Below are 57,671 nucleotides of genomic sequence, written 5' to 3'. Positions count from 1 at the left end.
TTGGGTATTGCGCTAACATTTGCGCCATCACGCCTGCCACCGCTTGTTTCATGCCTAGTAATGTCGCTTGTAAGATGTTGAGCTGGTCTATTAAGCTGGCAGAAATTTTGACAACCTGATGCGCGCTCGCCGTTTGTTCAATCAAGGAAAATAACGCTTCTCGTTTTTTCTCTGACAGTTTTTTGGAGTCAGTTAGCGCACTTAGCAGATGAGTGTGGCTAATACCCACACTATCAGCGGTGTGTAAATCAGGGCTTAGGCTATCTTCTTTGACAGATAAAATCGCCTTATCGAAGATGAGTGCACAAACTACCACATCGCCCAATAACGGCCCTCGCCCGACTTCATCTACGCCAATAATAAAATGCTTTGTCATTTAATTTAGATCCCAAAATTTGTTACAATGGCTGCCATACGGCTATTTTACATTTTTAAGGAAACAATATGAATATTTTAGTGATTGGCACAGGTGGACGTGAGCACGCATTGGCATGGCAATGCGCCAAAGATAGCAAAGTTAGCACAGTTTTTATTGCCAACGGCAATGCAGGCACAGCGCTTGAACACAAACTACAAAATATCGATTTAAACGTCAAAGACCATGCGGCGGTGATTCAATTTTGCCAAGACAATGACATTGCCTTTGTGCTGGTTGGTCCTGAAGCACCACTTGTGGCAGGTATGGTCGATGACTTAACAAAAGCAGGTATCAAAGCTTGGGGACCCACGGCGTATTGCGCCCAGCTTGAGGGGTCAAAAGCCTTTGCCAAAGATTTTATGATAAAACACCATATCCCTACCGCCAAATACCAAACTTTTAGCGATGCAGAACAAGCGATTGCTTATGTGAAAGCCGAAGGCGCGCCGATTGTCATCAAAGCCGATGGTTTAGCCGCAGGTAAAGGCGTGATTGTGGCGATGAGCGAACAAGAAGCCATTGACGCTATCAATGATATGTTATCGGGCAACAAATTTGGTGATGCAGGCAGCCGTGTGGTGATTGAGCAGTTCTTGCAAGGCGAAGAAGCCAGCTTTATTTGTATGATAGATGGCAACAATATCTTGCCGATGGCAACCAGCCAAGATCACAAACGTATTGGCGAAGGTGATACCGGTCTTAATACAGGCGGTATGGGTGCTTACTCACCTGCCCCCGTGGTGACGCAGCAAGTACATGATAAGGTGATTAATCGTGTGATTCAGCCAGTGGTCGATGCCATGAATGCCAATGGCACACCTTATACAGGATTTTTGTACGCAGGCTTGATGATTGATGACCACAATGACCCCTATGTGATTGAATTTAACTGCCGTTTTGGCGACCCAGAAACACAGCCCATTATGATGCGGCTAAAGGGCTCAATGGTTGACTTGATAGCATTAGGGTTGGATGGCAATCTTCCCAAACAAACCGAGTGGGATGAGCGTCCTGCCTTGGGTGTGGTACTGGCTAGCAAAGGCTATCCAGAAAGCGCAAGTAGCGGCGATGTCATCCATGGGTTACCAACGCTTGAGTCTCAGTATGGGCAAACGGATATGGATGTCAAAGTTTTCCACGCAGGCACCAAAGCGTTTGACAATGGTGAGATTGTCACCAATGGCGGCCGTGTGGTTTGCGTGACGGCGCTCGGTGACGATATTTTGGATGCCCAAACCAAAGCCTTAGCAGTTTGTGGCGCTATTAGCTTTGATGGTATGCAATATCGCCGTGATATCGGTTGGCGCGCTATTCAATCTAGCGCCGAATAACCACTAACCAATAAGATGGCATTTAGACCTCTAGCCACTGTGTTAAACCAAGTGGTTACGCTAAGTGGTTACGCTAAGTGTTAATCCACTTTATTAAAAATCGGTAACAACAATCAAAGCAAATCATGTGTTAAAATGATTTGCTTTTTATTTGGCTTTTTCTTTCAAAAACATTAGGCACCCTGTATGGCAAATCCGCAAAATTACGATAACCAACCGCTTGAACAGCTCAAAACCTCGGCGCTTGACCGTCGGTTATCGATTGCCAAAGCATCGCTCAATATCGGCAGACGATGGGCGACCAATAGTGCCTTTGGATTATTCAAATCAAAGGAAGAAAAAGCGGTACAAAAACAAGCTTTTATGCGTGAGCAAGCCCAATATTTGGTGGATGAGCTGGGTAAACTCAAAGGCTCGGTGGTCAAAATCGGTCAAATGTTAGCACTGTACGGCGAGCATTTTTTGCCCCCCGAAATCACAGAAGCCTTACAAACATTAAACAGCCAGACGACTGCTTTTTCATGGTCAATTATCAAATCCGCGCTACAAACCGAATTGGGCGATACCATCCATGAGTTTGATATCGACCATACCCCTATTGGCACCGCCTCACTTTCGCAAGTACATAGAGCGGTTCATAAAGCCACGGGCGAGCAAGTGGTATTTAAAGTGCAATATCCCAATATCGCTGATGCCGTGGACAGTGATTTGGATTTGTTCCGCCAACTGCTTAGAGTCACCAATGTTGTCCCGCAAACCCGCCAACTCGATGCGTGGTTTGAAGAAATTCGTGACCTGCTGCATCATGAAGTCAACTACCTCCTCGAAGCAGATACCACTGAGTTATTTTTTCAACGTTTTGTTGGGGATCGTCGTTATGTAGTGCCGCGCATCCTCAAAGCTTATAGCACCGATCGGTTGCTATGTATGACCTATGAAGATGGTGTGTCGATTTTGGATGAGCAAGTATTTGCGCTGCCCCAAGAAAGACGCAATGCGATTGGGCAGGCGTCGATTGAAATTATGCTGCGTGAGATTTTTGAATGGGGGGATATGCAGACCGACCCCAATTTTGGCAACTATCTGATTCGCCTTGCACAAAAGCCTAATACACAGCAGCCTGATACACAGCTTGATCAATTGGTGTTATTGGACTTTGGCGCGATTCGTCAGTTTGATGATAATCTGCTACTCATCGCCCGTAATTTGCTGTTGGCAGGGGTTTTTCACGACCGTAGCAAAATGCGCCAAGCGATTGAACAAGCAGGTGAGCATTTTGAATTCTTTGCTAATCTTAGTGATTCGGTGAAAAATGATATGGTAGAGCTATGTTTGCTTGCCAGTGAACCCTTTAGTTTGCCAAGTCGTAATCCGACAATTCCACCCCATGCACTGGATGTACATGGCAATTATATTTGGGCGCAAAGTGATTTACATAACCGTGTCATTAAGCTTGCCAGCAAATCAGCAACCTCAAAATCCTTTAGCGTGCCGCCTAAAGAGCTGATGTTTATTAGCCGTAAATTCATCGGCGCTTATACCTTTATGACTGTGCTTGATGCAAGAACTAAAGCCCATGATTTGATGGCAACATTCACCTCAGAAGATTGGGCGTAAGTTTACCATCAGTGTCACCGCACACAACTTGATAAAGCATCAAATTTTGTATGAGATTTTTACTGCTTTTTCCACGTCAGCCAATTATCAATCACCGCATTGGCAGGATTGATATTGCTTTGCTCACGCAGCCATTCTGACGTTTGCCGCAAATCTCGCAGCTGCTCGTTATAATTTTTAACTTTTAATGATTGCTGTACCACACGGCAAATATTGTCTGGGTTGGCGTCTTCTTGTAGCAATTCTGGTACGATTTCTCGACCTGCCAAAATATTAGGCAGTGCCACATACGGCACTTTGACCAGGCGTTTTGCCAGCCAAAAGGTCATTTTATTGAGTGAATATACCACCACCATCGGTTTACCCAGTAGCATGGCTTCAAGCGTGGCGGTGCCCGATGCAAGCAGCACCAAGTCTGACGCCGCCATCACCCGTTGGCTAAAATCCGCTTGTGTTTCATCACAGCTCACTGTCACGTGATGGCGCACCTGTGCTGATTGGGCTTCTAGATATTGCTCTACGATAGTCAGTAGGTGTTGGTTGACCGTTGGCACGATAAAGCATAGCTTATCATCCATAATCAACAGTTTGTGAATGGCTTTGAGCATTTTTGGAAAAATCGCATCGATTTCACTGCGTCTTGAGCCTGGCATCACTGCAATGAGATGACTCATCTCAAGCTCGCCCATTTTGACAAAAAACTGATGGTAGGTGGGATTATCCCAAATCAACTCACGGCGCAGCTCGTCCATGGGCGTTGTAAGCAAATTGTCATCAATGGTCTTGAGAAGTGAATGCCCGACACACACAGCGGGATGATCATGTTTTTGATACACAGACAACTCAAACGGAAACAAACACAGCACCAAATTGGTGGCGCGTTTGATTTTCTCAATTCGCCCTTCCCGCCATGCCCATATCGATGGGCTGACATATTGCACACAATAAATACCGGCTGATTTTAACCGTTCCCCCAATCGCAAATTAAAATCAGGCGCATCAATGCCGACAAAAATATCGATGGCGTTTTGTTTAAAGGCTGCCAAAATTTCATCGCGTGCTTTAAACAAATCTGGCAAATGCTTAACCACTTCCACCAAGCCCATCACCGACAGACGAGACATCTCAATCACTGAGTTAAGCCCTTGCGCTTGCATCTGTGCGCCGCCCACGCCCACCCATATAATGTCATCACGCAAATTATTCATCTGGCGCATAAAGTCTGCACCCAGCGCATCGCCTGAGACCTCGCCTGCTACGATACCAATGACAATCGGCTGAAACTTGGTTTTAGCCACGTTTTGCGGCAAGTTCTGTTCACTTAGGTTAGAAAAGCTCGCTTCGCTGACGTTATAAAAGCTGGCTGTGCTTGGGTTAGCAATATTGGTTGCGAGTGTCGCGTTTGCAGCAAGGTCTGAAATGGTTTGTGTAGGGGCGTTAGCGTACATGGGATTAAACAGCCTTGTTTGGTTATAATTTTAAAAAAATATTTTAGGGGTAAACAGATGAAAAGTAAAACCATCAAAAAATTTAAATGACAGTTATTTGTTATTTTGTACTAGTATACTGATACAATAATTGTTATACTGGTGCTATAGGATATTCAGATATCCAAACAGACTTTAAACATTGACAAAAAATTTTATCAACTGCCAAACTAAAAGTAGGCTTTCCTACTGACTCAAGTAATGACATTATAAATTTTTTGGTTTATAGTGATTTTTTAAATTTTTGCCAACAGCCTGTGAGAATTATGACAACTTTTGCCAAAACTGATATCGCTGATGTAGATAATGTGAATATTGAAGCAATTTTACCGCTAGTAACGCCTGCGGAATTAAAAAACGAACTACCATTGAGCCCCAAAGCTATCGAGACGGTGACCAAAGGTCGCGAAACCGTACGTAATATTTTAGACGGTAAAGACAAACGTTTATTGATGGTGATTGGTCCCTGCTCGATTCATGACGTCAACGCTGCGCATGAATATGCCGATAAACTGTTGGCTTTATCCAAAGAAATTGAAGACAGTATTTATGTCGTGATGCGTGTGTACTTTGAAAAACCTCGTACCACGGTGGGCTGGAAAGGCTTAATCAATGACCCAGACATGAATGATAGCTTTGATATCAATAAGGGCTTGCGTGTTGCGCGCAAACTGCTGCTTGATTTGAATGAAAAAGGCTTACCTTGTGCAACCGAAGCGCTGGATCCCAATACACCGCAGTATATCCAAGATTTAATCAGCTGGTCAGCCATTGGCGCACGTACCACTGAGAGTCAGACTCACCGCGAGATGTCTTCAGGTCTGTCTTGTCCAGTCGGCTTTAAGAACGGTACAGACGGCGGTATGACAGTGGCGGTCAATGCCATGCAAGCGGTCAAATCTGGTCATAGCTTTTTAGGTCTATCTGCCGATGGCCTGGTGTCTATCATTCAATCAAAAGGTAATCCATACGGTCATGTGGTGCTTCGTGGCGGTAATGGCAAACCCAACTATGATGCCACTGCCGTTGCCCAAGCGGAAAATGAACTTGCTAAAGGTAAAGTCTCAGGCAAAATCATGATTGACTCAAGCCATGCCAATTCAAATAAAGACCCTTACCTGCAACCGATGGTCATTCAAAATATCGCTGAGCAAATCAAACACGGTAATCGCTCGATTATTGGGATGATGGTTGAAAGTCATCTTAAAGGCGGTCGTCAAGACTTGACCGCGGATTTGAGCCAACTAGAATATGGCAAGTCTATTACCGATGGCTGTATCGATTGGGATACCACGGTCAAAGCGATGCATGATTTACGTGATGCCATTAAAGATGTATTACCCACTCGCGAGTTGAATGATTAAGCTTTTAGCATTTGAATAAATTTAATTAACCGCTATAATGAATTTGTAGCGGTTTTTTTGTTGATGAAATCAGGGTCTAAACATGAGCGAAAAATTGGAAAAATATGGCGTCAAAATCGTAGAACGTCCGGCCATTAAGCCCACTAAAAAACTTGATTTGTCAGGTATTTATGGTATGCAAATTATCAAATCGGAAACCAAACTAGTTCTACGCACTCATAACAAAACCTTTAAACGCCTAGCAGATATGTAATGGAGTTAATATTTTTCCCATTTGAACGGGTTATTGAAATAAATGCCTATATCCTTTCAACAGAAAAAGGTATGAAGGGGAAAGCAGACATTGGCAAATTACAAGGTGCTTTAGCGAGAATTGATAATGCCATTGTATATGGTGAACTTAATGATATTTTTGAGATTGCAGCGAAGTATGCAACAAGTATCGCTGTAGCTCATGCATTATCTGACGCCAATAAACGAACAGGTCTTGCGGTTGCTTTAGAATATTTGTCATTAAATGATTTTGAAATCACGATTGACCACATTTTGTTAGCCGATGCGATGCGAGATTTAGTTATCGGGGAAGTGACTGAATCCGAGTTCGCCGATATCCTTTATTCTCAATATGCATTGACCACTAGACTAGGTTAATAATGCGGCGGTTTATCGCTCAACAAATCAAACGGCTGAATTTGTGAGCCTTGCGTTTGAGTTTCCAATTTTTGATAAAGTAGCTGTAATTGCCGTTGTTGGTCAGCAATCAACTGACTTTGCTCGGTGACGATATTATCAAGTTTATCCAATGTATCTTCCATAAACAGCACTTGCGTTTGTAAATCAATCAACGCTTGGGTTAATTTTTCTACCCTATTAACCCACCCATTTTCATCGCTTGATCGTTTTTGGTGATCTTTTTCGCTCATTTAGAATGCCTCATAAGTTTCCCCACAATTTTTTGCCATAAAGTCTGCTACAATAGCCGCATTTTCCTATTATACAAACATTTTTACTAAACTTTGAGAAAGTTATGGCACTGATTCATTTACGAGATATTCATTTGGCATTTGGTATTGCACCGATTTTGGACGGTATTGATTTTAATATCGAACAAGGCGAACGCGTGTGTTTGATTGGGCGCAATGGTGAAGGCAAATCAACTTTGTTTAAGGTCATTAGCGGTCAAGTCAAGGCTGACAGTGGCGAATTCCAAATCAGTGGCAATCTGAAAATTGCCATGCTTGAGCAAGACATTCCAGAAACGTCGGGCAAAGTCAGTGACATCATTATGGCTGGTGCTGGTGACGTGGCAACATGGCTGACAGCCTATGAGCAAGCCAGTGATAAATGTGCAAGCGGTGACATGAAGGCCTGCGAATTAATGTCAGATTTGCAGCATAAAATTGATGATGCCCATGGGTGGGACTTGACCCGCGAAGTACAGACCATGCTGTCCATGATGAATTTGGACGGCGATGCCGATATTAGTGAATTATCGGGCGGTCGCAAACGCCGTGTACTGCTTGCCCGTGCGCTGATTACCAAACCTGATGTGCTACTACTTGACGAGCCGACCAACCACTTGGATGTCGAAAGTATCGAATGGCTTGAGCAATTTTTGCAAAACGCGCAAGGATTAACCCTGCTGTTCATCTCGCATGACCGCTCGTTTATTGACAAAATCGCCACCCGCATTGTCGAGCTTGACCGCGGTATTCTACGCAGTTATGACGTCACCAAGCAAGCAGGCAATGTCAATAAAGGCTATGCTCGCTACCAAGAACTTAAAGAACAACAACTGAGTGCCGAAGAAAAAGCCAATGCCAATTTTGATAAAAAACTGGCTGAAGAGGAAGTGTGGATTCGTCAAGGCATCAAAGCGCGTCGTACCCGCAATGAAGGTCGCGTGCGTGCGTTAAAGGCGCTGCGTGAAGAACGTAAAGCGCGCCGTGAGCAAGTCGGACAAGTTAATATCAGTATGAACGATGGCGACAATAGCGGCAAATTGGTTGCCAATGTCAAACACCTCAATCTAGGTTATGGTGATAAAACCTTGGTAAAAGATTTTAACACCAGCATCATGCGTGGTGACCGTATTGGCATTATCGGTAAAAACGGTGTTGGCAAATCCACGCTCATTCATGCGATTTTGGATATTCCGCAGCCTGATATCACCAAATCTGGCTCAGTAAAATTAGGCACCAATCTACAAATCGCCTTTCTTGACCAGCTGCGTGACCAACTTGATCTAGAAGCGACCGTGGTACAAAACGTCGCGGAAGGTTCTGATTTTGTAGAAGTGGCGGGTAAAAAGAAACATATCATCGGCTATTTGCAAGATTTCTTATTTGCCCCAGAACGCGCCAGAACGCCAGTCAAAGCCTTGTCAGGCGGTGAGCGTAACCGCGTTTTGCTAGCCAAACAACTACTAAAACCTGCAAATATCTTGGTACTTGACGAGCCGACCAATGACTTGGATATGGCAACCCTAGAGCTGTTAGAAGAAGCCGTCGATAGCTTTAATGGCACCATCTTACTGATTAGCCATGACCGTACCTTTATGGACAATGTCGTGACATCAACTTGGGTTTTTGATGAAGATAGCGATGGCAATGGTATTGTCAAAGAATATGTCGGTGGCTATCAAGACTATTTGACGCAAAAATCGCGTGAACAAGCGATTAAACCCAAAGCAGACAAATCAGAAAAGACAGCAGCAAAGCCCAAAGAAGTGATTAACACTGATGCCCCAAAAACTGATACGGTTAAGAAAAAACTGAGCTACAAAGAACAGCGTGAATTGGACAGTCTCCCTAATGAAATCGCGCTACTCGAGCAAGAGCAAGCTGAACTTCAAGACAAATTAGCCGATGGCAGCTGGTTTGTGAGTGATATGGCAGCCGCCACCCAAGCCAGTGAACGTCTCAACGAGATTGATGATTTGCTACTTGAAAAAATGGCGCGCTGGTCAGAACTTGATGATTAAAATCATTAAATAATTTATGAAGGCAAGGTTAGCAATTAACTTTGCCTTTTTTTATGTTTTATATTAGTTAATGTTTACAATAACCAATATAATGTAATTTATACTTGAAAATAGCCTTTTTGCTCCTATAATTATAGCTATCAATAAGGAGAAAAATCATGGCCATGCAAAATAGCAAGCAAAATAGCAATAAAACTTACCGACAAGTCGACAAAATCCATGCTGCCCCACGCCCCCATTGGGTGGGTGATGGTTTTCATGTCAACCCGATGTTCAATCATATGGTGGGTGATAAACGCACTGATCCTTTTTTAATGCTCGATTATGCAGCAAAACAATATTTTGAACCCAATGCTCAATCCCCTCGCGGTGTCGGACAACATCCGCATAAAGGGTTTGAAACGGTAACTATCGCCTATGCAGGTGAAGTCTCCCACCGTGATTCTAGTGGCGGTGGCGGGACTATTAAGACAGGTGATGTGCAATGGATGACGGCGGGCAATGGCGTGATTCATGAGGAATTCCACTCCCCTGAATTTAGCCAAGCAGGCGGGGATTTTAGTATGGTACAGCTTTGGGTCAATCTACCTGCCAAAGATAAAGCCACACCTGCCAAATACCAACATCTTGCCAATGATGACATGGCGGTGGTCAGTCTGCATGATGATGAAGGACTGCATGCAGGACAAGTTAAGGTAATTGCTGGGGAGTTTACCCCTACTGTCAATACCCAAGTCCCCCAGCAGGGTGACAATAAGGCACGCGGCATTGGCACGACTTTTACCCCTATTAACTTGTGGGATATCAGTATTGAACCCAATCGCTCGATAGAAGTCGCGATTTCTCGCACTCATAATTCGTTGTTATTGTCGATGCAAGGCGATGTTATCATCAACGCTGATCACGACCAGCAAGCCCACGCCAATCAATTAATCACTTTTGAGGTTGAAAGTGGCGATACGGGCGAAGATTTTGTACGCTTAACGGCAGGCAAAGCGGGGGCGAAAATCTTGCTGATGAGTGGTGAGCCGATTAATGAGCCTGTGGTAGGTTACGGACCCTTTGTGATGAATAGCCAAGCCGAAATCCGTCAAGCTATCTTAGATTTTAATGCGGGGAAATTTGGCGATATTCAATAAATTTTTTGGCTAAAAAAAGCGATATCATGGATTTGATATCGCTTTTTTATTACTGATTTATCTTGATTATTTATCTTGGTAAGTACAAAGATAAGCCGTTTCTTCGTCAATTTTGACTTTGAATTTTTGGTTGGCATCGACGGTAAAGGTTTCATGGGCTTTAAAAGTTTGCCAGTCAGTTTGGTTTGGCAACAATGCCGAGATAGCCCCGCTAATGACGGTCATGGTTTCAAACTGACTCGTGCCAAACTCGTATTCGCCTACTTTCATCACGCCCACGGTCGCAGGCAGGGTGGCTGTTTGAAAACCAATTGATGCCACATTCCCATCAAAATATTGATTTACTTTTAGCATAGTTATTCCTCAAAATTAGCTACTATAAATCGATTATCATAAACTTTTTTGCCCAATTATCAATCCTATTTTCCAAAAAACGCTGGCAAGACTGCTAAAATCTGGTAAATACTTTTACCGCAATTTTTGTAGGATTTTTATATCAATTATTCCTTAACAATTAAAATTTCCTATTTTTGTGCTATATTCAATTTTTTTACCACAGTTGTTATATTTGTACGCATTTGGCTTGTATTAATTGAGGTTATTGCTCTATGTATGTTAAATATTCGTCGTCTATCATCTCGTTGTCGCACCGTTTTTCTGGTCAAAAACTGGCATTGCCTGTCAGCTTGGCAGCCTTGTTGGCAGCTTGTTCATCAGCACCTATTCAAACCCAACCCCAAAAATTACCAGGTACGTTACCGACTGCCCCTGTGGTGATTACGGCACCCCCGAAAGTCACGCCCGTGCCACCTGTGACTGTTCCAACCAATCAATACAGCAGCTTTTATCAGTGGAAATCGGATTTTATTGAACGCGCCGTGCAAAAAGGTTACCCCCGTGCTGATGTTGAACGCTTGCTGTCTAGTGCCAACTACAGCGAACAAGTGGTATCACTGGATAAAGGACAGCCTGAATTTGCCAAAATGCCTTGGGAATATATCGATGGTGCCGCATCGAGTGGTCGAGTCAGTGGGGGTCAGCGCAATTTTGCCAGCCAAAGCGCCCTACTTGATCGCATTGAAAATCAGTATGGTGTGCCAGCCTCTATTGTGACTGCCATTTGGGGCATGGAATCTTCTTATGGTCAAGGCACAGGCAACTCATCACTGGTCAATAGTTTGGCGACATTGGCATATGATGGTCGCCGCCGCAGTTTTGCAGAGGATCAGCTGCTAGCGCTGTTGTCGCTGCTTGAGCGTGGTGATATTGAGTGGTCACAACTGCGCGGCTCTTGGGCAGGTGGGATGGGACATACCCAATTTATTCCCAAAACTTGGTTATATGAAGCAGTAGATGGCAATGGTGATGGTCATCGTAACCCTTGGCATACCGCTGATGCGTTAGCCTCTACCGCAAGCTATCTTAAAAATGCCGGCTGGCAACGTGGCATAGGCTCGTACTATGAGGTACGATTACCGAGTGGTTTTGATTATCGCCAAGTCAGTACCAAAAAAAACATGGCGGACTGGCAAAATTTAGGCATTCAATTTATCACCCCAAATGCGCCCATGGATGCGATGGCAGAATTGTGGCTCCCTGCGGGTAAAGAGGGTCCTGCGATTTTATTAACCAAAAATTTTGATGCTATTAAGGTATACAATAATTCCTCGAATTATGCCATGGGGGTGAGCTTACTTGCCAAAGCCATCATCGGGCAGCCAGGCTTACAGCAATCTTGGCCTCGCTATGAGCAGCCACTTGCTACTTATGAAGTACGCCAACTGCAACAGCGTTTGACGGCAATGGGTTATGATACTAAAGGCACAGACGGCGTCGTAGGCACCAATACCAAATTGGCATTTCAGCGTTGGCAAGCCGACCACAACCTAATCCCAGATGGATTCATCTCAAAACGCTCGGCAAGTGGGCTGATTAATTAAGGTATTTCTTCATAAAAAAGCCACCGAATGATTCAGGTGGCTTTTTTATTTAATTATCCATACTAAATTCTTCCGCGTAGCTATTCCAACCGAGCTTAGTACGACAAGCTTCAAAAAAATCTACCCCAGGTGGGTGTAATAACGTGAGTTTGTTCGGATGCTTGTGAATCACTAAACGCTGGTTTTGGTTGAGCGGCACCGACGGTTTCCCATCTGCACTCACCATCGGCTGGGTGCGATTATCTTTATGGATGCGGATTTTGATTTCGCTATTGCCGCTGACCACAATCGGGCGGCTTGATAAGGTATGTGGATGCATGGGCACTAGACAAATGGCATCCATACTAGGATGAATAATCGGTCCGCCACCTGATAGCGCATAAGCGGTCGAACCCGTCGGTGTGGAGGCAATCAGACCATCACTGTGCTGACGATAGACATTAAGCCCATCAATTTTTAAATGAAAATCTAGCATATGCACTGACTTGCCTGCATGCAGCACAATGTCATTTAGCGCCATATCTTCATAAATCACATGTGCACCTTGACGGATTTCCATTTTTAGCAAGAATCGATCTTCAAGCTGATAATGACCTTGTAAAATACTGGTCAATTTCATGTTTAAATCATCAGGATAAATGTCAGTTAAAAACCCTAAACGTCCGCGGTTCACCCCCACTACGGGCACTTTGTGTTTGACCAGTACTTGCGCGGCATGTAGCAGCGAGCCATCACCACCGACCACAATGACCAAATCACAAGCACCGCCTAGCAAACTGCGCTCAATAGTAGCAATCTCGCCTAGACGTGCAAAATCCAATGCCGGCAATCGTGCCGTCTGATGGTCAATTAATAAAGGCAGCCCTTGCTCATGAAAAAAGTCACAAATTTGGTAGATACTTTGAATGACACTTGGCTTGTTGGCACGGCCCATAATGCCGATACGCCCAAAAGCAGGATTGGGAATAAGTGTGGACGTCATAGCAGAAAATTAACTGATAAAGATTGAACTATTTTATCACAGCTTACTGGCGCACGTTATGCCCAATCAGTATTTTATATTACAAAATTGCTAACCTTCGTTGTGCAGTTAATGTATACAAACTCGTTGCTATTTGCTAATTTAAGGTAATTGATATCTAGTTAACTTTTGGAATTTTTTAACGCTTGGGAGCAAATTTTTATGGCAAATCCGATTATATCTCGCGCTGAACTTGCGGTTAGTACGACACCGATGACGGTCAAAGGGGTCATCCGAAAAACCTCTTTTCTGCTAGGTCTGACAACCTTATCGGGTGTTGGGTTCTTTGGCTATTGCCTAGCTAGTGGCGTCACTTCAGGTTTTATTAGTGTAGCGGCTTTAGCCAGTATCTTGGTGGCTTTTGTATTGAGTATGGTAATTATCTCAAAACCCCACATAGCTAAAACATTGGCAATTCCCTATGCCATTTTAGAGGGCATCGTGATTGGCGCGATTTCTCTTTTTGCTAGTATTAAGTTTCCCACAGTTGCTCCGACGGCGTTGGTCGCAACTTTTGTGACCGCTGCCGTGATGCTGGCGCTTTATCGCAGTGGCGTAATTAAAGTCACCCAAAAATTTCGTTCTGTGATGATGTCGGCTGTGATTGCTATCATGCTGGTGTATTTGGTACAAATCGGGTTTAGCCTATTTGGTAGCTCACTGCCGTATTTGTTTAGCGGTGGCGTGGTGGGTATTGGTTTTAGCTTGCTGGTGATTGTAATTGCATCACTTAGCTTGTTATTAGATTTTGATAGTGTTGAGCGAGCCTATGCCGCAGGGGTGGATGAAAGCTATGAATGGCTACTAAGCGTTGGTATCTTGTCAACACTGGTATGGATGTATATTGAATTTGTGCGTTTACTGCGTTCACTGCAAAACTAATTTTTATTAATAGGACTTACGCAAAAAGCATAAAATTTTGCGAAAGCGGATAAAAATATAGTATAGTCAATCCTAAATTATAGTAAGCACCGTTTGCCCTGAGCTTGTCTAAGGGTAACGGTCGTTATGGTTCGACAGGCCTACCACGAACGACCCTGTTCGATATAATTCAGTTTTCACTATAGCATAAAGAGATGAAGAAAAAAGCTATCACCCGCCTAGACTACTGTCAATATTTACTGGTAAGCCAAACCAATTACACCCTTACCAACTACGCAGAACATCATCCTGAATCAATTAGTCATGACCGCATCAATCGATACCTACGTCATGACAAACTAAAACCCAAGCTCGTATGGGAAAAAGTCAAAGACGACATCGTATTAGACGACGATGGCTATCTTATCTTTGATGACAGCATACTCGATAAAAATCATAGTCACAAAATCGAATTGGTTAATCGCCAATACAGTGGCAACGCCCATCGCATTATTAAAGGCATCTGCATCGTTAACTGTATCTATGTCAATCCAAAGACCGAACAATACTGGCTCATTGATTACCGTATTTATGACAAAACCACCGATGGCAAAAGCAAACTTGACCATCTAAAAGACATGCTACAGCACAGTATTGAACACAAACAAATTAAATTCAAATATGTGCTCATGGATACATGGTATGCCACCAAAGACATTATGCTGTATATTGATAACTTACAAAAAATCTATTATTGTCCTTTAAAATCCAATCGCAAAGTCGATGATTCAAAAGGAGTAAACCCTTACAAAGCAGTCAACGAATTAACTTGGACTGACCAAGAGCAACAAAATGGCAAACTGATTAAAATACATGCCTTTCCTAAAGATTACAAAGTGCAACTGTTCCGAGTAGTGGTTAATGAAAACCGCACGGACTGGATTGTCACCAATGACACCAATCAGGATTCATCAGATGGCACACGATTGGTGTGTGCCATCCGCTGGAAGATTGAGCAGTTTCACCGAGAACTTAAACAACTCACTGGTATTGAAGCTAATCAGTGTCGTAAGGCTCGTATTCAGCGGAATCATATTTGTTGTTGTATGCTGGTTTGGCTGCAGTTAGCCAGACAAGCTAAACGGTTAAAACAATCTTTATATCAGGTTAAAAGGGGTTTACTCAGTGATTATTTGCGTGAGCAGTTACGCTCGCCTTCGGTCGTCTTTGCGTAAGCCCTAATTAAATAAAAAAACACGGTTTAAAGTACCGTGTTTTTTTATGGCTTGCAGTTTAAGGTAATAAGCGTTCCATCACCCATTGCTCGTCATCTAGCGAATAGACGATGCGGTCATGCATACGATTGGCTCTACCCTGCCAAAATTCGATTTTTTCTACTGTCAGCAGATAGCCACCCCAAAATTCTGGTAAAGGAATTGGGTCATCGCCATACTGCACAGTTAATTGGGCAAATTTGTCTTCCATTACCTCGCGGCTGGCAACCACGCTGCTTTGTGGCTCGCTGACCCAAGCCGCTAGTTGGCTGTCACGGGGGCGGCTATGAAAATACTGCGCGGATTGTTCACGGCTAACCTTTTGCACAGCGCCGGTAAGACGGATTTGTCTTTCTAGGCTTGGCCAAAAAAATAATGCTTCAGCATTGGGGTTGGTCGCCAAATCACAGCCTTTGGCACTGTCGTAATTGGTATAAAACACGAGGCCAATGCCCGTGTTATCCAATTTGATAATTTCACGCATCAGTAAAGTGCGCACACTTGGCTGCCTATCACGTCCACAAGTCGCCAGTGAAAACGCATACGCTTCCCCTTGCTTGCTATCAATCGCTTGCTGCACCCAAGTTTGTAGTAAGCCAAACGGCTGCTCTGGCAAGTGTGATTCGATAAGCTCGCCTTGCTCATACGATAATCGTTGACTGGTAAAATCAATACTCATGTTTTATCCTTATGAAATGTCAACTTTACGCCATCACTTGGCGTACTTTTTCAGCAAGTTCATTGGCTAGCATATCGCACTCAATCTCATCATCGCTTTCGACCATCACCCGAATTAATGGCTCTGTACCTGATTGACGAATTAGTAAACGACCCCGTCCTATCAATTTTTCTTCGGCAGCTTTAAACGCATTTGCCAATTCTGGGAAGGTATAGGGATCTTGTTTTTGCACCAATCTGACATTGACCAATTTTTGTGGTAGCTGGGTATAACCCTTCATCAGCTCTGATAATGATTGTTTGCTCTGCGCCATCACCGCAAGCACTTGCAGACCTGCCACAATCGCATCGCCCGTACTGGCTTTATCTAGGGTTAAAATATGACCCGATGACTCACCGCCCAGTACCCAGCCATTTTTCTCAAGTCCTTGCATGACATAGCGGTCGCCAACTTTGGCGCGCTCAAAGGCAATACCGGCTTTGTCAAACGCCAATTGCAGACCCATGTTGGTCATCAATGTGCCTACCACGCCATCGACTTGTTGCTCTGCTTGGGTGGCTAAAATATATAAAATGCCGTCACCATCAACCAATTCGCCTTTTTCATTGACCATGATGATACGGTCGCCATCGCCATCTAAAGCAATACCCACTTGGGCATCATGGTCAAGCACCGCTTGTTGCAAGTTTGCCGGATGCGTAGAGCCGACATTGTCGTTGATATTAATGCCATCGGGTTTATCGCCAATGGCAATGACGGTTGCTCCTAACTCACGTAATACACGGGGTGCGACGCTGTACCCTGCCCCATTGGCACAGTCAACGACGATTTTGAGGGCATTTAAATTTAGATTATAGGGGAAAGTGCCCTTACAAAACTCGATATAGCGACCCTTGGCATCCTCCACACGATAACTTTTGCCTAGCGCTTCTGGGGCGTCAATGACGACATTGATATCTTTGATTTCATCAATTTTTTCATTGATGGCTTGCTGAATTTCATCTGACAGCTTTTTGCCCTCATTGGAGAAAAATTTGATACCGTTGTCATAAAAAGGATTATGGGATGCCGATATCACCACGCCTGCATCAGCGTGAAAACTTCGGGTCAAATGCGCGATGGCAGGAGTTGGAATAGTGCCTAGCATATGCACATCTACCCCTGCGGCGTTAAATCCTGCTTGCAGACAGGCTTCAATAACATAGCCAGAAAGCCGTGTATCTTTACCAATGACGACATTGGGACGATGATTTTCGTTTGGAGCTGCTTGGTTGGCTAGCAGCACTTTACCCGTGGCATAGCCTAATTTGATTAAAAACTGCGGATGTATCGGAAATTCCCCAAACTTACCACGAATACCATCAGTACCAAAATAACTCATTTAATTCTCCTTTGTCGCCCGTTGTTGTTATTACAATATAAAATTTTAGCATAGCAAAATTTCACGCATGTTGCGACATCTGTTTGTTTTCATGGGTCACTTGGCAAGGGGTCAATCTAGGCTATAAAAACTTTAGGCGATAAATCGGGCTATAAAAAAAACTGGGTATTTAACCCAGTTTTAGCCCAATCAACCTATCACTTAGTTTACACGGTAATTAGGGGCTTCTTTGGTGATTTGTACGTCATGTACGTGAGATTCTTTCATACCTGCCGAAGTCACACGCACAAACTGTGGTTTGCTACGCATTTCTTCAATATTGGCACAGCCTGTATAACCCATTGACGAACGTAAGCCACCGGCTAATTGGTTGATGATACCGTTCATTGGACCTTTGTAAGGGACGCGACCTTCGATACCTTCGGGTACCAATTTTTCTACCCCTTCTTTGGCGTCTTGGAAATAACGATCGGATGAACCGTTTTGTCCTGACATCGCCCCTAGCGAACCCATACCACGGTAGGCTTTGTAGTAGCGACCTTGGAATAGCTCAACCTCCCCTGGCGCTTCTTCGGTACCGGCAAGTAGCGAACCCACCATGATAGAGGAGGCACCCGCTGCTAACGCTTTTGCCATATCGCCTGAAAAACGGATACCACCATCGGCAATCAGTGGAATATCATTTTTTAACGCATCAGCCACGTTACTAATCGCTGAAATTTGCGGCACGCCAATACCTGCGATAATACGTGTGGTACAAATAGAGCCCGGACCGATACCCACTTTGACCGCATCAGCACCCGCATCACGCAACGCGAGTGCCGCATCAGCAGTGGCGATATTACCGCCAATCACTTGGATGTTTGGATAGTTCTTTTTCACCCAAGCCACACGATCAATGACGCCTTTTGAATGACCATGTGCGGTATCTACGACAATCACGTCCACATCGGCAGCGATGAGCGCTTCAACGCGGGCTTCTGTATCTGCCCCCGTACCCACTGCCGCGCCAACACGTAGGCGACCTTTGCTATCGCGGCAAGCATTTGGGTTGTTTTCGGCTTTGGTGAAGTCATTGACAGTAATCAAGCCTTTTAATTGAAAATTGTCGTCCACAACAATCACTTTTTCGATACGGTGTTCGTGTAGCAAACGTTTGATATTCTCTGTGGGCTCGCCTTCTTTGACTGTCACCAATTTTTCTTTTGGGGTCATGATATTGCGAACAGGCTGGCTTAGGTTATTTTCAAAACGGATATCACGGTGGGTGACAATACCCACGACTTGGTTACCTTCTACCACAGGCACACCGCTGATTTTGTTTTCTTTGGTGATGCGAAGCAATTCACCCACACTGGTATCGGGTGATACACTGATAGGATCAACAACCGTACCGGCTTCAAATTTTTTCACCCGGCGTACTTGCATGGCTTGTAAATCAATGTCCATGTTTTTGTGCAAAATACCCATACCGCCAAGCTGGGCAATGGTAATCGCCATTTGCGATTCAGTCACGGTATCCATCGCAGCAGATACGATGGGTAAATTTAGCTCAATACCGCGCGTCAAACGGGTTTTTAAATCTACCATCTTAGGCAAGACTTCAGAATAAGCAGGTAGTAGCAGCACATCATCAAAGGTAAGTGCTTCATCAACGATTCGTAACATAAAGACCTCGGAGCAGTTAAGAGTAGTTAAATAGTAATTAAAATTTTGTCGTGGTGAAAAATTTGACAGCCAAAAAACCGCAAAAGGCTGAACAGTTCCCTGCCCAGCCTTGTGGTTTAGTCTGTTGTCAGCTTAAATCGCAATTGACACCATCTTTTATTTAAGTTTTAAATTAACCGCCTATTTTAGATAAAAAACATGTCTATTGCAATCATTTTTCTAAATTACACCGAGATAAAGCGCATATAAGCTTACATAGCGGGCGGTCTTGGCAATCGTCACCAACAGCAAAAAGCGCCAAAACCGTTCACCGAACACACCGGCAAACAACGTAATCGGATCACCGATCATGGGTGCCCAGCTAGCAAGCAATGACCAAAACCCATATTTTTGATAGACACGCTTGGCTTTGGCAAGCTTGACAGCCGATACCGGAAACCAAGGCTTGTCATAAAAGCGGTCGATCTGACGCCCAAGCCAAAAATTGACACACGAACCCAATACATTACCAACGCTTGCCACCACCAATAGCAGCCAAGCCTTATAGTGTCCCTTGGCCAATAAGGTGACAAGCACCGCCTCAGATTGCATGGGCAATAGGGTTGCCGAGCCAAAGGCGGCTAACCATAGGAACCAATAAGCCAATTACACGCGGCGCCAAGTCGTGCCATGTTTACCATCTTCTAGTTCAATGCCTTGTGCTTTTAGGTCACTGCGGATTTGGTCAGCTTTGGCAAAGTCTTTGTCCGCTTTGGCTTGCTTGCGGGCTTCGATGAATGCTTCAATCTCGCTATCACTTAACCCGGTCGTTTCGCCCACTTTCGCTTGTAAAAAATCGGTTGGATTAAGCTGTAAAATATTGAGCGGTTGTGCCAAATCTTTTAGCAATGTTGCCAATGCCAGCGCTTGGGCATTGCCCTCAGCGGTTTCAAGATTGACCGCTTTGTTGATTTCACGTGCCAGACTAAATAATACACTCACCGCCCCTGCACTGTTAAAATCATCACACATCGCTTGATTAAAGGGGGTTTCAAATGGGGTTTTGTCAATCTCGCCCGCTGGGTCGGTGAGGCTTTCTACAGATTTTAATGCTTGATACAGACGCGTGAGGCTGGTTCGGGCTTCTTTAAGCGCACTATCCGAGAAATTTACCGGACTGCGATAATGACTCGATAAAATAAAGAAACGAATGGTCTCTGGGTGAAACTGCCCCATCACATCGCGAATGGTAAAGAAATTACCCAGTGATTTTGACATTTTCTCGCCGTCAACATTGATAAAACCCACGTGCATCCAGTTGTTGGCATAGGTTTTACCGGTTGCGCCTTCAGATTGGGCAATTTCGTTCTCGTGGTGCGGAAACTGCAAATCATGCCCGCCGCCGTGGATATCGAAGGTGTCGCCCAAGCAGCAAGTACTCATCGCCGAACATTCGATATGCCAACCTGGGCGACCCACACCCCAAGGCGACTGCCATTTGGTCTCAGATGGCTCTGTTTGTTTGGCAGATTTCCACAATACAAAGTCAAACGGATTTTTTTTGTCTGTCTCAACATTTACGCGCTCACTGGCACCTGCTTGCATATCGGCTAAGCGACGCTTTGAGAGTTTGCCATACTCAGCAAAATTTTCGACCGCATAATAGACGTCACCCGTTGCGCCTTGATAGGCTAACTTTTTGCTTTCCAGGGTTTGGATTAGATGCTGCATCTGTGGGATAAAATCCGTGGCTTTTGGTTCACTGTTAGGACGCTCACAGCCCAAATTATCAGCATCTTCGTGCATGGCTTTGATAAAGCGGTCTGTCAACTGATAGATACTTTCGCCATTGTCCTTAGCGCGGTTAATAATTTTGTCATCAATATCGGTAATATTACGCACATAGTTGACATCATAGCCAATATGACGCAGCCAGCGCACGACCACGTCAAAGCCGACCATGACCCGCGCATGACCGATGTGGCAATAATCATACACCGTCATCCCACAGACATACATGCCAACTTTGCCTGCTTCTAAGGGCGTGAATGGGCGCTTTTGTCCACTCATCGAGTCATATATGGTAATCGGCATGGGCTGTGTCAGCTGTGTCATGGGATAGTCACCTTTGCAAATTGGGTAAAAAAGACAATCGGTTATCATACCGAAATTTTGTTAAAAGTGCTATGATTTGGCATATTTCACACTTTAAGGTCTCTATAATGGGCAATCGATTATCAAAGATTTACACCCGAACGGGCGATGACGGCACCACTGGCATGGCGGATGGTTCACGCATTTCCAAGGCAGACTTACGCTTTGACGCCATGGGCAAAATTGACTTATTAAACTCACAAATCGGTTTATTACGGGGCTATCTTAGTCAAGATAACCATACTCAAAATCGCCAAGCCCAACCTAACCATGCCCAACCTAACCACACCCAATTTGATGCCAAACTAAGCCGCTTGCAGCACCAGCTTTTCAATCTCGGGGGTGAACTTGCCATGCCCGAATACCGCGGGATTTTGGCAGAGTATGTGACAGAACTTGAAAATCAAATTGATGAGTGGAACACCCATTTACCACCTCTCAAAGATTTTATCTTGCCTGCAGGCACCATTGTGACCAGCCAAGTGCATATCGCTCGTTGCTATTGCCGAGACGCTGAGCGCCTACTCGTGGCATTAAACTCGCGGGATGATAATGTCTCACCACTCAGTCTACAGTTTATCAATCGTCTATCCGATTGGCTGTTTGTATTGGCGCGTATCGTTGCTAGGTTAGATGCCGGTCAAGAAGTGCTTTGGGATAAAAACACCCTGTCATAACCCTATCACGATACTTTAAAAACGCTATGCGTTAAAAACACTATACTTTAATTTAAAAAGCTATGCTGCAATTTAGCCAACTATCCTACCAAATCGACAATCGAACACTAGTCAATCATGTTTCAGGTGAAATTCATGAGCATGATTTTATTGTCATCACCGGGCAGTCTGGCAGCGGCAAATCGTTACTACTAAAGCTGCTATCGAGCCTACTACCTATGTCAGCAGGTCACGTCACCTTAAACGGCAAAAATTTGACCGATTTGACGCCGGCTATTTGGCGCTCACAGGTTGCCTATATTGCGCAACTAAGTGAGATGATTGAGGGCAGCGTCTTAGACAACTTGAGCCTGCCCTTTAGCTTTGCACTTTATAAAGACAAAGAAATCGATGTATCTTGGCATGAGCAGCAGCTAGTTAACCTTGGCAAATCACCGCAGTTTTTACAGCAAGATAGCCGCAGCTTATCGGGTGGCGAAAAACAGCTTGTCAATTTATTACGCACGCTACAGTTGCACCCGACCATTTTATTACTCGATGAGCCTACCGCCTCCCTTGATACCACCACCACCCACCAAGTCGAAACATTGATTAACCACTGGTATCAATCCACCCCCAATGCTACCGTCGTGTGGATCAGCCATGAACCGACCCAAATTCAGCGCTTATTGGCAATTGGCACTAGCCACTGGACGATGGCTAATGGTCAATTGAGCAATGACGAGTTAACAATCGATAGCAAAGTACCCGCATCAATGGCGCAAGGCAATCAGCCATGATGATGTTAGCCAGCACCATGCCCGCTATCTCCTACCTACAAGTGGCGCTGGCAAGCCTGGCATTATTACTGGTGATGGCAATCAGTGTTTGGTTGAAACTGGGTATCGTCAAATCCCTGCTCATTGCAAGTTTTCGCACGGTGGTTCAACTAAGTCTCATTGGACTGCTACTTGCGTGGATTTTTGCCAGAGAGCAATGGTATGAAGTGTTGGCAATTTTGACTTTTATGTCGATTATCGCTAGTATCGCTGCCAAAAATCGGGTTAACAAACCCTATCAAGGTTTATTTTGGGATACGGCATTGGCGGTGTTTGTCAGTAGTTGGGTGGTGGCTATATTTGGTGGTGGGTGGGTGCTGTCAGACAACGCTGCTACATGGTTTCGTCCGCAAGTGATGATACCATTATTGGGGCTGATTTTAGGTAATTCATTGACCGCTGTCTCACTCTCTATGAACCAACTTGTCAGCAGTTTTCATCGCGAACAAAATATGATTAATACCTATTTGGCATTGTCCGCCACGCCTTGGGAAACCGCAAGACCCTATGTCATTGCTGCCATTCAAAATGGCATCACACCGACGATTAACAGCATGATGGTGGTGGGGGTAGTGAGCTTGCCGGGTATGATGACAGGACAAATTTTGGCAGGTGCAGATCCGCACCAAGCCGTGCTTTATCAAATTATAACCCTGTTTTTAATTGCCACCAGCAGTACCTTAGGGTGTACAATAGCGACTTTGCTGATTTTTCGACGGTTTTTTAACTCGCAATGGCAGTTTGTCATCCCACCCACTGCCAAGGCCTCTGACTAACCGTTGATTGGCTATCTTTCACTTATTTACTAAAAATTCTAATGACCCTGCAAAATTTCTTATTTTTTTTAATCAGTACTTGCCTTATCTCGGCAGCACCTGGCTCTAATATGCTGTTAGCGTTCCAATTTGGTGTCAATTATGGCATCAAAAAAACCTTGTGGACGTTAGCAGGGCTGAGCATGGGTTTATTTATATTACTGACAACGTCACTGTTAGGGCTAGGGCTTATCAGTACCAACGCGCCTTTTTTGCTGACGGTAATCAAAGTCGTTGGCGCGCTGTATTTAGCCTATCTTGGGATAAAATCTTGGCGCCAAGCTGACAGCGAATTGCACAGTGACCAGTTACAGGTGATACCGACCCCCGCGCAACTGTTTAAAACAGGGGTTTGGGTGTCGTTGTCCAACCCCAAGGCGATTTTGTTTTTTGCCGCATTTTTCCCCAAATTTATCAATTTTTCCTCGCCTTTACTGCCGCAATACCTCATGCTCACGGTGGGTTTTTTCATGATTGAGATAACGTGGCAACTGGTTTATACCATGAGTGGCAAAAAACTATCGGATTGGCTGCAATTGGGCAATCGCTTGATATGGCTTAATCGATTATGTGGGTTGATATTTATCATCATTGCCATGGCGCTCATCACTGAGATTTTTTGGCATTAGCGGTTCAAAAAAAATAGCGGCGGGCGATATCGACAATCAATTTGAGTGCTATGAGGGTGAGTAGATAAGGCAGGATTTTTTCTAGCCAGTCTAAACGGATTTTATGGCGCAGTCGGGTACCAAGCCATGAGCCCACGGTTGCCATGATGACCATCATCACTAGCAACTGCCAATAATCGGCAAACACAAATCCCATCGCCACATAAACTAGCAACTTAGCGGTATGCACCACTGTCATCATCAAGGCGCCCGTAGTAACGACGACATTGTTATCATCATAATATTTATTGAGCATCGCGATATTGAGTGGACCCGGTGTGCCAACAAACACGCCCAAGCCCGTTTGTGCAAATCCGACCAAAAAGAAACTTTCAAAACGGCGAATCACTCGGTTAAAAGTGCTTGACCAAGTTATTAGTAAGATATAAATGCTGATAAATAACGGAATAAGCTCTAAATGGATAAAGCGCACTAACACGCCAAATACCAACAGTCCCGTCAATGAGCCCGCCAAAAATTGCCAAAAATAGGTAAAGTCTAAGGCATCGCGCCCAAACCAAGCACGAGTGGCATTACTGACAAGCTGGGTCACACCATGCACTGGCACAATCGCTGCAGCAGGCACAAAAAATGGCATCAGTCCAATGAGTATCATGCCGCCGCCCACGCCTGTGATGGCAGTTAAAGCAGAGGTTAATAAATTAGCTAAGGCGAGTAAGCTATCATTCAGCATTTTTTACCCTAAAATAAAAAACCCGATGTCACATCGGGTTTTTTGATAAGTGAGGGTTAGGCATCGTATGGGTCGCGTAGCACGATGGTTTCGGCACGGTCAGGACCTGTTGAGATAATGTCAACGGGACACTCGATAAGCTGCTCAATGCGCTTGATATAAGCTTTGGCATTTTCAGGTAGTTTGTCATACTCTGTCACACCTACAGTGCTCGTTTTCCAGCCTGGCAATGTTTCGTAGATGGGTTTGACATTCTCGTAAAACTCCGCATCGCTAGAGCCGCAAACTTCACCACTTGGCAACTCATAACCCGTGCAGATATTGAGCTGTTCAAGGTCATCTAATACATCAAGCTTGGTTAAGCAGATACCAGATAGTGAGTTTAGTACCACAGCACGGCGTAGAATCGCTGCATCAAACCAACCACAACGACGGGCGCGGCCTGTAGTAGCACCAAATTCTTGACCGACAGTACCGATGTGCTCACCGATATCATCAAATAGCTCAGTTGGGAAGGGACCCGCCCCCACGCGTGTGGTGTAAGCTTTGGTGATACCCAATACGTAGTCAAAGTACAAGGGTCCAAGACCGGTACCCGTCGCCACGCCGCCAGCGGTGGTGTTTGAGCTGGTAACGAAGGGGTAAGTGCCGTGGTCAACGTCAAGCAATGTACCTTGCGCGCCTTCAAACATTAAGTTTTTGCCTTCTTTGCATAGCTTGTCAAGCTCGCCTGTCACATCAGCCACCAAGTCTTTTAGCGCATCACGCCATTCTTCTGCCAACTTTAAGGTCGCATCAAAATCGACTGCGTCCACCCCATAGTATTGGGTCAAGGCAAAGTTATGAAACTCAAGGTTAGTTTTTAATTTATCGGCAAAGTCAGCCCGCAACAAGTCAGCAAAACGCAACGCACGGCGCGCTACTTTATCTTCGTAGGCAGGGCCAATACCACGACCGGTCGTACCAATTTTGTTGTTGCCGCGTTTGATTTCACGGGCTTGGTCAAGCGCTACATGCTGTGGCATGATCAGTGGGCAATTGGGTGAAATACGGAGTCGCTCACGCACAGGCACGCCTGCTTCAACCAGTGACTGCATTTCTTTTAGTAGCGCATCTGGGGCTAGCACCACGCCATTACCGATATAGCAAGTAACCCCTTCACGTAGAATACCCGATGGAATCAAATGTAATACGGTTTTTTTACCGCCAACGACTAAGGTGTGACCGGCATTATGACCGCCTTGATAGCGCGCCACAGCACTGGCTTTTTCAGTCAATAAGTCAACGATTTTGCCTTTACCTTCATCGCCCCACTGGCTACCAAGGACAACGACGTTTTTTCCCGTATGTTTCATGATAAGTCACCTTTTATCAAAGTAATTGCTAAAAACAAGTTTACAACAGTTTAAAAATTAATTTTCTGCCAAATGCTCTAAGTACCAAACCCCATTCGCTACTTGCAAGCGATGGGTGGTTTGCTCAGGCTCATCGGTTTCATCCAGCGCAATCATCACCCGATGCCCTTCTTGGCGTAGTGAGTCAATCGCTTGTTTGAGCGCTGGCGCATCAGGATGATTGGGTACATGTAAAATAGTTTGTACATGGCTATAAGGCACCACGGTAAAAGGCTGCTCATGTACTTGGATATGATTTTGCCAACGGTTTAGCTCGCAGCTAAAGCCAACGCCCGAACGCACGGCATCGGTATTATCAACTTCATGATGAAAATGATTGCTAAAGCGGCCACCACGAATCAGCGGCAATGACTCATCTGCCACGTACACATTAAAGACAACGCCTGTATGATAGTGATATCCCAATCCTGTGACATCGACACTGACATTGGCATCCCAGTGATCTTCAAGATAGCTCACCAGATAAGTCAAATCAGACAAGGCTTTGGCAATGATAGCATCGTGTTTGGCTTGAGTTGAGAGTCGTTCGCTCAGTTTTTGTAAGTCATTACCTGCCTCGCCAAGCACATAAAAATCGTTGGCAAGTTCGCCAAACTGGCTCATTTTGCTGGTCAAAAGTTTCAGCTCAGGTAACGCTTTATTAGCATAGAGCTCAATGAGTTTTTCTTGCAGATGCGTAGGTACACTCGCAAGCTGGCAAAGCTGCTGAAAAATCGCCACATGACCAATATCAATATGCGAGCGTGCAATCACATCCGTGCTATCTAACAAGGTAAATAGTACATCTAATAGTTCCACTTCACTGGCTAGTGAGTCGGTACCAAAAATCTCAGCGCCCAACTGTAGCGGGGTGCGCGAACCAAATAAGCCTTTTGGCATGGTATAGATTACATGCCCGGCATAACAATAGCGGGAAATTGATTTTGATGGGTTACTAGTATCTTGATTATTGTGAAGACGCGCATCAATCCGCGCAATTTGTGGGGTGATATCTGCGCGTACCCCCATGAGCCGACCGGTTAGCTGATCAATGATTTTAAAAGTTTGTAATTTAACATCTTCAGACGCATAGCCGAGCAAGCTTTCGGTATATTCAATCATAGGCGGGCTAATAAATTCATAGCCATGGCTGATTAAAATACGGGTCAATTGATAACGCAGGGTTTCTTGCTTTACCGCTTCGGTCGATAGTAAGTCGACAACCCCATCGGGTAATAGCCAAGTATTTTTTGTATTAAGATAAAAAGCAGACTGATTTGCCACACTTGTGGAATTTGATGCTAAATTTGACACAATAAATCCTAAGGATGATTAAATGATATATCACTAGACATGACAACAAGCGGCCATATGAAAACATAGACCATGAATTACCATGTAAAATCATAGAATAATCGATGAGAAGGGCACTTACAAAAATAAAATAAGCAAAGAATAAAATAAGGGCACTTTTCCTTTTCATTGTATCATAGCTTCACTGGGCTTAGGCATTTTTTTATTGCCCAATTTTTTATGCTAAAATCCTATAAAATTTTATTAAAATTTATTTATTTAAACTTACAGCCATGCAACCGTTCTAGGGAAATCCAATTTACTCATGAAACTCTTTGTCTCAACCACCTCCCCTTTCGCCCGTCTCGTGATGGTCGCCTGCTTACGCCAGCAAATCGATGCCGAGCTTATATTTGTCATGCCTTGGGAAAACCCACAAGAATTATTAGCGGTCAACCCTTTTAGCCAAGTACCTGCCCTGCTCACCGATAATCAATTACTCATCACAGAAAGCAGTGTGATTTTGGCGCATCTGATGCCACAAATTTTTGCTGATGAAAAATCTGCCGCTTTAACGAGCCTGAGCCTCGGCATTATCAACCAAACTGTTCGCGCCTTTGCTACCGAGCGCTTTCAGCCATCACGTGCTACCCCTCATCCATTTATTGAGCGCTCGACCAGTCTATTGTCTAATTTACTCCCCAATGCACCACAGCTCGATGCACAAAGCGATGCGTTAAGCCAAATCTTTTTTGGCATTGCCTTAGGGTATTTAAAATTACGTTTGGCTGAGGTGTTTGAAAAGGCAGTCACTGAGGCAAACAAAGCGGCACTCGAGCAATTTTGTCAGCGAGATTTTATGCAAAAAACTCAGAGTACTGCTTTAGAAAAACTACCAACATCTATCTCTCAACTTTAGCCAATCATCCATCTAGCCCAATCAAAACATTAAAAGAGCTCACTATGTCCTATCATCCAAAAGCTGAATTAAACCAAACCAATGTGCTGGGTACCGCACTAGCGAGTTGCTGTTTTGACCCGTTAACAGGTTATTATCGAAATGGTTTTTGTCATACCGGCGCTGGTGACGTCGGCTTACACACGGTTTGCGCCAAAATGACCCGAGAATTCTTGGAATTTTCTGTTGCCAAGGGCAATGATTTGGTGACGCCTTTACCCGAATTTGGTTTTCCAGGGCTGCAGCCCAATGATTTTTGGTGCGTGTGTGCCCTGCGCTGGGTGGAAGCATTGGATGCGGGGGCTGCGCCGCCGCTAAAGCTTGCCGCATGCCATGAGAGCCTCTTAGAGTTAGTAGATATAGAGACACTGCAGCAGTATGCTATTTAAGGCGATATTGAAAAAATGACCGTTGCTAAGTCCATGGTTAACTAGATTCAACTAGGTTTTAGCGGTCTGTCACGTATAATTATCTTGAGATTGTCATTTTTCACTGTTATCATTATCCATCTAATTTTAGCCGTATGATTGCATTGTCAATGCATGACTTCTTTTTTTATTCGTTTAAAAATCACTGAGAATTACAAAATAGCAAGAACACACAGGCACATTTGCCTACTTTGATGTTTACTTGCTGTTTTGTGGTTGCTACCTTTTGAGTACTTTGATAACGACTGGACACATTTATTCGATCTGATACAACTCTTTCAAATCGTGATAGCGAGGTTTTTGGTTATGACGCCACCCCACCAAAACAAAAATTTATCTGAACGCAGCGACGATTTATTAGAGCACCCCACTCAGACGACCCAGCACGTCACTCTGCCGTTAGCCTCAACACTTAATCCGCCACATGATATGTCGACGGATTCTTTTACCCTTGCCAACGCTGATGTCATGTATGATGAAATCACTGATGAAGAACTCGATTTGCACGGTGATGATAGTTATATCTATGGCGAAAATTATGACGATGACGGCACTGTCGAAGTCTATGCACCGACCGATGTACCACCCCCTGAGTACAACCCTGAAGCTGAAATCACCGAAGATCGCTTTAAAGGGAAAAATGAGATTGCCAACTGCTTTGCCTACTCTCGTAAATCTGGGGAAAAAATCGGCGAGATTGAGCTTGATGATGTGCGCCGCGAATTATCCAACAACAACGTATTTGTTTGGGTAGGACTGCATGACCCAAGTATCGAAACCATTCGAGAAGTTCAAGAGGCATTTGACTTGCACGAACTTGCCATCGAAGATGCTTTTGCTGAACATCAACGCGCCAAAGTTGAAAGCTATGGTAATGATAGTGTGTTCGTGGTGGTACGAACCGCCAAATTGACCGAAAATACCATTCGTTATGGCACTACGGCCATCTTTATGGGCAAGCAATATATCATCACTATTCGTCAAGGTGCCTCTCATAGCTACCAAAGTGTGCGAGATTTTTGTCATCGCCGACCAGAAAAATTGCGCCTTGGACCCATCTTTGTGCTGCACGCCATCCTAGACTTTATCGTCGATAACTATTTACCTATCACTGAAAAATTAGGGCGTTATTTGCGTGAGCAAGAACGGGAAATTTTCTCTGAAAACTTTAACAAGCACACACTACGCAATTTGTATGAATTAAAATCACAGCTCGTACATATGCGCGCTGTCATCTTGCCCGTACAAGATATCTGTAATTTTTTTATCAATCATAAAAAGACTGATTTGATTCCAAGTTTTCCTAGCCAAGCCAAACCGTATTTTCGCGACGTCAATGACCATCTACTGCGTGCGCTCGATGCGGTCAATGGACTCAACGAAATGCTCAGTGTTGCCATGGATACTTACATGGCAGTGGTGAATATGGGTCAGAATGAGGTGGTACGAAAACTTGCCGCTTGGGCAGGTATACTCGCGGTTCCAACCGCCGTGGCAGGGATTTATGGGATGAACTTTGACAATATGCCTGAACTAAAAATGCATTATGCCTACTATATTTTGTTGGCATTTATTTTGACCATTTGTTTCACGCTTTACTATCGCTTTAAAAAGGCAGGGTGGTTGTAACTTTACCGCTAGACTTTAACCATAAAAGCTTAATAGATAATACTATTAAGCTTTTTTTATTGCGCTATTCATTTGTCAATGACAAATAATTGTCTATACATCAATTAAATTAAACAGCTCATCAATTTCTGCTTTCAAATGATACATTTCGGTGTCATTCCATTTTTTGGATAAATGACTAATGGGCAAAATCACACAGTGTAAATCGCGATAAATAATGGCATTAAAAGTATTTCTCACGAGAGTTTTATTGGCTTCTCGTTCAAAATATTTAATTACATCAATATTTTGGGTAATGACTAAGACAGGTTTTAAAATACTATATAGCCAATCAAATACATGGGTATGTTTATGCTGGGGGCTTAGTAAAGTCTTTTTGGCGGTGATAACACTATAAAGATAAGTTTCAATCACAGGATGATTTGAGATTTCATCAATCAAATTTTGCTGAAATATATGGTTGCGATTCCACTGTAAATCATCATTGTAACTAGCGATGTCATAATGCTCAGCAAACGATTCACGGTCAAACCCCATGTCATCATTCCAAATATCGGCATCGAACACGTCTAAATTAACTTCGCGAGCAGGATTGTAGCCGACCATCATGATTTTGCAATTAAGGGGCGACCCTGAACAGATAAAGGGACGTACTTTTACATCGTCTAGTTGCTGCTCGCTAAGCCGCTGCTGCATCTCTGTACGGAATTTTTTTAAATCCATTTTCACAATTTATTCCCAAAAAATTTGCTATCAATAAAATCCCATAATTTTTATTATATTACCTAGTCGCTATACAACAATCAATATACTTTTAGCGACAATTAAGTCACTGCTTAGCGCGTAAATAGCAAATAAAAAAACCTCAAAGAGCATGAGGTTTTTTTATATTTATCGCCTATATATTTATCGCTTGGTAGCTTATGATAGCGGCAATTACAATTTGCTAGTTAGTTCTGGCAAGACTGTAAAAATATCACCTTCTAGGAAATAATCAGCCACTTGAGAGATAGGCGCTTCTGGGTCATTGTTGATAGCAACGATAACTTTTGAATCTTTCATACCTGCCAAATGCTGAATGGCACCTGAGATACCTGCGGCGATATATAGGTTTGGCGCGACAATTTTACCCGTTTGACCCACTTGTAGGTCGTTTGGCACATAACCTGCGTCAACTGCGGCACGTGATGCACCCATCGCAGCGCCTAGTTTATCAGCGAGTGGCTCAATATATTTGGTAAAGTTTTCACCGCTGGCTAATGCACGGCCACCTGACACAACAATTTCTGCAGCAGTTAATTCTGGACGATCAGATTTTGCCAGCTCTTCACCGACAAATTTTGATTTGCCCGTATCTTCGCCTGCACTTACTTGTTCTATGCTGGCTGCGCCGCCTTCTGCTGCGGCTGCATCAAATGCGGTGGTACGAACTGTGATGACTTTTTTGCTTTCAGTATCTTTAACAGTTGCAACGGCATTGCCTGCGTAGATTGGACGCTCAAATGTCTCTGCATCAATCACAGCGGTTACATCAGTTAGCATATTTACGTCTAACAAAGCGGCAACGCGTGGTAAGAAGTTTTTACCTGTTGTTGTCGCTGGCACAACGATATGGCTATAATCACCTGCAAGCGATACGACGAGTTTAGCGACGTTTTCAGCCAACTGATGTTCAAAAGCAGCGTTACTTGCGCAAAGCACCTTTGAAACACCTGCTACTTTAGCGGCTTGTTCTGCCACGGCTTCACAGCCAAGACCTGCAACTAATACAACGATATCGCCACCGATTTTGCTTGCTGCCGTTACGGTGTTGAGTGTTGCTTTTTTCAGCTCTTTATTATCATGTTCTGCATATACTAAAATTGCCATGAGATTTTCCTTAATATTTGATAATCGCTATCGTTAAATGACGAATTAAATTGAAGGTAGTTAAATGATTAGATAACTTTAGCTTCGTTTCTTAATTTATCGACTAACTCGTCAACCGATTTAACTTTAACACCCGCTTTACGCTCTGCAGGTGGCGTTACTTTTACGATTTGAATGTTAGTAGCGGTAGAAACACCATAATCTTCTGGTTTTTTCTCTTCTAATGGTTTTTTCTTCGCTTTCATGATGTTAGGCAGTTTGGCATAACGTGGTTCATTTAACCGTAAGTCAGTAGTGATGACCGCGGGCAATGATAACTGAACGGTTTGTAAGCCGCCATCGACTTCACGTGTTACGGTGACACTGCTACCGTCGACTTTTATTTGTGATGCAAAGGTTGCTTGACCCACATCCATCAATGCCGCTAGCATTTGACCTGTTTGGTTGTTGTCATAATCAATCGCTTGTTTGCCTAGTAAAATGATGTCAGGCGCTTCAGCTTGTGCAATCGCTTTTAAAATTTTTGCCACTTGTAGTGGATGCACAGTGTCGGTAGTTTCAACTAAAATACCACGATCTGCACCCAGTGCCATTGCACCACGGATTTGTTCTTGTGCTTCTTTAGGTCCGATAGATACAACAACAATTTCAGAGACCACGCCCGCTTCTTTTAGGCGTACAGCTTCTTCCACAGCAATCTCATCAAATGGGTTTATAGACATTTTAACATTGGTTAAGTCAACACCAGTGTTGTCCGCTTTTACACGAACTTTTACGTTATAGTCAACTACACGTTTAACAGCAACTAATGCTTTCATACGTTCCTCGTTTGTTATATGAATTAAAAAAGGAGGATAAATCCAAGTATCCCCAGTCATGATAAAATAAACATCCTATTCTTCTTAACTTAAAGCTTGGTGAGCCAACTTAGCAAGCTAAAAAGAATACTTATACTGTGAATACTCACAATACCCATCATCTTCGTTAATAATATATGTTGCGATAACTTACCCAACAAATCAAGAAAATCCTATGAATTTTAAGTCATAAAAAAATGGTTGGAAAACATCAAAAATTCTTGAATTTTTCGAATATATCATAACTAAAATAATTAGGGAAATTTTTTAACTAAATATTCAACATACAATGTCTTGTGCTTGATATAAACATTAAACACAAAACAAACGCGCATAAAAAAAACAACCTATCGTCTGGTTGTTTTTCTTTATTGCAAGCTAATTAAGATAAGCAGTTAATAAACAAACAATTAAGCTTGTAGTTATTATTATTGTGCTTCAATTTGTTCGGCTTGTGGGCCTTTTTGACCTTGGCTCAATACGAAGCTCACACGTTGACCTTCTTTAAGTGTTTTAAAACCTGAACCTTGGATTGCACTGTAATGAGCAAAAACGTCTTGACCGCCATTGTCTTGAGCGATGAAGCCGAAGCCTTTGCTCTCATTGAACCATTTTACAGTACCAGTAGCTTTATCTGACATAAAAAATCCTACATTAAAAATTAACTATGTTATCTATAACGCTTGCAATTACCTAGGTAAATACAGGGTGTTATAAATTGTCATCGCCAAAAGTTTGTTAAGTGTATTTTAGCGAATAATGACAGTATAGCCTAGTTTTAGCGTTTCACCTACTATTTTTTGAATTTTTTACCACAAAGTTACAATTAACAAGGGATTTAAATTGACGTTATTAAGCTAGATTAAAGGCGATTACACCGTTCATCAACATGTTGATAAATATCGCAATACTAGTCACAGTAATCACCAGTGAAAATGATAGGCTGTAGTCCATGTATTTGATGGGCATACTCATGTCATCGACATCTTTAATATCGCCCGCCTGATCTTTAAGTAGATAAAACCCATAAATCCAACCAAATATGCTATACAAAATATAGGCAAATGGCACGACTTTGGCAATGCTACTAAATCCGCCATAATATATGGCTACGACAGATACCATGAGCCACACAGTTTCTAATATGGAGCTCACGCTAAATAACGTCGATTTCGGCAGTTTTCCTAAGTTTTTCTTCAAAACAATGGATTCATACGCAATCAGTAGCGCGACAATTAGCGTACCGACCAGATAAATTGCTTGCCAATTTAACGTATAGCTATCCCCCATCAGGTGATTCAAAGGATTTGCCAATGCAGGCAAAGAACTTATGCCGCTAAAAGTGTGTAACAAAGTTGCAGTGGACAACTGCCAAACAGACGCTATATTCAAAACAAATCTCATAAACTTTATATCGATGCCCATTATTTTATACTAAAAAACCCTGTCTATGTAACTTTACACAGCGCAGGGTTATTGTCATTTTATTGTTTTTACCAATTGGGCATGATGCCATCGGCAAAACTAACGGGGTGAAGAACTAGTTTTTCTCTTTGTCGATGATTTTGCTTGAGGTAATCCAAGGCATCATACCGCGAAGTTTGGCACCTGTTTTTTCGATTTCGTGCTCAGCGGTTTGACGGCGGCGCGCTGTCATTGATGGATAATTTGACATACCTTCAGCGATAAACATTTTTGCATATTCGCCTGATTGAATACGTTTTAGGGCATTACGCATCGCTTCACGTGATTGGTCGTTAATAACTTCTAGACCTGTTACGTATTCACCGTATTCTGCGTTGTTACTGATTGAGTAGTTCATATCAGCAATACCGCCTTGGTACATCAAGTCTACAATCAATTTTAATTCGTGCAGACATTCAAAGTAAGCCATTTCTGGGGCATAACCTGCTTCAACCAAGGTTTCAAAGCCCATTTTGACCAGCTCAACCGCACCACCACACAGTACCGCTTGCTCACCAAATAGGTCAGTTTCAGTTTCGTCTTTAAACGTTGTCTCGATGATACCTGAACGACCGCCGCCGATGCCCATCGCGTAAGATAACGCCACTTGTTTGGCTTGACCAGACGCATCTTGGTAAACGGCGATTAAGTCAGGAATACCGCCGCCTGTGGCAAATTCGTTACGCACGGTATGACCCGGTGCTTTTGGCGCAATCATGATGACATCTAGGTCTTTGCGTGGTACCACTTGGTTGTAATGGATTGAGAAGCCATGGGCAAATGCAAGCGTGGCGCCTTGTTTGATGTTTGGCTCAATCACGTCATTGTAGAGTTGTTTTTGGAATTCATCAGGGGTCAAAATCATGACTAAGTCAGCTTGCTTGACGGCTTCTTCTACTTCAGCCACTTTTAGACCGGCATTTTCTGCTTTTTTCCAAGATGATGAATCTTTACGAAGCCCTACGGTGACATCAACACCACTGTCTTTTAGGTTTAATGCGTGGGCGTGACCTTGTGAGCCATAGCCGATAATCGCAACTTTTTTGCCTTGGATGATTGATAGATCACAATCTTTATCATAAAAAATGTTCATAACTATTTCCTTGTGTAAAAAACAACTACTATTAAAAGATTAAAAGGTTGGTAAATTTAGACGCTGAGGATTTTTTCACCCCGAGCGATACCAATAACACCAGAACGTACCACCTCTAAAATGCGTTCACGTCCCATCAATTCGATAAAGCCGTCCAATTTTGCGGTGTCACCGACAATTTGAATGGTATAGACATTGGGCGTGATATCAACAATACTTGCACGGAAGATATCCGCACAGCGCTTCACTTCTTCGCGGTTGCTGCCCGTGGCGCGTACTTTGATCAGCATGAGTTCGCGCTCAATATGTACAGTATCGGTCAGCGTGGTTACTTTAACGATTTCAATCAGCTTGTGCAACTGTTTGGTCATTTGCTCAATCTTATTTTGATCGGTATCTGTGGTCAAGGTCAAACGCGATAAAGTCGGGTCATCGGTTGGGGCGACGTTCAATGTCTCGATGTTGTAGCCACGTTGTGAAAACAAGCCAACCACACGAGACAGTGACCCTGATTCATTTTCCATTAAGACAGAAATTAAATGTTTCATTAGGTACGCTCCCCTTTGGCTAACCACATATCACGCATTGACTGACCTGCTAATTGCATTGGATAAACATGCTCGTTTTTATCGACGAGCACATCGATAAATACCAATCGATCTTTGAGTGATAAAGCATAAGCAAGTTGTTCATCAAGTTTGGCTGGGTCGGTGATTTGGATACCGACATGACCGTAAGCTTCTGCAAGTTTGACAAAATCTGGTAATGAATCCATATAAGAGTGCGAATGGCGACCTTCATAAATCATGTCTTGCCATTGTTTGACCATACCCAACTGGGCGTTGTTAAGATTTAAAATCTTCACGGGTAAGTTATATTGTAGGCAAGTTGATAGCTCTTGGATATTCATCTGAATTGAGCCTTCACCTGTGATACAGACCACATCACGCTCTGGATTAGCAAGTTTGGCTGCCATTGCATAAGGCAACCCTACCCCCATGGTGCCTAACCCACCTGAGTTTAACCATTGACGGGGCTCATCGTATTTATAGTATAGGGCGGCAAACATTTGGTGTTGACCCACATCAGAGGTGATGATAGCTTTACCATGAGTTAACTCATATAAGCGCTCAACAACGTGCTGGGGCTTCATGCCATTGCTGTCATCTTTGTCGTAGCGTAGACCATGACGTTTACGCCATTCATTGATTTGCGCCCACCAATCATTTAGCGCGGCTTGGTCAAGCTGTGCGTTATTTTCTGTTAATACGGCGAGCATATCACTTAGCACATTTTTTACATCACCGACGATCGGGATATGTGCGTTAATGGTTTTTGAGATTGACGCAGGGTCGATATCAATATGGATAATTTTAGCGTTTGGACAGAATTTTTGCGTATTGTTGGTCACACGGTCATCAAAACGCGCACCCACAGCCAAAATCACATCTGAATTGTGCATGGTCATATTGGCTTCATACGTCCCATGCATCCCAAGCATACCTAAAAACTGTTTATCCGAACCTGGATAAGCGCCCAAACCCATCAAAGTATTGGTCACAGGTAAATTCAGTAAACGGGCTAATGCGGTTAATTCTGCACTTGCGTTTGACGCAATCACGCCACCACCTGAATATAAAACAGGGCGTTTGGCTGCAATTAAAGTTTCGATGGCTTTACGAATTTGTCCTGAATGACCGCGAACCGATGGTTGGTAAGAACGCATACTGACCGACTCAGGGAAATGATAAGGGAATTTTTCGTTAGGCGCAGTTTTATCTTTGGGAACATCAATCACCACAGGGCCTGGACGACCAGAGCTTGCGATATAAAATGCTTTGCGCACGATTTCTGGGATTTCGCTGGCATGACGTACTTGAAAACTGTGTTTGACGACAGGACGTGACACACCAATCATATCAGTTTCTTGGAACGCATCATCACCGATGAGGCTTGAAGGCACCTGACCTGAGATGATAACCATCGGAATGGAATCCATAAACGCGGTAGCGATGGCGGTAACCGTATTGGTGGCGCCTGGACCTGATGTGGCTAATACTACCCCGGTTTGACCTGTCACACGGGAATAAGCATCTGCCATATGACCCGCTGCTTGTTCGTGACGCACGAGGATGTGCTCAATGCTATCTTGTTTGAACAACGCATCATAAATATGCAACACGGCGCCACCTGGATAGCCAAAAATGTATTCTACACCTTCGTCAATTAGCGCTTGCACCAGCATTTCTGCACCAGACATCATGACAGGTTCACCTGCTGAGGCTTTGGCGGTTTTTTTGTCAAAATTGGGTGCAGCGTGAGCCGTTTGGTTTTCTCCCGTCATATTGGGAGCTTGGGTAGTTTGAGTCACTGTCATCACCTTTTATGGTCGTCTTCAAAAATGATACTGGGAAGTTGTTTCAGATAAAAATTGCTAAATGATTAGCAAGAATCTTCAACACTGCCATAAGGTAACAGTGAACAAATCAGACGAGGGCAAAAAGCATGATAACCAAAAAAGAAAGCATCACGAAAATTACGTAATGTATAAATTGATGGCTACTTTTTGTCTTTGTTGACCGATAAGTCAGGGTTGTTAGATTCTTTTGTTTAGATTCATAAACAACAACAACGGTAAAAAATGCTCTCATCCAATTGGAGAGCCTAATCAGCGGATAGCGCCAATTAGCTTAGATTTTACCAATTAGTAACCAACGATAATTGTTACTAACGACCAGTAGAGGACTTATGATGTGAGTTTTTTTAACACTTGTCAATAAAAAAAAGCTACTAGAATTTATAACTTTTAGTTATAGATAAATGAATTCGTTTTAAGGCTTGGTTTTAAAGCTTAATAAACTTTAAAATCTCGGACTGATTGAGCCAGTCGTTTTTAGAAAATTACCTTTAGGAAATTAAACGATTATCCTGTCGAAATTTACTGCTAAAAGCTATCAAGCTGTGATAGGCTATCGCATAATTTTCTCGTTTCTTGCACAGGAAAAACAATGTTAAAGCCACTGTTTTTGTTATCACTCATGTTATCACCATTCGTTATGGCGAGTTCAAATGCAGCAACTTATTACAAGTGGACTGACAAAAATGGTGTGCCGCATTATAGCCAATATGCGCCGACCAATGGTGTTAATTTGCGACAAGTGCAAGTGGTTAATACCCGTGAACTTGGGCCTAGTAGTCGTGCACCTGCAACCGCTGGCAATAGCACAGGTGCTGCTTCAGGTGTATCACCAACACTGACAGCCGATCAAAAACGCGCTGCTGAGCTTGAAGCACAAAATCAGCAACTCAAAAAACAGCAAGATGCGGAGCGCTGCAAAGCCTTACAAAGTACCCTTGCCAACTTAAATCAAGGCGGGCGCGTCTATGAGATGGATAATAAAGGTGAACGTAAATATTTAGATGGTCGTGAAATTGAGCTACGCCGTCAGCAAGTCGCGCAAACAGTGAGCCAATACTGTAAATAACTTGGCGTGCTATATGACTTTAGCATTCAATTAAAATTAGCATTCACTTAAAAATTAAAGGGGTGTAAAGGTTAAAGGTGAGTGAATTCTCACCTTTTTTCTATCGAACCTTCTTAACCTGCCGTGATTTTAATCTTGCGTGATTTGATGGATGATGTCACCGATTGCCGATGCCATGTGATTGGCTTGCAACGCATATTCACCCATTTTTTCTGCTAACGTATCACCTGCTTTGGCATGTATGAGCACGGCGGTTCGCATGGGTGCCGCAATTGCTTGCCCCAATAAGCCCGCCATCAGACCTGCCAAGCAGTCGCCCATGCCAGCCGTTGCCATACCGGCATTGCCCAAGCCGCAGATATCAATACAGTCTCGTTCAAAACTGTCACCCTCAAGACTGGCACGTTCAAGCACAATTGTTTGTGCCCCTTTGATAAGCCAATTGCCCCCATAGTGGTGAGCTAATGCCCGAATCGCGCTGATTTTGTCTCGATCAATGTCGGCATAGGGTTGATTGAGCAAACGTCCTGCTTCCGCTGAATGCGGCGTTAGGTAAAACCGTTGGTTTGACTGTCCCAATCGTGGTTGAATGGGAGTATTTAAACCGTCACTCGTACCTGCCCAATCTGCCAAATGGTATAAACCATCGGCGTCAATAACACATCGCTTTTCTGATTGTTTGATGGCCGTAAGATACTGGTCAAATAAATCCAGCGTTACTTTATCTCTACCCAGACCCATGCCGATGGCAACCACATCCACCGCGTTAATCAGCTCGATGATGCTAGCGATATGGTGTAAATCCGCGGTCATGGCATTGGGCAAAGCGGTGACAATGGCTGGATGAAAATCACGATGACAAGCAACAGTGACTTTGCCTGCACCACTACTCAATGCTGCACTGGCGGCTAATATCGCCGCCCCTGCCATGCCATGCCCATCCTGTGACCGATTGCCACCGATAATGAGTACATGACCATACGTACCTTTATGGCTCACCTGATGACGTTGTGGCAAGTTAGGTAGATTCGTGTGTAACAAGATGCCCGATTGCTCAACAGGGAGCAAAGGCACATCAATCACAGTGCCAACATAATCTTTACTATCCCCCATATGCAGTCCGACTTTTCGCCCGATTAGACAAAGTGTCTTATCTGCCTTAACCGCCGTATCATCATATACTTCGCCCGTAGCGGCATTAAGTCCGCTGGGTACATCGATGCTGATGACTTGACAAGGGTGAACTTGCTTGCGGTATTGATTAATCCAATTGATGATTGTCTGATAATCAGCGCTAGGCTTGCCATCGAGTCCAATCCCCAACAACCCATCAATCACCACATCATAATGATAGCTTAAACCAAGCTCATAGAATGGCTGTAAAAATGCTGTCAACGTCAGATATTTTGGCGCATTTGCACCGTTTGACTGATACAGGTGCTTTGCTGTTTGGCTGTCGAGGGTGGTAGGCGCTGCGACTTGTACTAGGGTAACTGACCAATGTGGGCAAAGCTGGTTGACATAATGCGCCACCAACCAAGCATCGCCGCCATTATTACCCGCGCCTGCCACTACCAATACCGATTTTTGAGGGTGACTGCTTTTTTGATTGCTACTTTCCTGCTTGATGATGTGTGCAAGTTGCCATGCAGCTTGTTGCATCAAGGCAAAACTGTCATTTTTGCTAAACCAGTTTTTTTCAATGTCATAAATTTGTTTGGGGCTATATAAGGCAATGGCGTTTTGCATCACAGTATTTTTATCCGTCTGTGCATTACTTTGCATAAGATGATCCAATGATGTTGTAGGTGTTTATTTTGCTATAATAGCATTTTAATTTTATTTGGTTGTTGGCATGTTGGACACTACAAATGAACTCAATGCACTCAAGGGCTGGATAAAGGCGCAAGCCAAGGCGTTGGGGTTTGCTGATTGTGGCTTTGTGCATCCCGCCAATCCCATCTTTAGCAAACAGCTTGATGCCTTGCAAACCTGGCTAGCACAAGGTAAACATGGCGATATGCTGTTTTTTGAAGACAATCATGATAAACGTGCTAACCCTGCCCTGTTAGTTGACAAGACGCAAAGTATCATTAGCGTGCGTTTAGATTATTTGGTCACGCCGCCGCCTAAACGCAGTGTGCCAGACAACGAGCGCCCAAACTCAGCGATTATTGCCCGCTATGCTCGAGGACGTGATTATCATAAAACCATGCGAGGGTTACTAAAAACCCTAGCCAGACTGATTCAAGACAAACTAACCACCGATTATCCGCAATATGCCAACGACTTTGTATTTCGCCCCTTTAGCGACTCCGCGCCTATATTTGAGCGCGCGTTGGCTGAGCAAGCAGGTTTGGGCTGGACAGGCAAACACACCTTGCTGATTCATCCACAAGCGGGGTCATTTTTTGTGTTGGGGGAATTATTCACCAGCTTGCCTTTGGCAGAGGATAAAAAGCAAATCGAAACCACATTATCGCATTGTGGCAGTTGCCGTGCTTGTATTCATGTCTGCCCTACCCATGCCATCCGCAAAACACCCACCGGGCATTATGATGTCGATGCACGGCGGTGTATTTCGTATTTAACCATTGAACTAGATGGCAAAATCCCTGTAGAACTTCGCCCCAAAATTGGCAATCGTATTTTTGGCTGTGATGATTGTCAGTTGATTTGTCCTTGGAATAAATTTGCCAGATTAGCGACGATTGAGGATTTTAATCCCCGTCACCGTTTAGATGAGGTGTCACTGCTTGAGTTATGGGCGTGGGATGCACAGGATTTTTTGACAAAAACTGAAGGCTCGCCAATTCGCCGCACGGGCTACGACAACTTTATGCGCAATGTGGCAGTAGCCTTGGGCAATGCACCATTTAGCCAAGCAATTATTGACAAACTGCAACAAAAACGCCCCATGCTAAGCGAAAACACACAAGAACATATTGATTGGGCGACCCAGCAACAACTTAGTAAAAGTTAAAATGATGAGTTGGGTTGTTGTAAAAAGGCGATTTCCTCATCACTGGATTGTCTACCCAAAATCGCATTGCGGTGCGGATAACGCCCAAATCTTTCAATAATGGCTTGATGCTTATATTCAAACGCTAACGTATCGGCACTGGCGTATTTTTTAAACAGTGGCAACGCCTGCTGATGAATGTTTGCCGATTCCGAATGCATAAAAGGCATTAAAGCAAAATTGCGTTCGTCTTGATTTAACTTGTCAAAATCTGGCTGTTTGACGATTTCTTGTGCCAATACTAACGCCATGCCATCTTGGGCAAAAGCTTGTGAAGAATCTCGAAAAATATTGCGCGAAAACTGGTCCAATACAATGATTTCCGCCAGTCGCCCTTTTGTACTGGCTCGCCAATCCCATAACTCGCCTCGTTTGGCTTGCTCAAGTGTGGCTAAAAATTTAGCCGTTACCGTTTTATCAAAATCCTCATCTTTGGCAAACCAAAATGGCTTAGTATTTTCCTGCAACCAAAAATCTAATACTTTTTTAGCGTCCGCTGATAAGGGTTGCGCTGCTACCTGTGATTGATTGGTCATTTGCTTTCCTTTTGTAGGGTAATTATAGTGACTTGTCGGGTAATGATAGTGACAAATTTTGCTAAACAAGCGCGATTTACCTATAATGTGGCACAAATTTAGATTGAGAACAACCATGTATCCTTTTTTACGACTGGGCACCCATGCCATCAAAAGCGTGATTAAACAAAAACAAGGTCATTCGCTTCAATTAACCGATACCAGCGAAATCACCTTGACCGCTAATATCAACGACATTGACCATTTTTTTGAAATGAACAACGGGCGTATTTTTACCCTGTTTGATTTGGGGCGAAACGATCTTGCCATTCGCTCAGGGCTTGCCAAAAAATTATTCAAACACCGCTGGGGGCTGGTGGTCGCTGGTAGCACCATCCAATATCGTAAGCGTGTTCGTTTATTTGATAAGGTCACCATCAAAACCCGACTGATAGCTGTTGATGAGCGCTGGTTTTATATTGAACAAAGCATGTGGGTCAAAGGTCAGCCGACTTGCTCTGCGCTGCTGCGCACCGGTATCACCAACATCGTGACTGGCAAGGTTTTGCCGACTGAGCAAGTGCTCAGCGCATTGGATTATAAAGATATCAATATGCCACCTAATGACTGGGTCAAAGCTTGGTCAGACGCCGATAAAATCCGCCCATTTCCTAAAGCCAATGTCCACCTTGCCAAAGATTCTGCTATCACCGAGTAACCCATAAATGCCTTTAACTTTAGATGATTTTGATTATCAACTGCCCGATGAACTCATTGCCCGCTATCCGTTACCGGTGCGCTCCGCATCTCGATTGCTGTATTTACCTGCCCATGGTCAGCCCAAAGACCAACAATTTGTGGATTTGCCAGAGTTGTTAAACGCTGGTGACTTGGTGGTGTTTAATGACACCAAGGTCATGAAAGCAAGGCTGTTTGGGCAAAAAGCCAGTGGCGGCGCGGTCGAAGTATTGGTCGAGCGTATTTTGCCCGATGATGCTAGTAGCAACCAAAAGCACACCGCTTTGTGTCATGTACGCGCCAGCCGCAGCCCAAAAGAGGGGCAAACGTTGAGCCTTGCCGATGGTAACATTCATGCCACAGTAATGGGGCGTGAGGACAATTTATTTTTGCTAGCGTTTGACCAACCGATATTGCCTGTGCTTGAACACTATGGTGAACTGCCGATTCCGCCCTATTTTGAGCGCCATGCCGATGACAATGACGAAACCCGTTATCAAACGGTATTTCATGACCCAGCCAAACTTGCCAGCGTAGCCGCACCGACGGCAAGCCTGCATTTTGATGATAACGTATTGGCTGCCTTCAAGTCCAAAGGCATCAATACCGCCTTTGTCACCTTGCATGTCGGCGCAGGCACATTTGCCCCTGTCAAGACAGAGGATATTTTGCGCCATAAAATGCACTCAGAATATGCCGAGTTGCCCCAAGCGACTGCTGATTTGATTAACCAAACTAAAGCCCGTGGCGGGCAAGTGATTGCAGTCGGTACCACGGTGACACGGGTATTAGAAACGGCGTTTCAAAAAACCGCCAGTTTTGAAAACCCAATGCTATCGGCTTGGTCAGGTGACACCGATATTTTTATTTATCCGTCATTTAGATTTGGGGTGATTGATAAGCTCATCACCAATTTTCATTTGCCAAAATCCACGCTATTGATGCTGGTGTCAGCGTTTGCAGGCAGTGAGCCCATCAAACAGGCTTATCAGCACGCCATCGAGCAACGATATCGTTTCTTTAGTTACGGTGATGCGATGTTGTTGGAAAAAATGGTATAATTTCAACCTTTTATGATTTTAACTTTTTAAAAAACCTGTTACAGAAACTTTAGATTATGCAATTTACCTTACATAAAAACGCTACAGGCGAGAGCCGTGCTCGCCGTGGTACGGTTCATCTCGCTCATGGCGATGTGCAAACCCCTGCCTTTATGCCTGTCGGTACTTATGGCACCGTCAAAGGCATGCTGCCGCGCGATATCCACGAAATCGGCGCCGAAATCATCTTGGGCAATACCTTTCATTTGTGGCTGCGCCCAACGACCGATGTCATTGACAAATTTGGCGGCTTACATGACTTTATCGGTTGGAACAAACCGATTTTAACCGATTCGGGCGGTTTTCAAGTCTTCAGCCTTGGTGCAATGCGTAAAATCGTCGAGGAAGGTGTGCATTTTCGCTCGCCTATTGATGGCGCAAAGGTGTTTTTATCTCCCGAAATATCGATGCAAATTCAATATTCACTGAACTCAGACATCGTCATGCAGTTTGATGAATGCACGCCTTACCCTGCGACGCCTAGCGAAGCGGATACATCGCTTGAACTATCACTGCGTTGGGGCGAGCGCTGTAAAAATGAGCATGAAAAACTGGGTAACAAGAATGCTTTGTTTGGTATCATCCAAGGCAGTATGTATCGCAACCTTCGCGAAAAGTCCCTAGAAGGGTTGCTCGCTATTGGCTTTGATGGTTATGCCATTGGTGGACTGTCAGTCGGTGAGCCAAAAGAAGAAATGATGGCGGTGCTTGATTACTTACCCGATGATATGCCCGCCGACAAGCCTAGATACCTGATGGGCGTGGGTAAGCCTGAAGATATCGTGGAAGCGGTACGCCGCGGTGTTGATATGTTTGATTGCGTGATGCCAACACGTAATGCACGAAACGGTCATTATTTCACCACTTTTGGCGCCGTTAAAATTAAAAATGCGGTGCACCGTTTTGACCAAAGTCCGCTTGATAGTGCGTGTGATTGTTATACTTGTCAGAATTTTAGCCGCGCCTATTTGCATCATTTGTTCAAGTGCAATGAAATGCTATCGGCACAGTTGGGCACCATACACAATTTACGTTACTATCAGCGCTTGATGGCAGATATTCGTCAGTCTATTGAAGATGATAAGTTTGATGCGTTTGTCGATACTTTTTATCAGCAGCAAAACTTACCAAAACCTGATTTGCATTTGACCTAAAAACACATAAAAAAAGAGCCGATTTGGCTCTTTTTTACTTTTTATAAGCTGCTGTGGATACGCTAAATAGCAACGCTATCTTTCCTTACTACCTTATCTTACCACGTTATCTGACTAAACCACGTTATCTGACTAAACCACGTTCGCTATGAATCAGGGAATCCAATAGCAATTGTACCAAAGGTTCTTGGGGTAATAGCTGCTCGGTCACTGCTACAATGGCTTCTTCCTTGGTCAGTCCTGAACGGAAAATCACCCGATAAGCTTGTCGCAGATAATCAATAGTCTGCTTTGACCAACCTTTACGGCGCATGCCTTCGATATTAAGACCATGGCTTTTGGCAGGGTTACCCGATACCATGTTAAAAGCCGCAACATCTTTTAAAATCAAGCTGGCGCCACCAATCAAACTATAATCATCAATGCTACAAAATTGGTGAATACCTGAATTACCACCAACAATCACATGGTTACCAATGCGGACATGCCCTGCAATCCCCACGTTATTAGCCACAATGTTGTCGCTCCCAATCACGCAATCATGCGCAATATGGGTATTGACCATAAACAGATTACGGCTACCAACGCGTGTGATGCCTTTATCTTGTACCGTGCCGCGATGAATGCTACAGGCTTCGCGAATGCGATTGTCATCGCCAATTTCTAGCCACGTCTCCTCGCCTTGGTATTTGAGATCTTGGCAATCTTCGCCGATGCTAGCGAATTGAAAAATCTGGTTACGCTCACCGATACGGGTAAACTTGCTAATGACGACATGGGGGTGAAGCACGGTCTGTGCCCCAATTGTGACATGTTCACCAATAATACAATACGGCCCTATCTTGACCGACGGGTGTATCGTTGCAGTGGCATCAATAATCGCCGTTGGGTGAATCGTCATGAAAAATCCTTATACCAGCCCACTATTCAAGAAGAACTAAAAATACAGGTTTAGCTAAAACCATAGGCAAAGCTAACTATAAACAGCAGGTTAAAATAAAAACGACATTATAGCATTTTTACTAAAGTATGCCATTTTTATCAAGGATTTTGCTTAACTTAAACAGATTTTATCGATACAGCTTATTAAAAACGCGCCTTATTCAAGCCATATAAAAATGAGGTTAAAGTCATGACTGGTGATATTGGGTACGCTGCTCTGCAATGGTGATTTCTGCACTGGCTGCCAACTCATCGCCCACGCACGCTGTGCAACTAAATTTATAGATACTGTGACGCTCCATGGTCTTTTTGGCGCGTAAAATAAGCTGGTCACCGGGGATGACTTGACGTTTAAAACGTACTTTATCGACCCCAGCGAACAGATAAATATAGCCATCTCTTGGTTTGACATTTTTGCTGATAAAACCCAGTACACCCGCCACCTGCGCCATGGCTTCAATCATTAACACACCTGGCATGATAGGCTCTTCAGGAAAGTGACCATTAAAAAAAGGCTCGTTAATGGTGATGTTTTTAAGACCGGTAATCCACTCATTGGGTTTTACCGCAGTGACTCTGTCTAATAGCATAAAAGGATAACGGTGAGGCAGATAATCACGTAACACAACGGCATTGATAGGTAATGTCACCCCAATCTGTGCAAGGCTTGCGATGTCTTCATCAATCAACTTATCAAAATCCATGGATATATCCTTTATACTTTTAAATCATCTTTATCAAAAAAATAGATTTGTGAAAAACAACCATTGTAACGGTTTTAAGATTGAGTTTACAGTTGTTTTCTCAAATTATTTGATGGATAAACGTAACGATTAACTTTTTGGTTTGCCAAGTTGCTTAAAATTAATATACGCTCTTTTCCATAAACTATTGGGCATCACTGGCATGCCTGAAGAATATACACCCGGTTGGTGAATCGATTTGGTCACCATCGTCATGCCGGTAATCGTGACATCATCACAAATTTTGATATGACCTGCAAAACCTGATGCGCCACCAATCATGCAGCGTTTACCAATTTCTGTGCTGCCAGCAATCCCCACGCACGCTGCAATCGCCGTGCCAGCACCAATGTGCACATTGTGGGCAATTTGCACCAAATTATCGATAATGACATGATTACCGATAACCGTATCATTCAGCGCGCCGCGATCGATACAGGTATGGCTGCCTACGCTGACATGATCACCCAATACCACTCGCCCTAATTGGTGAATTTTTTGCCAACCTGCTTCATCTGTACTGCCTTTAGGAGCAAAGCCAAACCCGTCATTGCCAATGCTGGCATGACTGTGCAAGCTGACATGTTTACCCAATACACAATCATGCCCGATGTACACGTGCGGCGCAATTAAGCTACCTTCGCCAATCACGACATTGGGCTGAATATTGACTTGGGCATCAATCTTGACGCCATCACCAATGACACAGTTATCACCGATTTGGCTATACGCCCCAATACGCACATTGTCGCCCAATTGCAGATTGTTACCCAAAATGGCAGTGGGGTGAATCAAACTATCCGATAAATTAGGGTTGACTGTCTGATGATACGCTTGGGTCGGTTCAAACAATGCTGTCAGTTTGGCATACGCGGCATAAGGTGATTTGACAACGATGGCAACGCTATGGCTTGGGCTTTTTTCCTGCAAAGATGCGGGGACTAGCACAGCGCCAGCGCCCGTGGTTTGCAATTTTGATTCAAATAGAGGATTGGCGATAAACGTGATATCGGTTTCGGTGGCATCGTCAAGGGAAGCAATTTTGGAAATTTGTTTCTGCAAATTTTGGTCGGTTTGCACATCCCCTTGGTCAATGACGTCACTAGCTAAAAAATCCAAAATTTGTGCGAGGGTGAACGCCATTTGATTACTCCAATCGTTTGCTTAAAATTTGCCTTAATTTTACACACAAAATAAAAAACGCAATAGTCGAATATTGCGTTTTTGCTAAAACCTCTAAGCTTAAAAAATATTATTTTACTTGATCGTTAATCGCTTTGGTAAAATCTGCCGTTACATCCCATTCAGGTTTGACATAACTAACGGTTCTATCACGATTATCAATGAGCACATCAATATTTTTTTGACGCACAATATTTTCTTTAATGGCTTGGATTTTGGGGAGAATTCGCTGCATCACTTCTGCCTCATTGGTATCAATGATGGACTGGATTTGACTGGCAACCTGTTCATAGTTTTGTAGGTTGGTTTGAATTTGCTTACGCAAATCATCTTTTTGTGCTTGGGTCATCTGAGTATTTTGCGTGGCATATTGTTTTTGCAAACGCTCAACGGTCGCTTTATAGCTATCAAGCTGCTGCTGCTTTGGTTTGACCGCCGCTTGCACCACGCCAATTTTGGTTTTAGCGATGTTAGTATTATTGATGGCAACTTGGGAATTCCAAACCGCAACGGTATTGGCAAACACTGGCATTGCCAATACACTTAAAATACTTGCTGTGGCTAACTGAGTGATTATTTTCATATACATAGACCTTTTAGAATGTACGTCCAATTTCGAACTGTACATTGTCGACTTTATCTTTATCTTTATCATTAAGCGGAACAGCATAGCTTAATGAGATTGGACCAATTGGGGTAATCCAAGTGAAGCCTGCCCCCGCGCTAAAACGCATGTTATTGTCTTTTTCATTTAATAGCGATACGGTATTGCCACCCACTGTGACTTTTTGGTCATATTTATTGGTGGTGTCAAACACTTGTGCCCCTTCAACAAATAACACCGGACGGATTTGGTCTGCCCAATCGCCTTTAAACGGCATCGGCAAGATTAATTCAGTACCCATTTGCGCGAGTGCATTACCGCCAATCTCTTCTGGGTAATTATCGACCCCACTATTATTTTTCACTGGGTAATAACGATTACTGGTAGGGCCTAAAGTGGCATTCTGATAACCACGCACTGAGCCATAACCCCCTGCGAAGAAATTTTTCCAGAAAGGTAAATCGTTACCATATCCTAACTTGGTATAACCGCGTAGTACGGTATTTTTTAGGAATGGGCGATAGTAGTTTCCTTGATAGACCAGTTTTTGGTAAGTGGCATCACCGAAGGCCAGTTCCAAATTGACGTTATGTGACATACCGTTGGTTGGAAAACGCCCACGGTCAAGCGTGTTCATATTCCAGCCTAAATTTAGGCTCGCGGTATTAAATGGGTCTGATTCGAATGATTCATTGCCATCAGAGTCTGAACCTACTTGCAGAGCACCTTCGTCTTTTAAGTATTGATAGTTTGATACCGCTAACAAAGCACCTGCTTTGATTGTGGTACTATCAAGTGTGAGACCGGCACTTAAACTCTTATTTTCATCAATCGGATAGCTAAAACCTAAGGTGCCGCCATACGAATCGGTGACATAGTTTGAAATGTTTTTGCTGTCATATTTGGTTCTGCGGGCATAAATACTGGCACTTTGCGATATCCCATCTGGGGTAAAGTACGGGTTGGTATAGCCCAAATTATAACTATCTAACGTCTGAGAACGCGATAACGAAATATTGACCTGATTACCTGTACCCAAAAAGTTGGATTGACTTAAACCTGCTTGGAAAGTGATACCACCACTTTGTGAATAACCAGCCGCAATGGTACTAGTCCCTGATGGTTGCTCCTCTACTGCGACATTGATATCCACCTGATCGGGGGTGTTAGGGACAGGTTTGACATCCATGTTGACAGTTTTGAAGAAGCCTGTACGCATCAAACGCGTGCGCGACAAATCGATTTTTTCATTGGCGGCCAATGCGCCTTCCATTTGGCGCATTTCTCGGCGCAATACTTCATCTGCGGTTTTATTGTTACCGGTAAAATTGATACGGCGAACATACACAGGGCGCACAGGGTCAATAAAGAAATCGACATCTACCGTGCGAGTATCTTCATTGATACGCGGCACTGGGCGGATTTGGGCAAAATAGTAGCCATCGTTACCATACAATGTGCCTAGATTTTGTAAGGTTGTCGTCATTTGACGTTGTGAATAACGCTCACCTGGCTTAAATGCCACTTGCTTACGAAGCTTGTCGGTATCGTAGTTGGGCGTACCCATAAAATTGACATTGCCAAATTTATACTGCTCACCTTCGGTAAGATTGAGCTCAATAAACACTTTATCTTTTTCTGGACTTAAATTAATGGTGGCATCATTGATGGTGAATTTGACGAAGCCCGCATTTTGGTACATGGCGGTGACATTTTCTAAACTTGCCGCAAGCTTTTCTTTGGCATAGCGGTCAGATTTGCTAATCACATTGACCCATGAGCTTTCTTTGATGCTCATCGCTTGTCTGATTTCTTTGTCGCTAAAATGTTTGTTACCAATCACCTTGATATCGACAACACGCGCCGCCTTACCTTCAACAAAATTAAATTTAAGCGCAACGCGGTTATTGTCTAAGGGCGTTTGGGTTACCTTAACTTCGCTATTATAATAACCTTGCTGATTATATTGCTGTTTTAGCTCATTTTGGACTTGCTCAACCGTCGCCTGTTTTAACACATTGCCTTCTACGATGCCAATACGTTTTAGGCCTTCGGTCAATGCTTCTTTTGGAATGAGTTTATTACCGTCATAAGTAACATTTGCGATAATTGGGCGCTCTACCACGTCAAATACCAACTTATTGCCTGATTGGGATGCTTTAACGTCTGAGAAATTGCCAGTTTCATAGAGGGCTTTGATACTAGCTGCGATATTGGTATCGTTTGCTACTTCACCGGTATTGACAGCAAGCACTGGATAGAGGTTATCAGCGGATACCTGTGTCAATCCATTAAATTGAATATCGCTCACGGTAAAATTTGCCGCTTGTGCATACGAGGTAACGAGTGCTAACGGTGCAACCAAAAATAACGCTGAATTTCGCATATAACTTGTTTCCGAATTGACGACTGCCCAAAGATAATGCATGAAACCTGTCACTTTTAGGTATCCAAACTTAGTTAGCCAAAGGTATTTATCTAGGTTTGATAATCTAAATTTGGTAATCTAAGTTTAGTTTGCTAAAAATGACAAATGCTATCAAAAAGGGTGACTTAATTAAACTTCTAGTAATAGTTTGTCTTTGATGTGTAGCTTGTATTATCAAAGTACAAGAGATCCGTAAATAAATTTTACTGGCATAAGGTAAGCTAAATTTTGCGTAAAGTCTAGCGAAAAAACAAAACTACAAATCAATATTTTAGCCAAATTTGGGTCGATTAAAACAAGCGTGAGATATCGTTACCAATCGCCAACAGCATGAAACCTGCAAGCAAAACTAAACCGATATTCATTCCCATCATTTGTATTTTTTCGGGCATGGGTTTACCAAAAATAGCCTCATAGGCATACATGACAATATGACCCCCATCAAGGACAGGTACGGGTAATAAATTGAGCACAGCAAGGCTTAAACTGATAATCGCCATAAACGACAATACCGCTTCCCAACCGATGCTAAAACTTTGATTGGCGACTTTGGCAATGGTAATAGGACCTGATAGGTTCTCTACCCCAATGGTGCCCGTCAACATTTTACCCATTGATTTGAGGGTCATGGCACTTAAATCGACAGTTTGATGCACGGATTTTTCGACCGCTTGGATGGGCGTATATTGAATAGTTTTTATGTACTCAGGTGGCGGCGTAACCTTAGATGCCGCTGCAGCTGCGCCAATTTGTCCAAATCGATTGCCCATGGTATCTTTTTTTGCTTGTGGCATAACTTTTAAGGGGATGATTTTGCCTTGGCGCTGTACTTCAAGGGTTAATAACTGCTCGGGGCTTGATTTGACAACTTGTGAAAACGCAAGCCAATCGCTCACTGGTTGACCGTTGACACGGGTGATGGTATCACCGACTTGCAGACCTTGACGCGCAGCAGCGCTATTTGGGACAATTTCACCGATTACCGCCGGAATTTTTGGTTGCCATGGAATCGCGCCTAGACTATCAATGGGGTTGGTTGCTTTACCCGCTTCTACTTTCATAAAGCGCTGTATCGGCACGGCAACATTGGTTGGACCTTGCGCGCCATTTACCGTCAAATTAACTTGCCCCGACTCGCCCATGCGATCGGCTAACGCATAGTTAATATCTTGCCAGCTTTGAATGGGTTTATTATCGACCGCAACAATTTCGTCACCGACTGTGAGACTGGTTTGACTGACAGGTGAGTTGGGTAAAATACTGCCGACTTTGGTCGCCAATACTTGGGTTGGAGTGATAAATAGCAGCCAATACAAAAAAATCGCAATCAGTAAGTTCATCACCGGACCTGCTGCGACGATGGCGATTTTTTTCCAAGGTTTTTGGTTATTAAAGGCTAAATGACGTTCAGCTGGATTGACTTTGCCTTCTCGCTCATCGAGCATTTTGACATAACCGCCAAGCGGAATTGCAGAGAGAGCATAATTAATCCCAGTTTTTTTACTGGTCCAGCTTAGCAGCTTTGGACCAAACCCAATTGAATAGGTCAATACCTTGACACCGCATAGCCGAGCGACAATATAGTGCCCCCACTCATGTAGCGCAACCAAAGGTCCTAATACCACAATCGCAGCTAAAACGGTCAAGATGAAATTCATGGCTATCCTTTTGACAAAATCACAGGCTAAAAATAATTTAACTATCGTTATCTTGATAAGTTATGTAGTCATTCTTAACGATTATCAACCAGTGTTGCCAACTATTTTTAAACTTTTTTAGCACTGTTTAAGCGTTTAAAGCGGCAATACATTGGTGTGCTTGTTCACGGCTTAGTTTATCGACCGCCAAAATCGCTTGCAATGACCCAATCGGCTGTTTTTCGGCTTGCAATAGCACTTTTTCATTGATATCAGCAATATCGGTTAAACAGATGTCGCCATCCAAAAACGCTTGAACGGCTATCTCATTACTGGCATTTAATGCGATACACGCATAGCTGCCTTGTTGCATGGCTTGATAAGCCAACCCTAAGCATTTAAACTTTTCTAAATCAGGTCGGACAAAATTTAAATTACTTAACTTAAAAATATCTAATCGTTCCACCCCACTACTGATACGATTGGGGTATGCCATGGCATGGGCAATGGGGGTACGCATATCAGGACTGCCCAGCTGCGCTAAAAAACTACCATCGTTGTATTCAACCATAGAGTGCACGATGCTTTGCGGATGAATGACCACTTCAATCTCAGAGACCGGCATATCAAATAAAAAACTTGCTTCAATCAGCTCCAAGCCTTTATTCATCATAGTAGCACTATCTACCGATATTTTTTGCCCCATGGACCAGTTGGGGTGTTTGACAGCCTCTGCCACGCTGGCGCGTTTCATATCATCGAGTGTTTTGTGTAAAAACGGTCCACCTGAGGCCGTTAACCAAAGCTTCTTAATACCATGGTTATCATCATGAATGGCATTGCGCTGTTGTTGTACCGCGGTAGGCAAACATTGAAAAATGGCATTGTGCTCGCTATCAATTGGCAGCAATTTGGCATTTGATTGCTTAACGGCTTTAATCATCAGCTCACCTGCCATCACTAATGCTTCTTTATTGGCGAGCAAAATAGTTTTACCCGCGTTAGCCGCTGCCAACGTTGATGGCAAGCCTGCAGCGCCGACGATAGCCGCAACCACCATGTCCACTTCTGCTAACGTGGCAAGCTCGGCCAAACCTTGTTCACCAATCAAAATCTTGCAGTCCAGATTAGCCTCGCTGAGCATCTGCGCAAATGTTGTTTCCTTTTCTTTAGCAACACAAACATAAGTTGGCTCAAATTGCTGGCAAATGCTCAACAGTTTATCCAGCCGTGAAAACCCTGTCACCCCGACCACGTTATACAAATCAGGATGCTGACTGACGACCGATAGCGTACTATCGCCGATAGAGCCTGTTGCGCCCATGATAGCAATGTTTTTTTGCGGTATAGTGTGATTTGAAGATAGCATTACAATGACCTAGTAAGTTGCGGGCAGACGGCGGTTAAACCTATATTTGCATTTACAGCGGCAAATTGCCACTGTGATAAGCATATTAACACGCGAGAAAATTTTTAAGCAGCAATCAACAAGCAGTTGCGCAAAAAAAGATTGAATGAAAAAAAGCTTGCATTTATTAGCAGATTGAACAAATTGATATTGGCTAGATGGGTATTGAACAGATTAATATTAAGCAGGAGTGAAAATTTTTGAAAGCTAAACCCAATGTAGTATTAAATTAAGCCGTAAAATTTCATCGCCCAAAACCCTAACGCAAAAATTGGCACGGCTGAAAGCTGCGAATCAATACGATCAAGAATGCCTCCATGTCCTGGCAACAATGCCCCGGCATCTTTGACACCTGCATGGCGCTTTAGCATACTTTCAAATAAATCACCGAACACGGACATGATGATAGTGAGCAGCGATAAGAGCAAAAACACGCCAATAGCCATCATCGACCAATCGTTTAACAACCCAAAGGATACACCAATCACCACAAGCGTACCCGTGGCAAGTCCACCTAATAAGCCTTCCACACTTTTATTGGGTGAGACGTGCGGGGACATTTTGCGTCTGCCAAGTTTTCGTCCGACAAAATAAGCACCGCTATCCGCGCACCACACCAATACAAACACATATAGCAGCCACCAAGCTGAAAGTGACCACAGATAATACATCGCAGTAATGGCAGATGACAGTATAATCATACCGATGACGTATAAATGCTTACCATACCAAGCTTGCGTATTATTGGGATAACGGCGAATCCAGCCAATCGCTACCGACCAAATCAGCGCCGCAACCATCCAAAAGAACACCCAAGAGGCTATACTGCCAGTTAGCTTTGCCATCACCAATAACACACTGACAATCCCTAGAATTAAAAGGGTATACATATAATTGATTGGCTTGGCAGGTTTGGTGGGAATTTGGGTGGTAGGCGGTACATAACTGCCAGAATTTTGTTCAAGTGACGGCATGAGCTTTGACCACTCAAAAGCCCCAAAGCCTGCACCGACTAACAATAGCGGCAACATCAAAATAGGCTCGCGGGTAGCAAACATCGCAGCGCCAACAATCACTAACAAAATAATGGCGGTTCTAATGCGTTCCCACATGACAGTTCCTATTGATTAACTAAAAGCTCAAACCTAATAATTGCTCGCTGGTCTTACCAAATCGACGCTCACGACCCATAAAAATATCAATCATTTGGTCTAATTCAGCTGCCTTGAAATCTGGCCAAAGCGTTTCGGTAAAAAATAACTCAGCATACGCACATTGCCAAAGGAGAAAATTAGAAATGCGGTAATCACCCCCTGTACGGATTAACATATCAACGGCGGGTAAATCCGATAGCGACAGGTGGCGTGCAAAATCGTCTTGGGTAATAGCCTCGGCAGTAAGCGCGCCTTCTTCCACTTGTTTGGCAACTTGGCGGCAGGCATTGACGATGTCCCACTGACCGCCGTAGCTGATAGCAATCACCAAACTCATCTTAGTAAAGTGGGCAGTTTGCTCTTCTGCATCTTGCATAATCGCGCGTAAATGCGGCGTCAAGGTACTCCTGTCACCGATAAAGCGCAAAGAAATTTGATGACGCAGCATTCGCGGTAATTGGTCATGGACGGTTTGCTCAAGTAGCTTCATCAATAGCGCCACTTCATTGGCTGGGCGCTGCCAATTTTCGCTAGAAAAAGCAAATACCGTCAATGCACGTATACCAATATCCATGCAATGCTCAACCAAAGGGTCTAAATTATCTTTGCCGGCAATATGCCCGCCACCGGTTGGTAGCCCATGTGCTTTGGCATAGCGGTTATTGCCATCCATAATGATGGCAATATGTTGTGGCATTGCTGCCTTTGACTCAACCATGACCTACTTCTTATGAATTGGTTCTTTTGTTGGATAAATAACGATTAAACGGCCATTAACTCTGCTTCTTTGCTAGAGAGCATTTTATCAATGCTATCAATGTATTTATCGGTCATTTTTTGGATGTCGTCATTGGCGCGGCGTTCATCGTCTTCTGAGATTTGCTTGTCTTTTACTAAGGCTTTTAAGGCATTGTTGGCATCACGGCGAGCATTACGCACGGATACACGGCGCTCTTCGGCTTCATGACGTGCCAATTTTTGCATATCTTTACGGGTTTCTTCTGTCAATGCGGGTAGTGGTACTCGAATCACTTCTGCGCTCATTGGGTTAAGACCCAAATCTGATTCACGAATTGCTTTGTCGACTGCCTGCACCATGCTACGGTCAAAAGGCTGCACTAATAGGGTACGCGAGTCTTCAACGTTGATGCTCGCCACTTGATTAAGTGGCATCTCAGAGCCATAGTAAGACACCATCACACCCTGCAAAATACCAGGATGGGCACGGCCTGTACGTAATTTACTAAAGGCATTTTCTAAGGCTTCAATCGCCTTTTTCATTTTGTCTTCGCCTTGTTTTTTAATATCGTTAATCATGTTGTGTCCTTTTAAAACTATGTATGTCAAATTTATAAAGTATTTTAGTGTATCAACTATTTTAGTGATTGATAACTTTGGTGCCTTCTGACTCGCCCATCACCACATGAAGTAGCGCATTGGGTTTTGCCATATCAAATACTTGCAGCGGTACGTTATGCTCACGCAGCAACGCAATCGCAGTCAAATCCATCACCCCCAATTTTTGATCTAGCACTTGGTCAAAGGTAAGTTCGTCGTATTTGACGGCATCATCATGGGTATTTGGGTCTTTGTTATACACACCATC

56 protein-coding genes (2 of these 56 cut by a window edge) are annotated in these 57,671 nt (G+C 43.7%); 22 read left to right on the top strand and 34 right to left on the bottom strand.

The features are described from left to right. A protein-coding gene (locus tag ACAM39_RS05030; protein ID WP_369628442.1) for a ribonuclease HII crosses the window boundary here: on the bottom strand, positions 1–376 show its 5' portion. The gene continues 347 nt to the left of window position 1, outside the view; the window shows 376 of its 723 coding nt (coding positions 1–376); the start codon lies at positions 374–376; its stop codon lies beyond the left edge, outside the window. 68 nt (positions 377–444) lie between these two features. On the opposite strand from ACAM39_RS05030, the gene purD reads away from it, so the two are divergent. Both purD and ACAM39_RS05020 read left to right on the top strand, forming a co-directional pair. After that, a complete protein-coding gene (gene purD / locus ACAM39_RS05025; RefSeq protein WP_369628441.1) occupies positions 445–1,749 on the top strand; it encodes a phosphoribosylamine--glycine ligase in 1,305 nt (434 codons plus the stop codon). A gap of 186 nt (positions 1,750–1,935) precedes the next feature. Next, the gene (locus tag ACAM39_RS05020; RefSeq protein ID WP_369628440.1) at positions 1,936–3,366 is read left to right on the top strand and encodes an ABC1 kinase family protein; all 1,431 of its coding nucleotides are present in this window, start codon (positions 1,936–1,938) and stop codon (positions 3,364–3,366) included. 59 nt (positions 3,367–3,425) lie between these two features. Here ACAM39_RS05020 and lpxB read toward each other — a convergent pair whose 3' ends face one another. Beyond that, positions 3,426–4,814, bottom strand: a complete 1,389-nt coding sequence (lpxB, locus tag ACAM39_RS05015) for a lipid-A-disaccharide synthase (protein ID WP_369628439.1) — start codon at positions 4,812–4,814, stop codon at positions 3,426–3,428. Between the two features lie 305 nt (positions 4,815–5,119). On the opposite strand from lpxB, the gene ACAM39_RS05010 reads away from it, so the two are divergent. The 3 genes from ACAM39_RS05010 to ACAM39_RS05000 all read left to right on the top strand — a co-directional run bounded on the left by ACAM39_RS05010 (position 5,120) and on the right by ACAM39_RS05000 (position 6,868). Then, complete coding sequence (locus ACAM39_RS05010) at positions 5,120–6,217, top strand: 3-deoxy-7-phosphoheptulonate synthase (protein ID WP_083102147.1); 1,098 nt, start codon at positions 5,120–5,122, stop codon at positions 6,215–6,217. Between the two features lie 82 nt (positions 6,218–6,299). After that, a complete protein-coding gene (locus tag ACAM39_RS05005) occupies positions 6,300–6,470 on the top strand; it encodes a hypothetical protein (RefSeq protein ID WP_007116753.1) in 171 nt (56 codons plus the stop codon). Then, positions 6,470–6,868: a type II toxin-antitoxin system death-on-curing family toxin gene (locus ACAM39_RS05000; RefSeq protein ID WP_369628438.1), complete on the top strand. Its 399-nt coding sequence runs from the start codon at positions 6,470–6,472 to the stop codon at positions 6,866–6,868. The genes ACAM39_RS05005 and ACAM39_RS05000 overlap by 1 nt, the downstream gene beginning before the upstream one ends. Here ACAM39_RS05000 and ACAM39_RS04995 read toward each other — a convergent pair. After that, positions 6,865–7,140, bottom strand: coding sequence for a SlyX family protein (locus tag ACAM39_RS04995; protein ID WP_369628437.1), 276 nt, complete (start codon positions 7,138–7,140; stop codon positions 6,865–6,867). The two genes, ACAM39_RS05000 and ACAM39_RS04995, sit on opposite strands and share 4 nt — an antisense overlap. A gap of 104 nt (positions 7,141–7,244) precedes the next feature. Between ACAM39_RS04995 and abc-f the strand changes: the two genes are divergently transcribed. Together abc-f and ACAM39_RS04985 are read left to right on the top strand one after the other, a co-directional pair. Further along, positions 7,245–9,200 carry a ribosomal protection-like ABC-F family protein gene (gene abc-f / locus ACAM39_RS04990; RefSeq protein WP_369628436.1) on the top strand — a complete coding sequence of 652 codons (1,956 nt, stop codon included), beginning with the start codon at positions 7,245–7,247 and terminating at the stop codon, positions 9,198–9,200. Between the two features lie 158 nt (positions 9,201–9,358). Next, on the top strand, positions 9,359–10,339 hold the full coding sequence (locus ACAM39_RS04985) for a pirin family protein (protein ID WP_369628435.1): 981 nt from the start codon (positions 9,359–9,361) through the stop codon (positions 10,337–10,339). 66 nt (positions 10,340–10,405) lie between these two features. On the opposite strand, the gene ppnP is transcribed toward ACAM39_RS04985, so the two are convergent. Continuing rightward, positions 10,406–10,693, bottom strand: coding sequence for a pyrimidine/purine nucleoside phosphorylase (gene ppnP / locus ACAM39_RS04980; protein ID WP_062330345.1), 288 nt, complete (start codon positions 10,691–10,693; stop codon positions 10,406–10,408). 254 nt (positions 10,694–10,947) lie between these two features. Here ppnP and ACAM39_RS04975 point away from each other — a divergent pair, with 254 nt between their 5' ends. Beyond that, the gene (locus tag ACAM39_RS04975; protein WP_369628434.1) at positions 10,948–12,279 is read left to right on the top strand and encodes a lytic murein transglycosylase; all 1,332 of its coding nucleotides are present in this window, start codon (positions 10,948–10,950) and stop codon (positions 12,277–12,279) included. Between the two features lie 49 nt (positions 12,280–12,328). On the opposite strand, the gene ACAM39_RS04970 is transcribed toward ACAM39_RS04975, so the two are convergent. Further along, positions 12,329–13,261, bottom strand: coding sequence for an NAD(+) kinase (locus tag ACAM39_RS04970; RefSeq protein ID WP_128677936.1), 933 nt, complete (start codon positions 13,259–13,261; stop codon positions 12,329–12,331). A 201-nt stretch (positions 13,262–13,462) separates the two neighbouring features. Here ACAM39_RS04970 and ACAM39_RS04965 point away from each other — a divergent pair, with 201 nt between their 5' ends. Continuing rightward, positions 13,463–14,182, top strand: a complete 720-nt coding sequence (locus ACAM39_RS04965) for a Bax inhibitor-1/YccA family protein (protein ID WP_135888044.1) — start codon at positions 13,463–13,465, stop codon at positions 14,180–14,182. A 194-nt stretch (positions 14,183–14,376) separates the two neighbouring features. After that, positions 14,377–15,396 (top strand): IS701 family transposase, encoded by a 1,020-nt coding sequence (locus tag ACAM39_RS04960; protein ID WP_282841997.1) that lies wholly within the window; start codon positions 14,377–14,379, stop codon positions 15,394–15,396. A 58-nt stretch (positions 15,397–15,454) separates the two neighbouring features. Here the strand turns inward: ACAM39_RS04960 and pdxH are convergent, their stop codons facing one another. From pdxH to cysS, 5 genes are all read right to left on the bottom strand, one after another. Then, the gene (gene pdxH / locus ACAM39_RS04955) at positions 15,455–16,114 is read right to left on the bottom strand and encodes a pyridoxamine 5'-phosphate oxidase (RefSeq protein ID WP_369628433.1); all 660 of its coding nucleotides are present in this window, start codon (positions 16,112–16,114) and stop codon (positions 15,455–15,457) included. A gap of 25 nt (positions 16,115–16,139) precedes the next feature. After that, the gene (gene glmM, locus ACAM39_RS04950; RefSeq protein WP_369628432.1) at positions 16,140–17,495 is read right to left on the bottom strand and encodes a phosphoglucosamine mutase; all 1,356 of its coding nucleotides are present in this window, start codon (positions 17,493–17,495) and stop codon (positions 16,140–16,142) included. A 201-nt stretch (positions 17,496–17,696) separates the two neighbouring features. Further along, a complete protein-coding gene (guaB, locus tag ACAM39_RS04945; protein ID WP_007116763.1) occupies positions 17,697–19,163 on the bottom strand; it encodes an IMP dehydrogenase in 1,467 nt (488 codons plus the stop codon). Between the two features lie 219 nt (positions 19,164–19,382). Then, positions 19,383–19,808 (bottom strand): YqaA family protein, encoded by a 426-nt coding sequence (locus ACAM39_RS04940; protein ID WP_007116765.1) that lies wholly within the window; start codon positions 19,806–19,808, stop codon positions 19,383–19,385. After that, positions 19,809–21,257 (bottom strand): cysteine--tRNA ligase, encoded by a 1,449-nt coding sequence (gene cysS / locus ACAM39_RS04935; protein WP_369628431.1) that lies wholly within the window; start codon positions 21,255–21,257, stop codon positions 19,809–19,811. 107 nt (positions 21,258–21,364) lie between these two features. Here cysS and ACAM39_RS04930 point away from each other — a divergent pair, with 107 nt between their 5' ends. From ACAM39_RS04930 to ACAM39_RS04915, 4 genes are all read left to right on the top strand, one after another. Further along, a complete protein-coding gene (locus tag ACAM39_RS04930) occupies positions 21,365–21,973 on the top strand; it encodes a cob(I)yrinic acid a,c-diamide adenosyltransferase (protein ID WP_369628430.1) in 609 nt (202 codons plus the stop codon). Positions 21,974–22,035: 62 nt separating this feature from the next. Beyond that, positions 22,036–22,752, top strand: coding sequence for an ABC transporter ATP-binding protein (locus tag ACAM39_RS04925; RefSeq protein ID WP_369628429.1), 717 nt, complete (start codon positions 22,036–22,038; stop codon positions 22,750–22,752). Next, positions 22,749–23,567 (top strand): ABC transporter permease, encoded by an 819-nt coding sequence (locus tag ACAM39_RS04920; RefSeq protein WP_369628428.1) that lies wholly within the window; start codon positions 22,749–22,751, stop codon positions 23,565–23,567. The genes ACAM39_RS04925 and ACAM39_RS04920 overlap by 4 nt, the downstream gene beginning before the upstream one ends. A 41-nt stretch (positions 23,568–23,608) precedes the next feature. Further along, on the top strand, positions 23,609–24,235 hold the full coding sequence (locus tag ACAM39_RS04915) for a LysE family translocator (RefSeq protein ID WP_369628427.1): 627 nt from the start codon (positions 23,609–23,611) through the stop codon (positions 24,233–24,235). A 4-nt stretch (positions 24,236–24,239) separates the two neighbouring features. Here the strand turns inward: ACAM39_RS04915 and ACAM39_RS04910 are convergent, their stop codons facing one another. The 3 genes from ACAM39_RS04910 to ACAM39_RS04900 are packed head-to-tail and all read right to left on the bottom strand — an operon-like array spanning position 24,240 to position 27,676. Beyond that, entirely contained in the window at positions 24,240–24,968 is a 729-nt protein-coding gene (locus tag ACAM39_RS04910; RefSeq protein ID WP_369628426.1) for a sulfite exporter TauE/SafE family protein, read from the bottom strand. A gap of 56 nt (positions 24,969–25,024) precedes the next feature. After that, a complete protein-coding gene (locus ACAM39_RS04905) occupies positions 25,025–26,323 on the bottom strand; it encodes an adenylosuccinate synthase (RefSeq protein ID WP_219331185.1) in 1,299 nt (432 codons plus the stop codon). A gap of 57 nt (positions 26,324–26,380) precedes the next feature. Beyond that, complete coding sequence (locus tag ACAM39_RS04900) at positions 26,381–27,676, bottom strand: ATP phosphoribosyltransferase regulatory subunit (protein ID WP_369628425.1); 1,296 nt, start codon at positions 27,674–27,676, stop codon at positions 26,381–26,383. A 304-nt stretch (positions 27,677–27,980) separates the two neighbouring features. Here ACAM39_RS04900 and ACAM39_RS04895 point away from each other — a divergent pair, with 304 nt between their 5' ends. From ACAM39_RS04895 to corA, 3 genes are all read left to right on the top strand, one after another. Next, positions 27,981–28,574 carry a glutathione S-transferase N-terminal domain-containing protein gene (locus tag ACAM39_RS04895; protein WP_369628424.1) on the top strand — a complete coding sequence of 198 codons (594 nt, stop codon included), beginning with the start codon at positions 27,981–27,983 and terminating at the stop codon, positions 28,572–28,574. A 44-nt stretch (positions 28,575–28,618) separates the two neighbouring features. Further along, entirely contained in the window at positions 28,619–29,002 is a 384-nt protein-coding gene (locus tag ACAM39_RS04890; protein WP_369628423.1) for a DUF2237 family protein, read from the top strand. A 507-nt stretch (positions 29,003–29,509) separates the two neighbouring features. Then, the gene (corA, locus tag ACAM39_RS04885; protein ID WP_369628579.1) at positions 29,510–30,670 is read left to right on the top strand and encodes a magnesium/cobalt transporter CorA; all 1,161 of its coding nucleotides are present in this window, start codon (positions 29,510–29,512) and stop codon (positions 30,668–30,670) included. A gap of 93 nt (positions 30,671–30,763) precedes the next feature. On the opposite strand, the gene ACAM39_RS04880 is transcribed toward corA, so the two are convergent. The 8 genes from ACAM39_RS04880 to ACAM39_RS04845 all read right to left on the bottom strand — a co-directional run bounded on the left by ACAM39_RS04880 (position 30,764) and on the right by ACAM39_RS04845 (position 38,216). Beyond that, positions 30,764–31,399 carry a hypothetical protein gene (locus tag ACAM39_RS04880; RefSeq protein WP_369628422.1) on the bottom strand — a complete coding sequence of 212 codons (636 nt, stop codon included), beginning with the start codon at positions 31,397–31,399 and terminating at the stop codon, positions 30,764–30,766. Positions 31,400–31,606: 207 nt separating this feature from the next. Next, a complete protein-coding gene (locus ACAM39_RS04875) occupies positions 31,607–32,539 on the bottom strand; it encodes an electron transfer flavoprotein subunit alpha/FixB family protein (RefSeq protein ID WP_369628421.1) in 933 nt (310 codons plus the stop codon). A gap of 68 nt (positions 32,540–32,607) precedes the next feature. Next, entirely contained in the window at positions 32,608–33,357 is a 750-nt protein-coding gene (locus tag ACAM39_RS04870; RefSeq protein ID WP_369628420.1) for an electron transfer flavoprotein subunit beta/FixA family protein, read from the bottom strand. A 467-nt stretch (positions 33,358–33,824) separates the two neighbouring features. Further along, positions 33,825–34,037, bottom strand: coding sequence for a cold-shock protein (locus ACAM39_RS04865; RefSeq protein ID WP_007116781.1), 213 nt, complete (start codon positions 34,035–34,037; stop codon positions 33,825–33,827). 211 nt (positions 34,038–34,248) lie between these two features. Continuing rightward, positions 34,249–34,788, bottom strand: coding sequence for a hypothetical protein (locus ACAM39_RS04860; protein WP_369628419.1), 540 nt, complete (start codon positions 34,786–34,788; stop codon positions 34,249–34,251). Between the two features lie 148 nt (positions 34,789–34,936). Beyond that, positions 34,937–35,953, bottom strand: a complete 1,017-nt coding sequence (gene ilvC, locus ACAM39_RS04855; protein ID WP_062330296.1) for a ketol-acid reductoisomerase — start codon at positions 35,951–35,953, stop codon at positions 34,937–34,939. Between the two features lie 56 nt (positions 35,954–36,009). Continuing rightward, positions 36,010–36,501 carry an acetolactate synthase small subunit gene (gene ilvN / locus ACAM39_RS04850; protein WP_100269883.1) on the bottom strand — a complete coding sequence of 164 codons (492 nt, stop codon included), beginning with the start codon at positions 36,499–36,501 and terminating at the stop codon, positions 36,010–36,012. Beyond that, a complete protein-coding gene (locus tag ACAM39_RS04845) occupies positions 36,501–38,216 on the bottom strand; it encodes an acetolactate synthase 3 large subunit (protein WP_173846746.1) in 1,716 nt (571 codons plus the stop codon). Before ACAM39_RS04845 ends, ilvN begins: the two co-directional genes overlap by 1 nt. Before the next feature lie 745 nt (positions 38,217–38,961). On the opposite strand from ACAM39_RS04845, the gene ACAM39_RS04840 reads away from it, so the two are divergent. Further along, a complete protein-coding gene (locus ACAM39_RS04840) occupies positions 38,962–39,438 on the top strand; it encodes a DUF4124 domain-containing protein (protein WP_160001937.1) in 477 nt (158 codons plus the stop codon). Between the two features lie 129 nt (positions 39,439–39,567). Here the strand turns inward: ACAM39_RS04840 and ACAM39_RS04835 are convergent, their stop codons facing one another. Next, complete coding sequence (locus ACAM39_RS04835) at positions 39,568–41,223, bottom strand: NAD(P)H-hydrate dehydratase (RefSeq protein WP_369628418.1); 1,656 nt, start codon at positions 41,221–41,223, stop codon at positions 39,568–39,570. 70 nt (positions 41,224–41,293) lie between these two features. Here ACAM39_RS04835 and queG point away from each other — a divergent pair, with 70 nt between their 5' ends. Continuing rightward, complete coding sequence (gene queG / locus ACAM39_RS04830) at positions 41,294–42,421, top strand: tRNA epoxyqueuosine(34) reductase QueG (RefSeq protein ID WP_369628417.1); 1,128 nt, start codon at positions 41,294–41,296, stop codon at positions 42,419–42,421. Here queG and ACAM39_RS04825 read toward each other — a convergent pair. Beyond that, positions 42,418–42,996, bottom strand: coding sequence for a DUF924 family protein (locus ACAM39_RS04825; protein WP_369628416.1), 579 nt, complete (start codon positions 42,994–42,996; stop codon positions 42,418–42,420). The two genes, queG and ACAM39_RS04825, sit on opposite strands and share 4 nt — an antisense overlap. 115 nt (positions 42,997–43,111) lie before the next feature. Between ACAM39_RS04825 and ACAM39_RS04820 the strand changes: the two genes are divergently transcribed. The 3 genes from ACAM39_RS04820 to tgt are packed head-to-tail and all read left to right on the top strand — an operon-like array spanning position 43,112 to position 45,967. Next, positions 43,112–43,693: an acyl-CoA thioesterase gene (locus tag ACAM39_RS04820; RefSeq protein ID WP_369628415.1), complete on the top strand. Its 582-nt coding sequence runs from the start codon at positions 43,112–43,114 to the stop codon at positions 43,691–43,693. Between the two features lie 7 nt (positions 43,694–43,700). Continuing rightward, complete coding sequence (gene queA / locus ACAM39_RS04815) at positions 43,701–44,774, top strand: tRNA preQ1(34) S-adenosylmethionine ribosyltransferase-isomerase QueA (protein WP_369628414.1); 1,074 nt, start codon at positions 43,701–43,703, stop codon at positions 44,772–44,774. Positions 44,775–44,830: 56 nt separating this feature from the next. Beyond that, the gene (gene tgt, locus ACAM39_RS04810; protein ID WP_369628413.1) at positions 44,831–45,967 is read left to right on the top strand and encodes a tRNA guanosine(34) transglycosylase Tgt; all 1,137 of its coding nucleotides are present in this window, start codon (positions 44,831–44,833) and stop codon (positions 45,965–45,967) included. Positions 45,968–46,091: 124 nt separating this feature from the next. Here tgt and lpxA read toward each other — a convergent pair whose 3' ends face one another. The 11 genes from lpxA to pyrH all read right to left on the bottom strand — a co-directional run. Beyond that, complete coding sequence (gene lpxA / locus ACAM39_RS04805) at positions 46,092–46,868, bottom strand: acyl-ACP--UDP-N-acetylglucosamine O-acyltransferase (protein ID WP_065252572.1); 777 nt, start codon at positions 46,866–46,868, stop codon at positions 46,092–46,094. A gap of 229 nt (positions 46,869–47,097) precedes the next feature. After that, positions 47,098–47,613, bottom strand: a complete 516-nt coding sequence (gene fabZ, locus ACAM39_RS04800; RefSeq protein ID WP_100269875.1) for a 3-hydroxyacyl-ACP dehydratase FabZ — start codon at positions 47,611–47,613, stop codon at positions 47,098–47,100. A gap of 129 nt (positions 47,614–47,742) precedes the next feature. Then, complete coding sequence (lpxD, locus tag ACAM39_RS04795; protein WP_369628412.1) at positions 47,743–48,795, bottom strand: UDP-3-O-(3-hydroxymyristoyl)glucosamine N-acyltransferase; 1,053 nt, start codon at positions 48,793–48,795, stop codon at positions 47,743–47,745. A gap of 109 nt (positions 48,796–48,904) precedes the next feature. After that, positions 48,905–49,417, bottom strand: coding sequence for an OmpH/Skp family outer membrane protein (locus ACAM39_RS04790; RefSeq protein WP_369628411.1), 513 nt, complete (start codon positions 49,415–49,417; stop codon positions 48,905–48,907). Between the two features lie 13 nt (positions 49,418–49,430). Beyond that, positions 49,431–51,824: an outer membrane protein assembly factor BamA gene (gene bamA / locus ACAM39_RS04785; protein WP_369628410.1), complete on the bottom strand. Its 2,394-nt coding sequence runs from the start codon at positions 51,822–51,824 to the stop codon at positions 49,431–49,433. A gap of 332 nt (positions 51,825–52,156) precedes the next feature. Then, positions 52,157–53,524, bottom strand: a complete 1,368-nt coding sequence (gene rseP / locus ACAM39_RS04780; RefSeq protein ID WP_369628409.1) for an RIP metalloprotease RseP — start codon at positions 53,522–53,524, stop codon at positions 52,157–52,159. A gap of 127 nt (positions 53,525–53,651) precedes the next feature. Beyond that, positions 53,652–54,872 (bottom strand): 1-deoxy-D-xylulose-5-phosphate reductoisomerase, encoded by a 1,221-nt coding sequence (ispC, locus tag ACAM39_RS04775; protein WP_369628408.1) that lies wholly within the window; start codon positions 54,870–54,872, stop codon positions 53,652–53,654. 263 nt (positions 54,873–55,135) lie between these two features. After that, complete coding sequence (locus ACAM39_RS04770) at positions 55,136–56,023, bottom strand: phosphatidate cytidylyltransferase (RefSeq protein ID WP_369628407.1); 888 nt, start codon at positions 56,021–56,023, stop codon at positions 55,136–55,138. A 19-nt stretch (positions 56,024–56,042) separates the two neighbouring features. Next, positions 56,043–56,783, bottom strand: a complete 741-nt coding sequence (uppS, locus tag ACAM39_RS04765; protein ID WP_369628406.1) for a polyprenyl diphosphate synthase — start codon at positions 56,781–56,783, stop codon at positions 56,043–56,045. A 44-nt stretch (positions 56,784–56,827) separates the two neighbouring features. Further along, positions 56,828–57,382 carry a ribosome recycling factor gene (gene frr / locus ACAM39_RS04760; RefSeq protein WP_007116803.1) on the bottom strand — a complete coding sequence of 185 codons (555 nt, stop codon included), beginning with the start codon at positions 57,380–57,382 and terminating at the stop codon, positions 56,828–56,830. Positions 57,383–57,443: 61 nt separating this feature from the next. Continuing rightward, positions 57,444–57,671: the 3' end of a UMP kinase gene (gene pyrH, locus ACAM39_RS04755; protein WP_219298637.1), read on the bottom strand. Its footprint extends 501 nt past the window's final position; only the last 228 of its 729 coding nucleotides appear in the window; its start codon lies beyond the right edge, outside the window; the stop codon is at positions 57,444–57,446.

Origin of the sequence: Moraxella sp. K02 (genome assembly GCF_041154755.1) — a bacterium.
Lineage (GTDB): Bacteria > Pseudomonadota > Gammaproteobacteria > Pseudomonadales > Moraxellaceae > Faucicola.
This window is presented reverse-complemented; position numbering and strand designations above follow the sequence as displayed.

What these genes read in the sequence shown, in the direction of transcription:
- purD (WP_369628441.1), top strand. Translation starts at nt 445, where the DNA reads ATGAATATTTTAGTGATTGGCACAGGTGGACGTGAGCACGCATTGGCA.
- ACAM39_RS05020 (WP_369628440.1), top strand. Translation starts at nt 1,936, where the DNA reads ATGGCAAATCCGCAAAATTACGATAACCAACCGCTTGAACAGCTCAAA.
- lpxB (WP_369628439.1), bottom strand. Translation starts at nt 4,814, where the DNA reads ATGTACGCTAACGCCCCTACACAAACCATTTCAGACCTTGCTGCAAAC.
- ACAM39_RS05010 (WP_083102147.1), top strand. Translation starts at nt 5,120, where the DNA reads ATGACAACTTTTGCCAAAACTGATATCGCTGATGTAGATAATGTGAAT.
- ACAM39_RS05005 (WP_007116753.1), top strand. Translation starts at nt 6,300, where the DNA reads ATGAGCGAAAAATTGGAAAAATATGGCGTCAAAATCGTAGAACGTCCG.
- ACAM39_RS05000 (WP_369628438.1), top strand. Translation starts at nt 6,470, where the DNA reads ATGGAGTTAATATTTTTCCCATTTGAACGGGTTATTGAAATAAATGCC.
- ACAM39_RS04995 (WP_369628437.1), bottom strand. Translation starts at nt 7,140, where the DNA reads ATGAGCGAAAAAGATCACCAAAAACGATCAAGCGATGAAAATGGGTGG.
- abc-f (WP_369628436.1), top strand. Translation starts at nt 7,245, where the DNA reads ATGGCACTGATTCATTTACGAGATATTCATTTGGCATTTGGTATTGCA.
- ACAM39_RS04985 (WP_369628435.1), top strand. Translation starts at nt 9,359, where the DNA reads ATGGCCATGCAAAATAGCAAGCAAAATAGCAATAAAACTTACCGACAA.
- ppnP (WP_062330345.1), bottom strand. Translation starts at nt 10,693, where the DNA reads ATGCTAAAAGTAAATCAATATTTTGATGGGAATGTGGCATCAATTGGT.
- ACAM39_RS04975 (WP_369628434.1), top strand. Translation starts at nt 10,948, where the DNA reads ATGTATGTTAAATATTCGTCGTCTATCATCTCGTTGTCGCACCGTTTT.
- ACAM39_RS04970 (WP_128677936.1), bottom strand. Translation starts at nt 13,261, where the DNA reads ATGACGTCCACACTTATTCCCAATCCTGCTTTTGGGCGTATCGGCATT.
- ACAM39_RS04965 (WP_135888044.1), top strand. Translation starts at nt 13,463, where the DNA reads ATGGCAAATCCGATTATATCTCGCGCTGAACTTGCGGTTAGTACGACA.
- ACAM39_RS04960 (WP_282841997.1), top strand. Translation starts at nt 14,377, where the DNA reads ATGAAGAAAAAAGCTATCACCCGCCTAGACTACTGTCAATATTTACTG.
- pdxH (WP_369628433.1), bottom strand. Translation starts at nt 16,114, where the DNA reads ATGAGTATTGATTTTACCAGTCAACGATTATCGTATGAGCAAGGCGAG.
- glmM (WP_369628432.1), bottom strand. Translation starts at nt 17,495, where the DNA reads ATGAGTTATTTTGGTACTGATGGTATTCGTGGTAAGTTTGGGGAATTT.
- guaB (WP_007116763.1), bottom strand. Translation starts at nt 19,163, where the DNA reads ATGTTACGAATCGTTGATGAAGCACTTACCTTTGATGATGTGCTGCTA.
- cysS (WP_369628431.1), bottom strand. Translation starts at nt 21,257, where the DNA reads ATGACACAGCTGACACAGCCCATGCCGATTACCATATATGACTCGATG.
- ACAM39_RS04930 (WP_369628430.1), top strand. Translation starts at nt 21,365, where the DNA reads ATGGGCAATCGATTATCAAAGATTTACACCCGAACGGGCGATGACGGC.
- ACAM39_RS04925 (WP_369628429.1), top strand. Translation starts at nt 22,036, where the DNA reads ATGCTGCAATTTAGCCAACTATCCTACCAAATCGACAATCGAACACTA.
- ACAM39_RS04920 (WP_369628428.1), top strand. Translation starts at nt 22,749, where the DNA reads ATGATGATGTTAGCCAGCACCATGCCCGCTATCTCCTACCTACAAGTG.
- ACAM39_RS04915 (WP_369628427.1), top strand. Translation starts at nt 23,609, where the DNA reads ATGACCCTGCAAAATTTCTTATTTTTTTTAATCAGTACTTGCCTTATC.
- ACAM39_RS04910 (WP_369628426.1), bottom strand. Translation starts at nt 24,968, where the DNA reads ATGCTGAATGATAGCTTACTCGCCTTAGCTAATTTATTAACCTCTGCT.
- ACAM39_RS04905 (WP_219331185.1), bottom strand. Translation starts at nt 26,323, where the DNA reads ATGAAACATACGGGAAAAAACGTCGTTGTCCTTGGTAGCCAGTGGGGC.
- ACAM39_RS04895 (WP_369628424.1), top strand. Translation starts at nt 27,981, where the DNA reads ATGAAACTCTTTGTCTCAACCACCTCCCCTTTCGCCCGTCTCGTGATG.
- ACAM39_RS04890 (WP_369628423.1), top strand. Translation starts at nt 28,619, where the DNA reads ATGTCCTATCATCCAAAAGCTGAATTAAACCAAACCAATGTGCTGGGT.
- corA (WP_369628579.1), top strand. Translation starts at nt 29,510, where the DNA reads ATGTATGATGAAATCACTGATGAAGAACTCGATTTGCACGGTGATGAT.
- ACAM39_RS04875 (WP_369628421.1), bottom strand. Translation starts at nt 32,539, where the DNA reads ATGGCAATTTTAGTATATGCAGAACATGATAATAAAGAGCTGAAAAAA.
- ACAM39_RS04870 (WP_369628420.1), bottom strand. Translation starts at nt 33,357, where the DNA reads ATGAAAGCATTAGTTGCTGTTAAACGTGTAGTTGACTATAACGTAAAA.
- ACAM39_RS04865 (WP_007116781.1), bottom strand. Translation starts at nt 34,037, where the DNA reads ATGTCAGATAAAGCTACTGGTACTGTAAAATGGTTCAATGAGAGCAAA.
- ilvC (WP_062330296.1), bottom strand. Translation starts at nt 35,953, where the DNA reads ATGAACATTTTTTATGATAAAGATTGTGATCTATCAATCATCCAAGGC.
- ilvN (WP_100269883.1), bottom strand. Translation starts at nt 36,501, where the DNA reads ATGAAACATTTAATTTCTGTCTTAATGGAAAATGAATCAGGGTCACTG.
- ACAM39_RS04845 (WP_173846746.1), bottom strand. Translation starts at nt 38,216, where the DNA reads ATGATGTCTGGTGCAGAAATGCTGGTGCAAGCGCTAATTGACGAAGGT.
- ACAM39_RS04840 (WP_160001937.1), top strand. Translation starts at nt 38,962, where the DNA reads ATGTTAAAGCCACTGTTTTTGTTATCACTCATGTTATCACCATTCGTT.
- ACAM39_RS04835 (WP_369628418.1), bottom strand. Translation starts at nt 41,223, where the DNA reads ATGCAAAGTAATGCACAGACGGATAAAAATACTGTGATGCAAAACGCC.
- queG (WP_369628417.1), top strand. Translation starts at nt 41,294, where the DNA reads ATGTTGGACACTACAAATGAACTCAATGCACTCAAGGGCTGGATAAAG.
- ACAM39_RS04825 (WP_369628416.1), bottom strand. Translation starts at nt 42,996, where the DNA reads ATGACCAATCAATCACAGGTAGCAGCGCAACCCTTATCAGCGGACGCT.
- ACAM39_RS04820 (WP_369628415.1), top strand. Translation starts at nt 43,112, where the DNA reads ATGTATCCTTTTTTACGACTGGGCACCCATGCCATCAAAAGCGTGATT.
- queA (WP_369628414.1), top strand. Translation starts at nt 43,701, where the DNA reads ATGCCTTTAACTTTAGATGATTTTGATTATCAACTGCCCGATGAACTC.
- tgt (WP_369628413.1), top strand. Translation starts at nt 44,831, where the DNA reads ATGCAATTTACCTTACATAAAAACGCTACAGGCGAGAGCCGTGCTCGC.
- lpxA (WP_065252572.1), bottom strand. Translation starts at nt 46,868, where the DNA reads ATGACGATTCACCCAACGGCGATTATTGATGCCACTGCAACGATACAC.
- fabZ (WP_100269875.1), bottom strand. Translation starts at nt 47,613, where the DNA reads ATGGATTTTGATAAGTTGATTGATGAAGACATCGCAAGCCTTGCACAG.
- lpxD (WP_369628412.1), bottom strand. Translation starts at nt 48,795, where the DNA reads ATGGCGTTCACCCTCGCACAAATTTTGGATTTTTTAGCTAGTGACGTC.
- ACAM39_RS04790 (WP_369628411.1), bottom strand. Translation starts at nt 49,417, where the DNA reads ATGAAAATAATCACTCAGTTAGCCACAGCAAGTATTTTAAGTGTATTG.
- bamA (WP_369628410.1), bottom strand. Translation starts at nt 51,824, where the DNA reads ATGCGAAATTCAGCGTTATTTTTGGTTGCACCGTTAGCACTCGTTACC.
- rseP (WP_369628409.1), bottom strand. Translation starts at nt 53,524, where the DNA reads ATGAATTTCATCTTGACCGTTTTAGCTGCGATTGTGGTATTAGGACCT.
- ispC (WP_369628408.1), bottom strand. Translation starts at nt 54,872, where the DNA reads ATGCTATCTTCAAATCACACTATACCGCAAAAAAACATTGCTATCATG.
- ACAM39_RS04770 (WP_369628407.1), bottom strand. Translation starts at nt 56,023, where the DNA reads ATGTGGGAACGCATTAGAACCGCCATTATTTTGTTAGTGATTGTTGGC.
- uppS (WP_369628406.1), bottom strand. Translation starts at nt 56,783, where the DNA reads ATGGTTGAGTCAAAGGCAGCAATGCCACAACATATTGCCATCATTATG.
- frr (WP_007116803.1), bottom strand. Translation starts at nt 57,382, where the DNA reads ATGATTAACGATATTAAAAAACAAGGCGAAGACAAAATGAAAAAGGCG.